This window comes from Streptomyces sp. NPDC020898, assembly GCF_044333925.1.
In the GTDB taxonomy this organism is placed as follows: domain Bacteria; phylum Actinomycetota; class Actinomycetes; order Streptomycetales; family Streptomycetaceae; genus Streptomyces.
The window spans coordinates 1-55,274 of sequence record NZ_JBIRRV010000030.1 but is presented as its reverse complement, the minus strand read 5'-3'; the positions used below and the strand labels follow the sequence as shown (position 1 = coordinate 55,274).

Below are 55,274 nucleotides of genomic sequence, written 5' to 3'. Positions count from 1 at the left end.
TCTCCACCGACATCACCTCTGCCGCTTTCTACGCATTCCTGCCCCCACCCGTGACCTGTTCGCCCACAGCGGAATCACCCTGTGCGGCCACCCGCCCAGCCCCTTGGCCTGTGCTCTCACCGGCGAATTGGACACCCGGCCAGCCTAGAGCCCGCCACTGACATCCGCCCCGGACCCGGAAGATCGGAGCCCAATTGGCCCCCTGCCGCACTGCCCGGGACACCCGTGCGGCATCCTTGTGACAGATCACACTGTTTGGACCGTCCGGCAAGATGGGGAGCACGGTCCCCGGTACCCGGGGAGCAAGATCCCCTGAGCAGGTCGACAAGGAGAGAACTCGTGGACGACGTTCTGCGGCGCGCCCCGCTCTTCGCGGCGCTCGATGACGAGCAGGCCGCGGAGCTCCGCGCCTCCATGAGTGAGGTGACCCTCGCGCGCGGTGACGCCCTTTTCCACGAGGGCGACCCTGGTGACCGGCTTTATGTGGTCACCGAGGGCAAGGTCAAGCTCCACCGCACGTCCCCGGACGGGCGCGAGAACATGCTGGCCGTCCTCGGCCCCGGCGAGCTGATCGGCGAGCTGTCGCTGTTCGACCCGGGCCCGCGCACCGCCACGGCCACCGCACTGACCGAGGTCAAGCTGCTCGGCCTCGGCCACGGCGACCTCCAGCCCTGGCTGAACGTCCGCCCCGAGGTGGCCGCCGCGCTTCTGCGCGCAGTCGCCCGGCGCCTGCGCAAGACCAACGACCAGATGTCCGACTTGGTCTTCTCCGACGTGCCGGGCCGTGTCGCGCGCGCCCTGCTCGACCTCTCGCGCCGCTTCGGCGTGCAGTCGGAGGAGGGCATCCACGTCGTGCACGACCTGACCCAGGAGGAGCTGGCGCAGCTCGTCGGCGCCTCCCGCGAGACGGTCAACAAGGCGCTCGCCGACTTCGCGGGCCGCGGCTGGCTGCGCCTGGAGGCGCGGGCCGTGATCCTGCTGGACGTGGAGCGCCTCGCGAAGCGGTCGCGTTAACGGGGTCGACGGGAATCGTCCACACGTACGAGAGGGGCCCCGCCGCACGGCGGGGCCCCTCTCGCGTTCACCGGGGTGGGGGACCACACGGGCCGCGCGGACCGCGCGGTGACGAGAACGGGATCAAGGGGTGGGTGGAGATGCACCAGGACAGAGCACCCGAGTCGGTCTGGGCGGCACCGGAGCCCGGCAAGCGCCGGTTGCGGTTGTTCCGCCGGGACCCGGAGGCACAGACGCTGTGGCAGTCCGAGTTCGAGCAGCAGGACCTCGGCGAGCCGCTGGGCGTGTGGGTGACGGACGAGACGGTGGCCCTGGCGCGCTTCGACCGCGTGGCGGCGTACGCGCCCGCGACCGGTGAGCCCCGCTGGACATGGCAGCCGCCGGGCCAGGACGTGATCGTCCGGGTGGCCCCGGACACCGAGGAGGGCCTGGCCGTCGTCCTGCACCACGACGACGGCGACCGGGACGCCCGGCACGTCCGCCTCACCGCGCTCGACCTCCGCTCCGGGGACGTGGTCTGGTCGCGCGACCAGGAGAAGGACCGGCTGGGATTCATCGGTGACCACACGTGCGAGGTGGCGATCGGCCGCGGCCGGATAGCGACCGCGCACGCCTGGCCGGGGGACGCGCAGGCGACCGTCCGGTGCCTCGACCTGCGCACCGGCGCCCTCCAGTGGGAGCAGCCGCTCCCCGACCGCTGGGGCGACTCGTTCTCCGTCCTGGCGACCCATCCGCCGGTCCTGTCCGTCGGCAACCGCGGCAAGCGTTCCCGGCCCCGGCTGTACGTGGTGCGCGAGGACGGGCAGTGGCACATCGAACTTCCCGACGGATACAAGGACTTCGAGCCCACGGTCGCCGTCGTCGGCGACACCCTCGCCATCGGGCTGGAACCGGACGACCCCGCCGACTCCGACGAGAAGAGCACCGGCACGCTCCTGTGCGCCTACTCCGTCACGACCGGCGAACGGCTCTGGGAGTGGCGTACCGATCACGGCCGTACGGTCCATCCGCTGGCCCACCGCGGGTACTTCATGGTGGGCAACGGCTACGGCAGCCGTGTGTCCGTCCTCGACCCCGCCACCGGCCGGGTCGTGGCGGAGCGCAGACTGCCCGGCTTCAGCTACCGGGCCCGCTACGCCGCCTCCGGCGACCGGCTGGCCGTGGTGTGCCACGCGGTGAACGAGACCCGCCGGTTGCGCGTGTTCCGCTGGAAGTGACACATGGCGCAGGGCAAGGAAAAGGGGCTGGACGAGCAGGGGTTCATCGCGCGCGAGGGTTCTCTCGCGCGCGTGCCGCCCGCTTTCCGGCCCGTCGTCGGCGCGGCCCGCGACCGCGTCCTCGACGTCTTCGGGGAACGGCTGCACAGCGCGTACCTCTACGGGTCCGTTCCGCGCGGTACCGCGCGCGTGGGCCGCAGCGACCTCGACCTGCTGCTCGTGCTGCGCGAGGAGCCCACGGAGGCGGACCGGGCGGCGGCCGGTGCGCTGGACGCGGCGCTCGACAAGGAGTTCGAGCAGATCGACGGCGCCGGCACACTGCTGGTCTCGCGGGCGCAGACGCTGAGCGACCTGGAGACGTACGACCTGGGCTGGTTCGTGGCCTGCCTCTGCACGCCCCTCCTCGGCGAGGACCTCGCCAAGCTCCTCCCCCGCTACCGCCCCGGCTCCCTCCTCGCCCGCGAGACCAACGGCGACCTGGCCCTCTGCCTGCCACGCTGGCGGCGCCTGATCGCCGAGGCGACCGCCCCGGGGGCGCCCGCGGGGGCGGTACGCGTGCGCGTGCGGGGCATTTCGCGGCGCCTGGTGCGTACGGGCTTCACCTTGGTGATGCCGCGCTGGGAAGGCTGGACCAGTGATCTGTACGAGATGGCCGAGGCGTTCGCCATGTACTACCCGGAGTGGGGCCCGCGCATGAGGGAGGCGGCGTCCCTGGGCCACGAGCCGACGGACGATCCCGCCGTCCTGCTGTCGTTCCTGCGCTCGCACGTCGAGGAGCTGGGCTCGTGGCTGGCCGAGGAGTACGCGCGCGTGCACGGCGTCAAGGCGCCGAGGCCCGAGCCCGATTAAGCGCCCTAGATGAGGCCGTGTTCGCGGAGGTACTCCAACTGGGCGCGTACGGACAGTTCGGCGGCCGGCCACAGGGAGCGGTCCACGTCCGCGTAGACACGGGCGACCACGTCCTCGGGGCTCGTACAGCCGTTCTCGACCGCCGTCTCGACCTGAGCGAGCCGGTGGGCCCGGTGGGCGAGGTAGAACTCGACCGCGCCCTGGGCGTCGTCGAGGACGGGCCCGTGGCCCGGCAGGACGGTGTGCACGCCGTCGTCCACCGTCAGGGACCTGAGCCGCCGCAGCGTGTCCAGATAGTCGCCCAGGCGGCCGTCTGGATGGGCCACCACGGTCGTTCCGCGCCCCAGGACGGTGTCACCCGTCAGGACGGCCTGATCGGCCGGGAGATGGAAGCACAGCGAGTCCGCGGTGTGCCCCGGCGTCGGGACGACCCTCAGCTCCAGCCCGCCGACGGACACGACGTCCCCGTGGCCCAGGCCCTCGTCCCCCAGCCGCAGCGCCGGGTCGAGCGCCCGCACGTTCGTCCCCGTCAGCTCGGCGAACCGTCCGGCACCCTCCGCGTGGTCCGGGTGCCCGTGCGTGAGCAGCGTCAGCGCGACCCGTTTGCCGGCCTTCGCCGCGGTGTCGACGACATGCCTGAGGTGTACGTCGTCCAGGGGCCCCGGGTCGACGACGACGGCCAGTTCGGAGTCCGGCTCGGAGACGATCCAGGTGTTCGTGCCGTCGAGGGTCATCGCGGAGGCGTTGGGCGCGAGGACGTTGACCGCGCGCGCGGTCGCGGGGCCCGAGAGAACCCCGCCGCGCGGCTGACCGGGGAGAGCGGCGGCTTCGGTCATGCGGGGGCTCCCCCGATCGGGATGTGCTTGGTGAACTCCGCGTGCCCCGGCCAGGTGAGCACAATCTCGCCGTCCGCCAGGCCGGCCCTGGCCAGGACCGGGGCCAGGTCACGCTCCAGGGACCCGGCGAGGGCCCCGGACGCGCTGTCGTACGGGGCGAGTGCGCGCAGGGTCGCGATCGTGGGCGGCATCATCAGCAGCTCGCCCCTGTCGTACGAGGCCGCCGCGTCGGCCGGTTTGATCCACACCGTGCGGTCCGCCTCCGTGGAGGCGTTGCGGGTGCGCTGGCCCGCCGGGAGCGCGGCCACGAAGAACCAGGTGTCGTAGCGGCGGGTCTCGAACTCCGGGGTGATCCAGCGGGCCCAGGCCCCGAGGAGGTCCGAGCGGAGCACCAGCCCGCGGCGGTCCAGGAACTCCGCGAAGGACAGCTCCCGGGCGACCAGCGCGGCGCGGTCCGCCTCCCAGTCGTCGCCCGTGGTGTCGCCGACGACGGAATCGGCGGACGGGCCGGCGAGCAGGACGCCCGCCTCCTCGTACGTCTCCCGTACGGCGGCGCAGACGATCGCCTGGGCCTCCTGCGCGGACGTCTCGTCGGTGCCCAGGCCCAGCCGGGACGCCCACCACGCGCGCGTGGGGCCCGCCCAGCGGATCAGGTGGTCGTCGTCGCGCGGGTCGACTCCGCCGCCCGGATACGCGTACGCGCCCCCTGCGAAAGCCATGGAGGCGCGTCTGCGGAGCATGTGGACGACGGGGCCGGTGCCGGTGTCCTTCAGGAGCATGACGGTGGCCGCGCGCTTGGGGGTGACCGGGGTGAGGGTCCCGTCGGCGAGTCCGCGGATGAGGTCCGGCCACTCCGGTGGGTACCACTGCCCGTTTGCCATGGGCGGAGGTTATCCGGTGGTGAGCGCATGTTCGAGGGGCCGAGGGTTCTCGCCCCCGCCGCCCCTACCCGTCCCATCCCTGGGGGCGCTGCCCCCAGACCCCCGTTCGCGCTGAACGCGCTCGTCCTCAAACGCCGGACGGGCTGAAAATCTCCCTACGCCTCCGTCAGCTCCACCTGGACCTCGATCTCCACGGGCGCGTCCAGTGGCAGTACGGCCACTCCGACGGCGCTGCGGGCGTGGACGCCCTTGGCGCCCAGTACCTCGCCGAGGAGTTCGCTGGCACCGTTGATCACCGCGGGCTGGCCGGTGAAATCGGGGGCCGAGGCGACGAAGCCGACGACCTTCACGACGCGCGCGACGCGGTCGAGGTCACCGGCGACCGACTTGACCGCCGCGAGCGCGTTCAGCGCACACGTGCGGGCCAGTTGTTTGGCCTCCTCGGGCGTGACCTCCGCGCCCACCTTGCCGGTGACCGGGAGCTTGCCGTCCACCATGGGCAGCTGGCCCGAGGTGTACACGTACACCCCCGACTGCACGGCCGGCTGGTACGCGGCGAGCGGCGGGACGACCGCCGGCAGGGTCAGGCCCAGTTCGGCGAGCCGGGACTCCACAGCGCTCACGCCTTCTCCCGCTTCAGGTAGGCCACGAGCTGCTCGGGGTTGTTCGGCCCGGGCACGACCTGGACGAGCTCCCAGCCGTCCTCGCCCCAGGTGTCCAGAATCTGCTTCGTGGCGTGGACGAGCAGCGGCACAGTCGAGTATTCCCACTTGGTCATGGAGGCGACTTTATCCGCTGGCGTCAGGCACTCCGCGCGCACGTTGTCCACAGCCACCTGCGTAGGTCCGGGCCGGACTGGTTAACCTCGAATACGTGAGCAGGTTCCAGGTCGTCAGCGGTAAGGGCGGGACCGGAAAGACCACGGTCGCCGCAGCGCTCGCGCTTGCTCTCGCCACCGAGGGGAAGCGGACGCTTCTCGTCGAGGTCGAGGGCAGGCAGGGCATCGCGCAGCTCTTCGAAACCGAAGCGCTGCCTTATGGGGAGCGGAAGATCGCCGTCGCTCCCGGGGGCGGGGAGGTGTACGCCCTTGCCATCGACCCCGAGCTGGCGCTGCTGGACTACCTCCAGATGTTCTACAAACTCGGCAGCGCGGGCCGGGCCCTGAAGAAACTCGGCGCCATCGACTTCGCCACCACCGTCGCCCCGGGGCTGAGAGATGTGCTGCTGACCGGCAAGGCGTGCGAAGCCGTACGCCGGAAGGACAAGAGCGGGCGGTTCGCCTACGACTACGTCGTGATGGACGCCCCGCCGACGGGCCGGATCACCCGGTTCCTGAACGTCAACGACGAGGTGGCCGGGCTCGCGAAGATCGGCCCGATACACAATCAGGCACAGGCAGTGATGCGCGTGCTCAAGTCGCCCGAGACGGCGGTGCACCTGGTGACGCTGCTGGAGGAGATGCCCGTCCAGGAGACCGCGGACGGTATCGCCGAACTGCGCGCGGCGAAGCTGCCGGTGGGACGGATCATCGTCAACATGGTGCGGCCCGAGGTTTTGGACGAGGCCGAGCTGGAACTCGTACGCGCGGCTCCTCGCAGCGCGCTCGCGCAGTCGCTGTCGGCCGCCGGGCTCGGCGGGGCGCGGCGCGGCGGGAACGCCGAGAAGCTGGTGGAGCCGCTGCTGACCCAGGCCGAGGAGTACGCGGAGCGGTACACGCTGGAGCACGAACAGCGTTCCGTGCTCGGTGAGTTGCACCTGCCGTCGCACGAACTGCCGCTGTTCACCGAGGGCATGGACCTCGCGGGACTGTACGAGCTGGCCACCGAGCTGCGGAAGCAGGGGATGTCATGAGTCCGGACCCGCAGGACACCGCCTCCCGCTACCGACTGCCCCCCGCGCGCGTGCTCGACGTCGACCCGCTGCTCGACGATCCGGAGACCCGGATCGTGGTGTGCTGCGGGGCCGGCGGAGTCGGCAAGACGACCACCGCGGCGGCGCTGGGGCTGCGGGCCGCCGAGCGGGGGCGGAAGGTGGTCGTGCTCACCATCGACCCGGCGCGCAGGCTCGCCCAGTCCATGGGCATCGACTCGCTCGACAACGTTCCGCGGCGGGTGAAGGGCGTCGAGGGCAGCGGCGAACTGCACGCCATGATGCTCGACATGAAGCGGACCTTCGACGAGATCGTCGAGGCGCACGCCGACCGCGAACGGGCCGCCGCGATCCTCAACAACCCCTTCTACCAGTCGCTTTCGGCGGGCTTCGCGGGCACGCAGGAATACATGGCGATGGAGAAGCTGGGGCAGCTGCGCTCGCGCGACGAGTGGGATCTCATCGTCGTCGACACGCCGCCCTCCCGGTCCGCGCTGGATTTCCTGGACGCTCCCAAGCGGCTCGGGTCGTTCCTCGACGGCCGGCTGATCCGGCTGCTGACGGCGCCGGCGAAGCTGGGCGGGCGCGCGGGGATGAAGTTCCTGAACGTGGGGATGTCGATGATGACCGGCACCCTGGGCAAGCTGCTGGGCGGCCAACTCCTCAAGGACGTCCAGACGTTCGTGGCCGCGATGGACACCACCTTCGGTGGTTTCCGTACCCGCGCCGATGCCACGTACCAGCTGCTTCAGGCGCCCGGAACGGCGTTCCTGGTGGTGGCGGCGCCGGAGCGGGACGCGCTGCGCGAGGCCGCGTACTTCGTGGAACGGCTGGCCGCGGAGGACATGCCGCTCGCCGGGCTGGTGCTCAACCGGGTCCACGGAAGCGGCGCCGCCCAGCTGTCGGCCGAGCGTGCGCTCGCCGCCGCGGAAAATCTTGAAGAGCCCCGCATTGTCGATCAGGAGGACGGGAAAGCTGGTCTTCGTAACTCTCCCGACATGTACGGCAGTTCAGAATCTCCAGCTTCCGGGACACCAGCTCCTGAAGTGGACGTCGAAGTCGAAGAACACGTCGAAGGCTCCCCCGTCGCCACCGGCAGTGACCCGACCGTCGACCCGAGCGATCCAACCGTCGAACAACTCACCGCAGGCCTGCTCCGGCTGCACGCCGATCGTATGCAGCTGCTCTCCCGCGAGCAGCGCACGCGTGATCGCTTCACCGCGCTCCACCCCGAGGTCGCCGTGACCGAGGTCGGCGCGCTGCCCGGCGACGTCCATGACCTCATGGGGCTGCGGCACATCGGCAACCGGCTCGCGACCGACCGGCCGGAGCTGCCGCGGACACCGCAGACACCAGAGACGCAGACGCCAGAGACACCGGCGAGTGACTGACCAGGAACCTCGGACAGGAATCCCGGAAAGGAATCCTGGAGGGGACCCTTCTCAGCCCACCGCCGCGTAGTTCTCGTACACCTCTTCCTCGTCGAGAGGCAGGATTCCCGCCCCCCGCTCGTACTCCGTACGCGCGGTTTCGAGCAGCCGGCGCCACGAGGTGACAGTGGGACGCCTGCGCAGCAGTGCGCGGCGCTCCCGCTCCGTCATGCCTCCCCACACGCCGAACTCGACACGGTTGTCGAGCGCGTCGGCCAGGCACTCCGTGCGTACCGGACATCCGGTGCACACCGCCTTGACCCTGTTCTGCGCTGCTCCTTGAACGAACAGTTCATCCGGATCAGTAGTGCGGCAGGCCGCCTGCGCACTCCAGTCGGTTACCCAGCCCATACCGGCGCCGTCCTCTCCCGAATCGAGGCTCCCCCACGGCGGCAGCGGCATATTCACCGCCGCCAGTTGAGGACGTTACGGAAGGCGGGCGCAGCGCAACACCCCCTTCGGGCCCAGTCTTGAATGGCCCGAACGGACTATGCGTAAGCGGCAGATCACCCGGGGGAGTGAGCGACCGACATGCGTGACTTACCCGACAAAGCGGGACAGTTCGGCTGAGTCACAACGGACACCCGGCGACACACAAGGCGAATCCGGACACGCACTCCACAAAAAAGTTGGACTAAATCTGGAACGTTTCGGGGTTCGCAGACGTATTGATACGTGACCTCACTGCTGTGACAGTTGTGAGCAGCTTAGGCCAAGGCCTATACGTGTGTCCGGCGAATGAGAACGTAGGCTGCCCTCATGCCAAACAAGCGCTCGGGCGGTGGCCTGTCGGTAACTCAGCAGGCCGCCAAGTTCCTCGGTGTCAGCGTGCTCGCGGGAGCCGTCATGGCGGGCATCGCGTTGCCCGCCGCCGGCGCGCTCGGTCTCGCGGCCAAGGGTTCGGTCGAGGGATTCGACGAGATCCCGGCCAATCTCAAGCGCCCCCCGCTGAGCCAGCGCACCACGATTCTGGACGCCAAGGGCGGCCAGCTCGCCACGGTCTACTCACGCGACCGCACGGTCGTCGAGCTCAAGAACATCTCGCCGTACATGCAGAAGGCGATCGTCGCGATCGAGGACTCACGGTTCTACGAGCACGGCGCGATCGACCTCAAGGGCGTCCTGCGCGCCCTCAACAGAAACGCGCAGAGCGGTGGCGTCGCGGAGGGCGCCTCCACGCTCACGCAGCAGTACGTGAAGAACGTGTTCGTCGAGGAGGCGGGCGACGACCCGACGAAGGTCGCGCAGGCCCAGCAGCAGACCATCGGCCGCAAGATCCAGGAGCTGAAGTTCGCGATCCAGGTCGAGGAGGAGCTGGGCAAGAAGAAGATCCTCGAGAACTACCTGAACATCACGTTCTTCGGCCAGCAGGCCTACGGCGTCGAGGCCGGCGCCCGTCGCTACTTCTCCAAGTCCGCGAAGGACCTCACCCTCCCTCAGGCCGCCCTTCTGGCCGGCCTCGTCCAGTCGCCGACCCGGTACGACCCGGTGAACGACCCGGCGGAGGCCATCAAGCGCCGCAACACCGTGCTCCAGCGGATGGCGGAGGTCGGTGACGTCTCCCAGCAGGAGGCCGACGCCGCCAAGGAAGCACCGCTCGCCCTCAAGGTCAGCCAGCCCAAGAACGGCTGCATCGCGGCGGTCAAGGGCGCCAGCTTCTTCTGCAAGTACGTCGAGAGGGAGTTCCTCGCCAGCCCGGTCTTCGGCAAGACCCGCGAGGACCGGACGAAGATCTGGAACCAGGGCGGCCTGACCATCCGTACGACGCTGGACCCGCAGTCGCAGGCGTCCGTGCAGGCGTCGATCAAGGAGCACGTGTACAAGTCGGACTCGGTCGCGACGGCGGTCACGCTGGTCGAGCCGGGCACCGGCAAGATCCTCGGCATGGGCCAGTCGAAGCCCTACGGCTACGGCAAGAACGAGACCGAGATCAACTACTCGGTCGGCAACGACCGGGGCGGCTCCAACTTCGGCTTCCCGACCGGTTCGACGTTCAAGCCGTTCGTGGCGGCGGCGGCCCTGGAGGAGGGGCGCCCGGCGATCCAGGAGTACTCGTCGCCGTACGAGATGGAGTACCCGAGCCCGGTCACGACGTGCAGCGGCAATCCGTGGACCAACCAGGAGAAGGCGAAGGTCGAGAACGAGAGCGAGTCGGAGAAGGGCCCCTACCGCCTGCGGAAGGCGATGGAGCTGTCGGTCAACACCTACTTCGTGCAGATGATCTCCGACATCGGCCTGTGCCCGGTGGTCAAGATGACCGACGCGCTGCACGTGACGCAGGGCGACGGCGAAAAGCTGCCCGAGGTGCCCGCCATCGCCCTCGGCTCCAGGGGCATCTCCCCGCTGACGATGGCGAGCGCGTACGCGGCCTTCGCCTCCCGGGGCATGTACTGCACGCCGGTCGCCATCGAGTCGATCACGCAGAAGGCCAGCGGCCGGCAGAAGTCGCTGGAGGTCCCGAAGTCGACGTGCTCGCGCGCGATGTCGGAGACGACCGCGGACACGATCAACACCCTGCTCCAGGGCGTGGTCGACTCCGGCACCGGTCAGGCAGCCGGCCTCACCGACCGCGACAACGCCGGTAAGACGGGTACGACGGACGAGCGCAAGAACGCCTGGTTCGTCGGCTACACGCCGACCCTGTCCGGCGCCGTCTGGGTCGGCAGCGCCATGCAGAACGTGAAGATGACCAACATCACGATCGGCGGCGAGTGGAACGAACTCGTCTTCGGCGGCCAGGTCCCGGGCCCGATCTGGAAGGACGCCATGACCGGCGCCCTGGAGGGCAAGGACTCCGGGCAGTTCAACCTCGTCCCCATCATCGAACCGCCAGTCCAGAGGCCGGGCGGCAACGGGGACGACGACGGAGACAACGGCGACGACCAGGGCAACAACAACGGCGGCCTGACGAACGGCGGCGGCACGACGGACGGCGGCAACACGACCTTCCCGACCCCGACCTTCTCCATCCCCGAGGGCTTCATCCAGGGCAACGACAACGGCGGCAACAACGGGAACAGCAACGGGGGCTTCCCGTAGAGGGCGCGTTGAGTACGTGAATGGGGGCGCCCTTCTTGAGAAGGGCGCCCCCATCGTCGTACGGGCGCGTCAGGCATTGCTTTCCGCGACAGGCGCGTCAGGCGTTGCTGCCGCCGCCGCTACTGCTACTGCTGTCGCTGTTGCCGCAGGTCAGCCCGCGAGGAGCTTCTTGACCGCGGCGGCGACCCGGCCGCCCTCGGCGAGGCCGGCGACCTTCGGGTTCACGATCTTCATGACCTGGCCCATGGCCCGCGGCCCCTCGGCACCGGCCGCCTTCGCCTCCTCGACGGCCTGGGCGACGATGCTGTTCAGCTCCTCGTCGTCGAGCTGCTTGGGCAGGTAGGTGGCGAGGAGCTCGCCCTCCGCCTTCTCGCGCTCGGCCTGTGCGGGGCGGTCGCCCTGCGCGAAGGCCTCGGCCGCCTCGCGGCGCTTCTTCGCCTCACGGGTGATCACCTTGGTGACCTCCTCGTCGGAGAGCTCGCGCTTCGTCTTGCCGGAGACCTCCTCCTGGGTGATCGCGGTGAGGGTCAGCCGGAGCGTCGAGGAGCGGAGCTCGTCGCGCTCCCTGATGGCGGTGTTGAGGTCGTCCCTGAGCTTCGACTTGAGCGTGGTCATGGGTCGATTGTCGCAGGTGTCATGGACCGGACGCCCGCGGATTTCCGCCTCCCCTCCCGGCCTGACACGATGGGAACATGCGCGCGCGATACGGAGTACCCCTGGGAATCACGGCGGTTGCCGCTGCCGGTCTCGTCTACTCAGCGGGTTTCGAGACCCGTTCCTTCCGCCTCCGCCGGGTCACGGTTCCGGTGCTGCCGCCGGGCATGCGCCCCCTGCGCGTCCTCCAGGTCTCTGACATCCACATGGTCGGCGGCCAGTACAAGAAGCAGCGCTGGCTCCGCTCCCTGGCCGGTCTGCACCCCGACTTCGTGATCAACACGGGCGACAACCTGTCCGACCCGGAGGGCGTGCCGGAGGTACTGGACGCGCTCGGCCCGCTGATGGAGTTCCCGGGGGCCTACGTCTTCGGCTCGAACGACTACTACGGCCCCACACTCCGCAACCCCGCCCGGTACCTGGTCGAGAAGGTCCAGGGCAAGCACGGCCTCAACGGCAACGCGCCCGCGGTGGGCGTGATCCACAACCCGTGGAAGGACCTGCGCGACGGCTTCGACTCGGCGGGCTGGCTGAACCTGACGAACACGCGCGGCACGCTGAAGATCGACGGCGCGAGCGTGGAGCTGACGGGCGTGGACGACCCGCACATCAAGCGGGACCGGTACGAGAAGGTGGCCGGCGGCCCGTCGACGACGGCCGACTTCTCGATGGGCGTGGTGCATGCCCCGTACCTCCGCGTCCTGGACGCCTTCACGGCGGACGCGTACCCCCTGACCCTGGCCGGCCACACCCACGGCGGCCAGCTGTGCATCCCCTTCTACGGCGCCCTGGTCACCAACTGCGACCTGGACACGGACCGCGTGAAGGGCCTGTCGACCCACACGGCCGAGAACCGGACGTCCTACCTCCACGTCTCGGCGGGCTGCGGCGCCAGCCGCTACACCCCGGTACGTTTCGCCTGCCCACCGGAGGCGACGCTGCTGACGCTGGTGGAGCGGGCGTAGCGGTGCGGGGACGGGGATGGGGATGGAACAGGTGTAGCGGGGTGCGGGGGGCGGGTGTAACCCACACGGCCCGCCCGGATCGCCCCTTTTGCCCGCCCGTCCTAGCGTGAGGGCATGACGGCCCCGATACCCCGGGACATACCGGACCTCCCCGCACTCCAGGGCGCCCCCGCGCTCCTCCCCTCCCCCGTCCCCGCCACGGCGGTGGTGACCCCCGTACGCCGCCCCGTGACAGCGGCCTTCCGCCTCCTGACCGCCCTGGCGGCGGCCACGGCGGTGACGGTCGAACTGCTCCTGGGCAGCCCGGCCGAGGTCCTGAGCCGGTTCACGATCCAGAGCGGCATCCTGCTGATCCTGGTCATGACCATCTCGTCCCACCGCGCCTGGACCGCCCGCCACCCCCTGCCCCCGGCCCTGACAGGCGCCACCCTGCTGTACGTCGTGATCGCCGCCCTGGTCCACCATCTGCTCCTGGCCGACGCGTCGAGCCCGTTCGCCGCGCCCTCCCCACCGGGCGGCTGGCACACCATCACCCACCAGATCCTGCATACGGCGGTCCCGATCGCGGCCCTGACGAACTGGCTGCTCCTGACCGCCCCCGGCGACCTGCACCTGCGCCGGACAGCGACGTGGCTCATCTACCCCCTGGCGTATCTGGCCTTCTCCCTGGCCCGGGGCGAGCTGATTCTCCCCGGCACACCGGGCCGCTACCTCTACCTCTTCCTCGACGTGGACCAGCACGGCTACAAGAGCGTCCTCGCCAACGCCCTCCTCCTCGGCCTCGCCTTCTACGCCCTCGCCGTCCTCCTCGTAGCCCTCGACCACATCCGCCCGAACCCCGTCCGCCACCGCGCGAAAACCGGATTTCGTCTCGGGCCACCGGTGGGCTAAAGTAAGCGACGTCGCCGCGACAAGCAGGACAAGCAGCGACATCGGGGTGTAGCGCAGCTTGGTAGCGCGCTTCGTTCGGGACGAAGAGGTCGTGGGTTCAAATCCCGCCACCCCGACACAGGTCAGAGGCCCATTCGCTTGATCGCGAATGGGCCTCTGTCGTGCTTGGGGGGCCAAACGGGGGGCCAAACGGATTGCGTCAGGCCACCGTGTCGCCCTCGACCTGGTCGTCCGCGCTCTCCGCTTCCTGATCTTCAGCGAAGATCTCATCCATGGCTTCCGCTCCCTGCGTGATCACCGGACGGAGCTGCTTGCGGTACACCGCTTCTGTGGTCGCCTGACTGCTGTGACCGACCAACAGCGCGATGCGCTCCAACGGGATGCCGTGGTCCGAGAGCAGTGACACGAAGCTGTGCCGCAGCTCCCGCGGTGTCCACTCCGGCTTCAGCCCCGCCTTCTTCACGATGGCCTTGAAGTCGCGCCGGACGTTGGCGGCATCGAGCGGCTCGCCGGTCCGGGTCGTGAAGACGCGGCCGGCCGGGTCCCACTCCTTCCCCTTCGACGTGCGTTCCTTCTTCTGCAATCTCATGTGCTCTTCGAGCACGTCGACCACCTGATTCGGAAGAGCGATGGTCCGCCGGCTCTTCCTGGTCTTTGTCTCCCCGTGCTTGCGCACCGAGCGCCACACCGCGACGTGCGGCGGAACGTCGCCCTTCGCCTCAAGGAAGACGTGATCCCAGGTGAGAGGCCGCGCCTCTTCCGTACGAACGCCGCTGAGCAGCGAGAGCACGAGGTACGCGTACAGCCGTGACGGCCGTGCCGCAATGAGCACGGCTTTCGCCTCATCCAAGTTCAGTGCCTTGCTCGGTCGACCGGGGCGCCCCTCCGGCACGGTGACGAGAAGAGCGACGTTCCGCGCCGCCTTGTCCCGCCGCTGGGCTTGCACAATGGAGCGGCGCAGGATGGCGAGCAGGTCGCGCAGGCTTCGCGTCGCGAGGAACTCGGCCCTGTCGTCCAACCAGTCGTCGACGTCGTCCGCGCTGAGTTCCTTCAACTTGGCCTTGCCGATGAACGGGATCAGGTGCTTGTTCGCCATCGAGCGGTTCTTGCCGATGGTGCCCTTCTCGTCGCGCCCCTTGAGTCCGCGCTCCAACCAGTCGTTCACCGCGTCCGCCACGGTGTAGTTAGCCGGCGCCTTGACGCCGGTCTGTACCTCCTTTTTCAAGTCCCGGATCTTGTTGCGGACTTCGGTCTTCGTCTTGCCGTACACCTTCGGTCGGCGGCGCTTGCCATTCGGAGCGTGTCCAAGAGAAACGGCCCCCACAAAGCTTTTCTTCTTGGGGTCCCAATAGATCGTGTCCGCACCGTGGCCCGCCCTGGTGACGCGTTTCGGGGTCTCGGTCATGCTGTGTTGTGCCTCCATAGGACAGGGCCGCGCCTTGAAGGGCGCGGCCCTGGTGTGATGGTGGTGGGGAAATCAGGCGGTGGCTTGTGCCTCGCGCTTGAGAAGTTCGACGTACTGCGCGATGTACTCGGGCGGCACGAGTCGACGTCGACCGATGCGAACAGTCTGAAGTCGTCCGAGCCGTATCTCCTCGTAGACCATCGAGCGGCCGATCCTGAGAACGACGGCCGCCTCTTCGGGCCGGTAGAGGATTTGGTCAGCAGGTGCAACGGCGGTGCTCATCCTGCGGTGCCTCCTCGGCAGGGAGTCGGGGGCGGTGGCCCCCTTCCTGTCAGGTCCGCTACTTCCGCTACCTCCGCTACCGCCCTGGTCAAGGGCATGATCGTGGTAGCGGATATGGGTAGCGGTAGCGGATGGAGCCGCTACCGGCCCCGGGATCGTAGCCACGGGGCGGGTAGCGGACGGGCGGCGCGGTAGCGGATGCGGAGTTCCGATCCGCTACCGTTTTTAGGGCTCTGACCTGCCCGGTAGCGGAGGTAGCGGAAGTAGCGCACTTTCCGCAGGGGGAGGGCAGTAGCGTTGCCACGCGTCGTGAAGATCGGACGCGTAATAGCCCTTCATGACACTTCCGCCGGCCTTGATGTTGCGTGCCGCAATCGGTGCGTTGTCCGCGGTCATGTACTCGCGCAGCATCCGTGAGAGGCCGCGGGCATCAAGCGGCTTGCCACTCATATCCGCCCACGGCGCCTCTTCGAGGCTGTGCAGCCTGTCGAGGATGGCGACGGTGGGCAGACGGTCGATGCCGTTGAACACGTAGTCGCGCAGGTCGATCAACAGGCGAATGCCGACGCTGCCCTTGTCGCTGGTCTTGGCCGCGTTCACCAGCTCGATGCACGCGGCGCGGGCCCGCTCCGGCCACGTGCCGCCCGCCGCGTCGGCCACGGCGAGCAGGGGCTCCCATACGTCCGCAGGCCGGTCGCTGATGCCGTCCGGCAGTTCCGGGAACACTCCGTCGACCAGGTGACGGATGGACTGTGCCCAATTGGCGAGCCGGTCGCGCAGTTCGTGCCCTTCCTTCTCGTGGATGCGCTGCCGGAAGGGTTCGACCTGCTCGTTCGGTGCGCGGCGCCGCATGCGGACGATGACCGAGCGAGTCAGGATCGTGTCGGGCAGCGAGCCGAGCCCGGCGACCGCGACTCCGCAGAACGACGGGAACTCCTGTACCTGCTGATTGGAGCCGTCGCCCACGCAGCGCCACATGACGCCGGAGCGTCGGTGGCCTGCGTTCAGGAAGCCCCGGAGCTGTTCGTTCTCTCCGGCCTTGGGCCCGAAGACCGTATCGATTTCGTCGAACAGAATCGTCGGCCGTCCCTCCATCCCGGACACCGCACGGAACAGCGCGGACGCGGATGCGTTGACCGCGACCATCGGTTGCGGCACGAGGGTTTCCACGATCTCCAGAGCGCGGGACTTGCCCGACCCCGGCTCCGGTGACAGGAACGCGAGTCGCGGTGTGGAGTCGAAGCAGTCGAGCAGGTGCGCGTGCGCGTCCCACAGCGTCACGGCGACGTACGCGGCTTCGAGCGGGAAGATGTTGAAGCGTCGGTGGAAGGCTTCCACCTCATCGAGCAGTGCGGAGCCGTCCATGACGGGTGCCGGCGAGTTGGTGCTCATGCCGCCTGCCTCCCTTCCTGGTTGATGCGGAGCGGGCATACGTCGCGGTGTGCGGTGTGGTCGTCGATCAGGGCGAGCACCTTCGTGTGACCGACGGCGCTGCGGTCCCTGCCACACAGGCACTTCGAGGTGGCGGTCGGTACGGCGCCGCGCGGTGCGGAGATGCACAGCCATGCGACCGGGTACCGTCCGTCCCTCCGCTGCGAGTCACGGCCAACAACAGAGCGGACGCCCTTGCGGGCGGCGCCTGTCGGCTCGCCCACGGCCGGACCGAGCGCGGCTTTTGCGGCGGCGCGCGGGCCGGACAGGGAACCGGGGAGGCTCTTCAGAAGGGGGCGAGTAGGGGCGCTCATGCCGCCCGCCGGTGCTGGTTTCGGGCAATCGACCAATTCAGACCGCTGCGAATGGTCGCCTCGCAGGACCGCGGCGAGAGACCGGCCTGCTCCCCCGCCCACTGAAGAGCCTCTTCAACCTGCTCCCTGGGAAGGTCGCCCGACGCGATGAACCGCCCCAAGGCTCGCGCCGCCCGGAGCAACGTGGCGTTGCGCTCGCCCTCCGGTGCCGTTCGAACGCTCGCGGTTTCCGCGTTCAAGCCCGCTGCCGCGTAGCGAGAGGCTCGTACGGCCGACGGTGCGGCCGTTAGTGCCCGCGAAGACTGACGGACAGTCAGGCGGGCGCACAGCCAATCCGGCAGGGGCGCGAGCGGTGCGTCGTTGACGATCGCGTAGGCGCCGCCGCTGGTGATGCTGCCGGGCGCAACGACGTAACCGCCCCACGCCCGGGTGTCGATGCGCTTACCGAGCCGTCCAGCCGTGTTGCCGAGCCGGATACCGGGCGGCGCGGCGAAGTACAGGTGGACCCCGCCGCCCGCGGTCCGCACCGTACGCGTGGTGGGGACGGCATGGCCGGCGCGCTCGCAGAGCGCCGTGAAGGTCGTCACGCCGTTAGGTGTGTCCGTACTGCACTTGCGCTTGGGCATGTCGAGGTCGACAACGACCAGCCCGGACGGGCCGGTCGCAATGCCGACGTTGAACGGGAGGTCGCCCCATGCCCGACGGATGCGGTCCGGGTCGATCGTGGCGCGCTCTTCCCACTTCCGGTGACCGCCGGCGCAGTCTCCGATGCCGGGGCAGACGTCCTCACCGTGGAGGGCAGGGCGCTTATCACCGGGGCGAAGTGGAAGGACTGCCCACCCTCGCTCGGCAGCGTCCAGTGCGGCGTAGAGGAGGTGACGGTTCATGCTGCGGCCCTTCCTGCGAGGCGAACAGCTACATGCGCTTCGAGGAGCAAGGCGTAAGCGTGGTAGGCCTGTTGCGGCACTACGCCATTGCCGAGGATCTTCAGTTGTTCCTTGCGGGGGATGCCGTCAACGGCGGTGACCCATCCGGCAGGCAGGCCCATGAGCCATTCCGCGAACGCTGGCGACAAGCGCCGGTTGCCGCGGGTTCCCGGCTCGGTCGGGCACGGCGCCGCACGGCCGGTGACGTGCTCCCACCTGCGGATCGCGGGCCCGTAGTCGGTGCCGTCACTGGCCACCCACTGGTCATCGAGCCGTACGGCCTGGCCAGGCAGGTAGTAGCGGCCGGACGTGTCGCGCTGGTTCGGTCCGCCGTGCGGTCCGACCGACGCCTTCGGGGTGGGCAGCAGGTTGACGACCACCTCGTTCAGCGGTCGCGCGTTCCTGCCGAGCAGGTTGGAGGCACCCGACTTCCAGTCCCGCGCCGCCGGCGTCGGGAGCAGGCTCACCCCTCCGGGGGCGCCGGCAGGCGCGTGACCGCGGTCCGCAGGTTCATCCCGCCCTGCCGCTTCGGCGACGTTCCGGGACCGCCAGTGCCGTCCGAGGTGGTGGGGGTCGGCATCAGCGGGATGTGCGATGCAGAACCAGCGATCCCGCGGGTGCGGGGCGCCGACTTCGGGGTCACCAGCTCGTAGACATGTCCACCGCGCGTCATACCCGAGCGCGGCCAGGTCCGCGGCGACGACGTCCAGCCCCCGGGAGCGGAGCGCCGCCACGTTTTCCAGGAACACGAGACGCGGTCGAAGCTCGCCCACAGCCTCAGCAACGTTTTTCCAGACGCGCGACCACTGGCCATTGATCCCGTCCCTTCGTCCAGCGTTGGAGATGTTGCGGCACGGGAACCCCGCGCCGATGACGTCGGGGGTGTACAGGTCACGGACGCGCCGCCAGTCGACGGCGGTGATGTCCCCGAGGTTGGGCACCCCGGGGTGGTGCGCGCCGAACACGGAAGCGGCGAACGGGTCGTTCTCGGCGAACGCGGCGACCTGACCGCCGATCCCGGCGCGCAGCGCGGTTTCGAGTCCGCCATAGCCGGCGCACAGCGCCAACATGCGCGGCCAAGGCCGACCGCGCCTCATCTGGGTGGCGCGGGCCGGGTGGCCCTCGCCGATTGCACGACGTTGGGTCATGCTGGGGGTCTCCTTGTTCTGTTGGAGGGACAGGAGAACCGAGGCGGGCGCAGGCTTGTGGTGAGACGGCGCCCGCCTCGGGCGTAGCTAGCCGCGGAAGTGGTTGCGCTTGAAGACGGCCTTGCGGATGTGGAACGTGTTGCCGCCGCTGTGGCCGCTCGCGCTGAAGACCTGCACGGCGACCCAGCCGCCAAAGATGACGGCGGCGAGAGTGACGAGCTGGGTGATGAGCGCTGTCAGCGCGGTGACGAACGCGGTGAGCAGGAACAGACCGCCGCAGACAGCGCCGAACCCGATGCCCCCGAGAGCGATGTTCACCGCCGCGCGGGAGACGGGCGGCTTGCCCGCGACAGGTTCGGGCTTGGCGGGTTCGAGGGAGTAGCCGGTGACGACGCGGCCGTCCGGTAGAACGATGCTCGTCACCGACGGGATCGTGCCCGGGTGCATGGGCACGATCGGTGCGGACTGCACGGGGGCGAGCGGGATGGGCCGGTGGACTTCCACGGTCGCCTCACGGTGGCCGGGTACGAGGGGCTTGAAGGATTCGTTCACGACGGGTCCTCCTGTCAGGTGCCGAGAGATGCAAGGAACCGAGCGAACGCCCGGACCAGGTCACGGACCGGGCCGTCAGCGCCGGTCCCAGCGGTGAAGAAACCGAAGAGGAACAGGACCACCGCGGCACCCGCGCCGGTCGCCTTGGTCTTGACGGCGACGAAGGCGGCGATGCCGAAGAGCAGAACCGCCGAGAAGGTGAGGATCATCGGGAGGCCCCCGGGCGGGGGGCGTCGGTGCCGGCGCGGTAGACGCGGGCCCAGCGGTTGTAGAGCCAACGGCCGACGCGTATGCGCTTGCCGGTCGCCTTGCAGCGGCGGCAGTCCTTCCCGCGCTTCATGCGGCCCTTGCGGTCGGTCTTCATCCGGAAGCCCCATCCGCTGCACTTGCGGCAGTTACCGAACGGGGAGGCGGCACACACAGCGACGTAACACAGTGTCACGCCAAGTATGAGAGTGATAGCGAGCAGGGCAGGGGTCATCACGGGCCCTTCCAGGCGGGTTTCAGGGGTTTCCGCAGGTGGGCCGCTATCCGCTAGCGGCCTGATCAGAGCATGTTTGGGGCGCTAGCGGAGCCGCTAACGTTAGCGGTGTGTGCCGCTAGCGCTAGCGGCTCCGGACGGTCATCCCGCGTCGCGGTTTCCGTCACGCTCCGCAATCGAAGTCACGATGTGGGAGCGGTCGACGCCGCGCCGGTTGACGACCTTGCCGCCCACGCGGCGGCCCACCTGGACAGTGGAGACGCCGTGCGGCTTCAGGGCTGAGGCCAGTGCCTCCGGCGTCCATCCGTCGTAGACGTCGGTCCGCAGTTCGGCGAGCCGGGACACGACGGTCTCGGACCACACCTTGGGTTCATCGGCAGGGATGACCGCGAGGATGTCGGCGAGCAGGTCGTACGACGTGCTCGCGTCCGTCTCCGGCTCTTCACCGAGCGCGTGCCCGGACAGGGTGCCGGCGGCTTCGCGCAGCTTGCGGGCGCGTGCGGCGATGTTCTCCGCGTTGGGCGCGTCCACGTACACCGAGCCGACGATCCGGGCGTCCGAGCCTTCACCGACGAAGTAGTGAATGCCCTTGTCGCCCCAACTGAACATGGTCGCGCGGACGCCCCGCTTGTACGCGGACGTACCGAGCACCATGTCGTTCTCCAACTGCCCCATGACCTTGAGGCAGAACCGAGCCGACGCGTTGGCGGAAATGCCCGTGGGCAGTGCCTTCGCGTCCGGTCGCTGCGTGGCGAGCAGCAGCACGATCCCGGTAGCGGGACCGCGTTTGACCAGGTCAGTGCAGATCTCTTCGAGTTCCTTGCCGTACTTCTCGTGCTCGAACCAGACCTGGCACTCATCCACCCCGATCACGATCGGGTGCAGCCCCAACGACTTCTTGTTGGCCAGTGCGGACGTCACCTTGGACTCGGGGCAGATGTCCCGCGGCAGCGAGCGGATCACCTTTGCCCTGCGGCGCAGTTCGTCGCGCAGCGCGCGCAGGTCGCGCAACGCGTACTCGATGTCCGCCTCTTCGTCGCCGGCGCGGTGGCGGTGCGCGACGCGCTCGCCAACCGGGTCCAGGTCACCGGTGCCCTTGAGGTCGTACGTGTGCAGTTCCGCCCGCGGGTCCAATGCGGCGATGAGCAGCAGCAGACGGAGCAGGAAGGTCTTGCCCATGCGCGGAATCGCGCCGATGACGGCCGCGATGTACATGAGCGTGATCTCGACCCAGCGTCCGCGCTGGTCAGTGCCGAATGCGACCGGCTTGAACAGGTCCGTGCTGCCCGACTTCAGCAGCGGCCACACAGGCTTCTTGGCCTTGGACATGTCCTGATCCCCGACCCACAGCACCAGGTGCCCGGTGTGCTGGTCGGGCACTGCCTCCGGCCACACGCAGCCCAGCGGGCGGCGCAGGCCGGAAGCGAGCCGCTCGCGCCGCTCGATGATGTCCGTGACCGTGACGCCGTACGGGAGGTTGCCCTCCGCACGCCATCCCGGACCGTCGCGGGTGATCGGGGCGGTGAACTCGAACCCGTCGCGACCCTTGCCCTGCGCCTGGTTGATGGCGGGGATGCCGAGCGAGCCGAGCGACCGCAGCACGATGTCTGAGGTGAGCTTGACCGCCTTGGGCAGTTCCACCGCGCGGTGGATGACCGGAGCGTCCGCCTTGCGGCCGGCGACCCCGAGAGCCATGACGACCGCGCCCACCGACACCGCCTGAAGCCAGTCAGGGGCGAGCACGTACAGGGCGAGCGCGGCACCGAGCCCGGTGAACATGGCGAGCACGGTCACGAGGGCGCGCAGTCGGACCCGTCCGTCACGCTGCCGCGACAGCTTCAGATACTCGGCTGCGTCCTCGCGCCGGACTGCGGCGAGTCGGACCGGCTCGCCCTCACGGTCGGCCGCCCACCGCATCGTGCCGCCGACGAACTTTGCGGCACCGGAGGGGGCTTGGAGGGTGAGGCGCGCGGCGTAGACCGGGGAACGAAGCGCGTGGTAGCCGACCGAGTGGGCATAGTGCCGGGCCACCCACGCCGCGGCGGTCTTCAGTTCCGCCACGGACTTCAGCCACAGGGGAACGACCGGGCGGCGCTGCGCAGCGAGCAGCCGACCGAGGTAGCCCGGACCGGCCGCCTTGGCGGTCGGAAGGTCGACCGTGACGCGCGCGGTCGGGTCGGCCGACTCGACACCCGACCGACTCGTGTCGGAGTCGGCCGACGGGTCGGCATCGGGTCGGGCAGTCGGGTCGGCCGACCCGATGCGGGCCGACCGCGCCTTGTCGAGGTCGACTACCTCTCCCCCGGGGTCGGTGCTCATCTCTGCTTCGAGTCGGTTGAAGAGTTCGTTGTCGTCGTCGGGGTGCTTCACTGATGAGTCCTTCTCTCGGGAGGGAAGCGGGGTCCGGCCGTCGCTGTAGGAGGTGGGCGGACGGACCCCGCCAAGGGCGGTTAATGTGCGGGCATGGGCGGGGGATCGCAGACCAGGACACGGCCGTGCTGGTGGTGCCACGAACCGGTGGTGCAGCCACGAAGCCGGTGGCGCAGACGGCGCTATTGCAGCAAGGCGCACCGCAGAAGAGGCCGCCTCCTGCGCGCGGTCGCGAGGGTCCTGGACAACCTGTAGCTATCAGGCGGCGCGCTGTTCCTCGGGGTAGGCGCAGGGCACGCACGTGCCGAGCGAGGTGGGGATGACGTATCCCGCGTCCTGTCGACAGGCCGGACAGGTGCGGCGGGCGCGCATCGCCTTGGCGAGCGCGGCCCGTTTGCCCGGCGTCATCGGCCGGACGGGCTTGGCGCGGTCGACGCGGTAGAGGTAGGCGGGCCGCGCCGGTAGCGCGGGCGCATGATCTGTGCCGCGATCGACTGCCCGCCGGGACGTAAGCCGCGGGCCCGTAACTGCCGTTTGGTGGCGAGTCCGTCGGGGGCGTAGCGCCACGGGTAGGTGGGTAGTCCGTACGTCGCGCCGGTCGGGTCGAAGCACTTGCCGTACATCACGCAGCCTCAGCCGCTGTGCCGTCGCCCTCCGAGTCAGCCACGGAGTGCAGCGGGCGGCCGTCGGCACGCTCAGCCTGCAACTGGTCGCGCAGCTTGCGAGCGTTGGCCTGCGAGACGTGCACGGCAGTACGGATGCGATCCGCAGTCAGCTCCGAGTCGGCCCACTCTGCGGTGGCCGTACGCGCTTCGGTGAGTAGTTCCTCGAAGGTGCGTTGCGGCTTGGCCTTGGCCTTGGAGTTCGTCTGCCGGCGCGGGCGCGGCTTGGGGTCGGCCGGAGGTACCGGCGGGGGCACGGCGGGCGCCTCGTGCTCGGAGGCAGGGGCCAGATCGCCCATGCGCAGCATCACGCGCTCGCGCCGCGGGGTCTTCGAGCGCCACTTGCGGCCGTAGCGCTCGCGCAGGTCCGCACGGGCCAACTGCCGTTCCTTCTCCCGCGTCAGTGCCTCCGAGTAGGAGGTGACCTCCCACAGCGTCATGCGGCGCCACAGAGCGAACGTCGACGGGAACGCGAGCAGCCACCGAGAGAACCGGATCTTTTCCATGCGCCGCCCGGTGGCCGCGCCGATTCGTGCGGCGTAGATGTGCGCGCCGATCTCGGAGAACACCACCCACAGCAGCGGCATGGTGCCGTGCGCGACCTTCGCCCACATGCCCTGTCCGGCCGCAACGTTCAGCCCGCACGTGATGAGCGTGAGCACCCAAGGCACGAACCGGACCCACGCAAGCGCCATGTCCATCCGGATCAACAGCAGGTTGGCCACGGTGAACACCGGAATGGCCACGTCGATACCGACCGGCAGCATCCACGGCTCGCCGAATCCCCAGCGGGCCGCAGCAGCCGACACGGCGTCGAAGGAGGAGATGAGACCGAGCGCACCGACTCCGGCCGCGGCAAGCGCGGCGATTCCGGCGAGACCCATCTCCGGCCTGGTCAGCGGCGGCACCCCGGACGGCGGCGCCGCAAGGGCGGTCGTTGTGGCGGTCATGCCACTTCACCACCCTGGGAGGCTCGGAGCTGTGCGTTCATCAGCTCTGCCTGAACGTCCGCCACCTGTCCGGCGACGATCTGCTCGTAGACGGCCTGGCTCTCCAGGAACATGCGGTCGTCGAAGTTCAGGTCGTCGCTCATGCCGCCGCTCCCTTCCGTACGGAGCCGCGGCGGCCGGCGAACCGAGCCAGGGGGATGACGTCGAACAACTCGGGGTGCGCCTCGACAACCTCGGCCGCGATGCGGACCAGGTCGTCGGGCATCTCGGGGTGCTCAGCGAGGATGTCGCGCGCCGCGTCCAGACGGGCCGCGCGCTCTTCGTCGCTCTCGCCCTCGACCCCGAGCCACAGCTCAACCGGGGTACCGAGCGCGAGTTCCGCGAAGTCCTCAGCGGATACGGCCTGTTGACGGCCGATGTACGTGCGCATGGAAGGCTCCTGAAGTGGGAGGGACATAGAGCCGGAGCAGCCGCAGGCGTTTGGTGAGACGGCGGCCGTTCCGGAAGAACCCGAGCCGCAGCGCGGCAGGGGAAAGCGCCCCCGGACCGAGTCGAACGGTCCGTGCGACCATCGGGGCGGTAGAGCAATCAGCGGTTGCGGACGCGGCCGGAGACGCTGTCCGCGGACACGTTCAGGTGGCGGGCGCCGGATACCTCGACATCGCCGGAGATGCTGTGGGCGCTGACGTGCCCGGCGGCGCCGCTGGTGGCCTGTACCTCGACATCCCCAGAGGTGGTGTTCAGGGCGGCGCTGCGACCGTCGTACAGCCGCACCTTGATGTCGCCGGACACCGAGTGCGCGTTGATCTGCTCGGTGGCCCGACCGACGCGGATATCCCCTGAGGTGGTGTTGGCTCGCAGCTCACGGACGCCATCAACTCCGAGGTCACCGGAGACGGAGCGGAACTCCATACGGTCGACGTAGCCGTAGACCTCGGTGTCCGCAGACTGCGAGACGACCGCAAGGGAGGACTGCGCGGGCAGGTTGACCGTCACTTCGATCGGGCTGACGGTCTGCATGTCGGCCATGCCGCCAGAGACCACGCGACCGTTGATCCGGACCGTGCCGCCGACGATGCTCATGCTGCCGACGCTCTGAATGACGCTGCCGCGGCGACCCTGTACGACCACGCCGTTCGGCATCTCCGGTACCTCGATGCCGAACGCCTGCCCGTTCTGCTGACTGCGAGCACGGTTGATCGCGTCGGCCGCGGGCCCCGTGTTGTCGTCGGTGCGCAGCACCACGCGGGCGGTGAGCAGGTTCTCGATCACCTGGACACGGACGCTGCCGACCGGCAGCGACAGTCCCAGCACGATCGGGCCGGAGGTCTCGGAGTCGAAAATGCGCTCGGTCATGGGTAAGCCCCCAAAGGCTTGTTGGAGTGGGACACGACGTGCGCGAACAGGCGGAACGGCCGCGGCAGTGAAGTGGTGAGACGCGGCCGTCCCGCAGAGCCGTCACGCTGCAAAGCGGCGGGACGGCGGAAGTTGAGGTGGTGTGTGTCTCCTTCATCGCGACCGCGCTCCCGTGTCAGGTAGAGCTGTCCGGCCTCGAAGTAGGCGTATGGAGACGTGACCTTTCGGTCTGAGCCCTCCGGTGAATGCCAAGGCGCCGGGTCGCCTCCCCCCGTCCGATGCGGGGCTCCTGGTCATGCGGTCTTGCAGGTCAAGCGCTTACGGGTACAGCCGGCTGAGCCCTTCCGGGCTCGCCGTACTAACTTGTAACAGCATGTACTAGCACGCACCATGGCGCAAGAGGTCGCCGCAGATTCGTGCTAGGTCGTACTAGGGGTGGGTACGCTCGATGGCGTGATGAGCGCTGAAATCTCGAAAGACGACCCAAGGCCAGAGTCCGAGCAGGCGGCCGACATCCTGCGGCAAGAGATCCTGCGTGGCGACATCAAGCCCGGTGGGCATGTGGGCTCCGTGCGAGACTTGACCGAACGGTTCAAGATCTCGGGAATGACAGTGCAGCGAGCCCTTGCGATCCTCCGTGAGGATGGGCTCATCATGACGACGTCGCGGGGCAGCTATGCCCGCGACCCGGAGCAGGCCGGCGAAGGCAGCGGAACCGACGCGGTTGTCGACGTTCCCGAAGTGCTGCGCCGGCTCGAACATCTCACCTCCCAAGTCTCGGAACTTCGCGGCAGGGTCGAAGCGCTCGAAAGTCGCTCCGAACCGGGTGGTGCGTGATCTGCAACCAGCATGCGAGGAAAGGGAGTTGTGAGGTAAGTGACAGCCCGGGGACGGCAGAGCAGGGGAGGGGACATGCCCGGTGACACCCCCCTGTCACCTTCCCTGTCCCCCCGGCTCGCGCGCGAGACTCGGAGCAGGTACTCGGAGGAGGGCGCATGACCGACGACAGGCCCGCATGGGCGCGACGGATCGCGGCTGAACGCGCGGCGCGCGACTGGTCGCAGCGTGACGCAGTCAGGGCTCTACGGGCGCACGCTCCGACGGAGCTGCCGGCGGAAGACAGCATGATCCGCCAGTGGAAGCGCTGGGAGTCCGGCCAGACACCGAACGACTTCTACCAACCGATCATCGCGGCCGTGTTCGGCACCGTGACCCATGCGCTCTTCCCGGCGCCAGCGCGGCGAGATGGAGACCGGGAGATCTTGGCGGCGAGCGGCATGGAGACGTTGGAGATCGTGAGCCGGCTGAACCGGTCCGATGTCGACAGCGCCACGCTCGATGCTCTGCGGATCACCACCGATCGGCTGTGCTCGGAGTACCCGTACATGCCAAGCGGGCAGCTCATCATCGAGGGGCGCCAGTGGCTGCGGCGCGTCGTCGAACTCCACACGAAGAGCCTCACGCTCGCCCAGCACCGCGAGGTGCTCGCCCTGTCCGGCTGGCTCGCGCTCCTGGTCGGCTGCGTCGAGTACGACATGGGAGACCGTCACGCTGCCGAGTCGACACGGCGCGCGGCTCTCTCACTCGCTACGGAAGCCGACCATCCAGAGGTCGCCGGATGGGCACACGAGATGCGGGCATGGTTCGCACTCACGACCGGCGACTACCGCGGCGTGATCTCGGCAGCGCAGGCCGGAGGTGAGGTGGCGCCGCACCACAGCGTGGCGGTGCAGCTCGCAGGCCAGGAAGCCAAGGCATGGGCTCGGCTCGGCGACCGCCGGCAAGTCGAGGTAGCCCTCGACAAAGGGCGGCGCCTGCTCGAAGGGATGCCGCACCCCGACAACCTCGACAACCACTTCGTGGTGGACCCCGCCAAGTTCGACTTCTACTCGATGGACTGCTACCGCCTGGTCGGTGAGGACAAGCTCGCGCGCACCCTCGCAGAGGAAGTACTCAGGGCCGGAACAGACTTCGACGGACGCGAGCGCTCGCCGATGCGCAACGCGGAAGCCCGAGTCACGCTGGGAGTAACGGCAGCACGTGAGGGCGACTTGGAGCAGGCACTCATGATGGGGGCCCGTGCTCTCGAAGGCGACCGTCAATCGGTGCCGTCACTCATCATGACCAGCCGCGAACTTGCTGCCGAGATGAAACGCCGTTACGGGTCGGAACCCGCCGCGCAAGATTACCTGGCAAAGCTTCAAACCCTTGGGCAAGAGAAGCCAGGTTTCCTACCACAATGAGATGACCACCCCAGAAAGCCAGCGTGTGCTAATTGGCATTACAGCCATTTTCCGGAGCCAGCGCCCACTTGGGGCGGCTACAGTGCATACGCACTGTAGCCGCCCCAAGTGGCATCCGCAAAACTAGCAGGGAACCATTCGCTCGATCGCGCCAGCTTCAGCCCTGATCTGCTTGTTGACAGACGACCAGGCCTCTTGGGCCAGCTTCGGCTCGGACACGGGGAGCGGGCCCTGGACAACGATCTTGGCTTGCCCTTTGTGCACAATGCCACGATCTTCGTGAGCCATGACTACGTCCACGGGACGATCAACAAGGAGGATCGCCTCGAAGGCACGCAAGGCGTTGCCGCTCAGCTTCTTCAGCTGACGCGCCTCAGTCCTTGAGATTGAGACATAAACCCACATGCTGTACTCGTTCACCGCACCATCGATGCAGGCGAAGAAGTAGTAGCGCGGCAGGAACCGATCCCTCAGGATGCCTTGGGTCGGCATGTCGTAGTAGTTCAGCTCACGAATCATGCGGACGGAATTGGAAGGAAGCCACGGTCGCGCTTCAAGCTCTAGAACGATTCGCCCTTTCACCTGCCTGCCCCTTCCTCTCCTGAGTCAACGGAAGCACTCTCCAGCCACTCCGGAGTCTCAGTGAAACACTCATCGAAGCGTTTCGCATCGTCCGGCGACCAGGCGCCACCACCTGTGATCGACACGAGTACATGGTTCGGGTTGATCTGAGATGGCTTCGGTATTACTACGAAGCCAGACGCTCTAAGTCTTCCCGCTGTGGTGCACCTCACACCATCTCCCTCGCGCGGCGCTTGAAGCCCCACAACGCTGTGAGCCTGCCCAGCGGACAGCCGTCCTCGTGTCATCGAGACTGCCCCCTTGTCCCTCTCACGCGGTTGGGTGCGGAACGCGGGCCCATCCTTTGGAGTCTTCTTGCTCCCATACTGAGACAGTTCTAGATCGTCTTCGAGGTGTTCCCTCTTACGCCCGAACACGAACGCCATGTCCCCCTCACGCCCTAGAGTGCCCCAGGCGACGACTCCGCGTGTGGAAGTTGCGCTCTTTCACCGTAACGAGAGTGTGTCACGATAAGGTAAAGGGCTGTCTGTGGATTTGACTACACTTTGCACAGCATGCCGACGACCTGCGCCTTCACCGATGTGCCATACGTCAGTTCTGAGGGTAGCGAAACGTAGGCAGGGTGTGAAAGTGGTCACTCCTGCCCAATCTCAACGTAGACACGATCACAGCCAGACTCACCCATACGTGGTATAAGCCCCCAGCCTAGGCAAGCGATGGTGACGCACGACGCCCACGCGCCCTCCCGCGCGCTTCACGCAACCCTGGCAGTGGCATGCCCCTCCCCAGAGGGGGCCAAACAGGGGGCCAAACGGTGCAGCCTCACGAGGACGGTCCCGGACAGTAGTGGACAGTCCCGGAGCCGAACGAGCAGCCCTGATAGCTTGGTTGCCAGGCACCGGAGGCCTCTGACCGCGTTCGGGACGAAGAGGTCGTGGGTTCAAATCCCGCCACCCCGACAGTAAAACGCCAGGTCAGGCCCGATGCTGAGAAATCAGCACCGGGCCTGACCTGTTTCTCAGGGCTCCTCTGGAGAAATCCTGGAGAAGATTTTGGAATCGTCTCCAGGCCGGCGCCCTACCGGCGAGCCTTCAGCAACGCGTCCAGAGCAGCTACGGGCGAGCCGGGACTCATCTCCCGACGCGCGTTCAACGCTTCCTCCCACATGCCGGTGAGCGCGTTCATCAGCCTCTGCCGCATGCCGGCCGTGATGTGGTCATAGCGCGACCGAACGAAACCGTCCTCATGGCCCAAGCGTTCGTCCATGAGCTTCGGCGGGGTCCCCACTTCCCTCATCAGGGTCTTGTGAGTGTGGCGCAACCCGTGCGGGGTCAGCCCCGGAGCGATCGGCACCCAGCACGCTTCAGCCCGCTTGGAGGCGCCTCGTCCGCGCGCCGGGATGCCAGGCCATGGCTCGGCCACTACGGGCACCGGGTGCTCTTCCTGAGTGCCGCGCCCGGGGTACCGCCCTGTGACGGCCGGCTGAAAGAGCCACGTGGCGAAGCCAGAGCGTCGCCAGTGGGCGGCCAACTCCCCTGATCCGGCGTTGCGGACGTACCCGAGATCGGTGATGGCCTCCAGCACCTTGAGCCGAGTCGGCTCCGCCACAGCGTCCGGGCGGTTGAGGACGGTGGAAACGGTGCCGGTCGAGACGCCGGCGCGGCGAGCCACGTCGGCCAGTTTCGCCCCCGGGCGACTCGCGGACCCGTTGGCGGTTCCGTGGCCGCGGAAGACGTAGGTCAGTCCGTGGCACTCGCAAGGCTTCGGTTTCGTCCGGGCGATGTGGCTGGCAAGCACCGCGGCGGACCGCTGGCGGGTATCAAGGGCCTCGTCCAGCGCACAGTTCGAGCCTGGCGATGCAGCCAAGCCTGCCGATCTGCTCTGCCGGTCGGAGCGCGGGTAACCGAGCTCGATGACGAGTTTCCGGGAACGCTCAGGATCAGTGGACTGGGGAACTCCTGCTGGATCGTGACAGCGCAGGCGTAACCGTCGATGACTACGTCGACCTCCCCGACGTGCCACGAGCAGCCTGGCCGGTCCATCACGACGTACCCCCGCCGCGCGGCCTCGGCCGCCAGGCCCTGAAACAGCAGGAGCGCACGGCGCCAGAGTGCGATCGGCATCCTCACGCACTTCTCGTTGTCCCTCAGCGCCGCCGCGACCGGGTACACCGAACGCAGCTGCGTGGGAACCCTGACGCGCGGTACGTCATCTGGCGCCTGCCCTCGCGAGTTCGCGTGCGGGCCCTTCGCCAGGTACAGCTGCATCCCGCGTTGGCCATGACGCTGCTTCTCGATGCGCTTGCCAGGAGGCTCAAGACCATGCCTCTTCGCATAGTTGACGCCACGCCGCCACTCCGTCACCTCCTCCTCGTCGGGATCGGAAACGACGACGCTCCCCTCAGCGACGAGCCGCTCGACGAGTTCGGTCGCCTTAGCGCGCCGCGCCCGAGCGACGGGCCTCTCGCTGTACGGCACGGGGCTCCGCCTGCCGCTCGCAGACCGGGGCCTGGCGCTAGCTGATGAGGCATCATGCGGCTCGCCTGGGCCAGAAGTGACGCCCGCGGCGTCATCAACCTGCTCAGGCCGATCCGAATGACGGCCATGCTCAACATAGAAGTTTCCGGCGAGCGTGACCTGTACCTGGACGGCCCCGCCACCGCGCTTGACCGTCACCAGCCCGCGATCTCGCAATGCGTACAGCGCACTCCACTCGCTCGCGCCCTGCGCATCAAGTGCCTCGCCTCCCGCGAGCCGGCCGAGAAGTGCCCGCCGCCGATCATTCAAAGGAGACCACCGATGCATGGGCCCAGCCCACACCGGGCACGGGCAGCCCGCAATGACTCGTACGAGTGACAGCGCGCCTGGACAGCCGTCCAGAGCAAGCAGAACGACCTCCGGCGTGCCGCACTCTGGGCGGTTGCCGCCCAGATGTCAGTGGCGTGGACCACGATGGACACCGCGCAGCCATGACGAATCGTGGGGGAACTGCATGACCACCGACGAGCCGCAATCCGGGCTCCCCATCGAATTTCTCCACGCCGTCGCCGCGGAGGCGAGCCCGGGCTCGCCGCTGATTCGCATGGCGGTGGAGAAGGCGCGACTCCTGCCGGAAGGAACCCCTCGCGACGATCTACTGCTGGCATTGCTCCGTGGCTCGCTCAGCGGCTCAGCTCCGGAGTGGACACTCAGGCCGCGATCGACAGCGGGCTGCAAAAGGAGGTCCAGCAGTACGGCGGCTCCCGCCTGTCCTTGGCCCGCGAGGCGCTCAGGCATCCGTCGTGCCCGGATGCACTGCGCCAGGACGCTCTGCGGCGCTGCTCCGTTTCACAGCCGGGCGCTGTGGGTCGCAAGCGCTGCGGTGAAGCACTCGCGCCGCATGATTCTGCAGAGATTTGAAAGAGTTGGGTACCAGCCGCTCCACCGATCACCTGCCCTATGTCGAGCGCTACAGCAGAGAAGTACAGCAACGTCGCGGAACGCGGGTGACCGTCTCACGCCGCAGGTGGCCTGCACTATCGGTTTCGAAACCAAGGAGGAGCCTAAGTTGCATCCGGCCATATGGATTGTTGGGATTCTTGCCGTCGCCCCTCTCCTTTTCCTTCCTTTCGCCTCGTGGCCGCTCATCACCCGGCGGAATCTGCGCCGACGCGGTGTCACCGTTACTGGAAAATGCCTGCGCGTAGTGTCGAATGAAGGCGCATATTTCGCGGTCTACGAGTACTCGCCGGTGGGGCAAGAGAAGCCCTTGCAGGGACGGACCGAAGGACGGGGCTGGCCGTTCGCCGACGAAGGTGAGGACGTCGAGGTCATCTATGACCGGTCCGATCCCCGGACTTCACGGCTGACAGCGGAGATGGGCGATATCACCGGATGGCGTTTCGCAACCTATGCGATCGTCGCTTGGCTCGTCATCTTCGTGCCCCTGGAGATATACACCGTCCTGTACTACGCCTGACGGAACTCGGCGCCCATAGTTTCGAGTCCGGGGTGTGTGCCACGGAGACGGCATCGGTACAGCAGAGGGGAACCAAGATCTACTCGGGACCGGCGGCGGTCTCAGCGGCGATCTCGCTGCGGATCATGCCACTGCGTCGGGTCTCGACGCAGGTGGCCGTCACCAGGCAGTCGGCCTGGTTGAGGTGTCCGCTGTCGTAGAGGGTGATGCCGAGTTGCATCTCCCCCAGGTTGCGGGCGTGCTGGAGCACCGGGTCGCCGGTGCCGCCGAGGCTCGGATCGGAGGCGTGGGAACGTCCGGTCCGGCACGCTCCGAGACCAGGCCGACCGCATCGCGTGACCGCCGCGTTGACACGGGTCGGTGCCGCACGTTGACTGGCAAGTACGGCGCAGGGCGGTGCCGCTCCGGCTCGGCCGGCGAAGCTTTCCGCCTCCTCGCCCGCCCGGCCCCGCGGGGACGTGCCCGTCGGACAACGGCGAGGTCGGTCGCGGCTGTTGCCCGGACGGTCAGGATCACGACCAGGATCATGACGCGGACGACGAAGGGCGGGATCACGGAGGACCTCGGCCGAGTCACCGGCACCAGGTGACCGCAGCGCCGACGCAGGACCGACCGGGTCTCCGGGAGCCTGGAACAGGCTGTCGAGAAGACCGAGGACGCCTTCGGGCGCAAGGGAAGCGGCACCGATGATGTACGACCAGACACGCGCCCAGCAGTCCTCCGACCAGTCCGCCGGCCGCGCCCCGCGCCGGAGCACCGGCCCGGAGCCGTTGGTCGGGGCGGCCGAACGGGACGAGATCGTCGGGCGCCTGGGGCGGGCCATCAACCACTTCGCCGAGACCCCTCGCGAGGCGCTGGAAGAGGCCGAGGGCGCCTACGACGACGCCGTCGCCCACCTGGTGAACGCCCTCGCGGAACGACGGACTCTCCTCCGCGCCGGCTGGCAGGGGCTGCCGGGGCAGGACCAGGGTTCCGGGACGCAGGCCGACGAACTTCGGCTCGCGTTGCGGCAGTACCGGGAGATCACCCAGCGGCTGCTGCACCTCTAGGCATCTAGGGGGTCCAGGGCGTCTGGGGCCTCCAGGGCGTCATTCGGGATCTTCGGGCCTGAGCGGGACTGCGGTGGCTTGGCTACGCTTGTCTTGAAGCTCTCTTTACGTGCCAATGTCGGACAAAGTTCTAAGGAACCGACGATGGATCCCGTTACCCGTATGTGCGTGGCGGTCGCGGTTGCCGTCGGTCTGGCTCTGACCGGGGCCTGCGGTGGGGGCGGGGACGGCGGCAGCGAGGGCGGGGGCAGTGGCGACGACAGTCTCACCGTCGGCGTACTGCTCCCGGGTGGTGGAGCGTCTCGCTTCGGGCAGTTCGACAAGCCGCTGATCGAGCAGAAGCTGAAGCAGCTGTGTCCGGGCTGCCCGGCGGCGACCGTCGCCGCGACGCCCGACCCGGCGGTCCAGCAGCAGCAGTTCGACGCCATGATCACCCGGGGTATGGATGTTCTGATCCTCGCCGCCGTCGATCCCCAGCTGATGCGTTCGTCCGTCGAGGCCGCGGACCGGGCCGGTATCCCGGTCGTCGCCTATGACCGGCTCGCTCAGGGGCCGATCTCCGGTTACGTCACGTTCGACGGGGCGCAGGTCGGCAGACTCCAGGGCGAGGCGCTCCTCAAGGCCATGGGTACGAAGGCCGACGGCGGCCGGATCGTCATGATGAACGGCGCCACGACCGATCCCAACGCCGGCTGGTACAAGGACGGAGCGCTCTCCGTCCTCAAGGGCAAAGTGACGATCAGCAAGTCGTACGACACGGTCGGCTGGCGGCCGGAGAACGCCTACGTCAACATGACCGGCGCCATCGCCGCCCTGGGCGCGGAGAACATCGACGGGGTCCTCTCCGCGAACGACAGCATGGCCGGTGCCGTGGTCTCCGCTTTCAACGCCGCCAAGGTCAGGCCGCTGCCCCCGATCACCGGCCAGGACGCCGACCTCGCGGCGGTGCGGCGCATCGTCAAGGGCGACCAGTCCATGACCATCTACAAGCCCTTCAAGCGTGCGACCGACGCCACCGTCGAAATGGCCGTCGCCCTGGGGCGCGGCGGGTCGGTCGGGTCCGTCGCCACCGGTTCCGTCGACAACGCCACCACCGAGGACATCCCGGCGGTCCTGCTCCCGTCGGTCTCGGTGACGGTCGGCAACATCAAGGACACCCTGGTCAAGGACGGTATGTACACCGTCGGCCAGATCTGCGCCCCGCCGAGCCTCCGGGCGGCCTGCGACAAGGCGGGACTCACCTGATGAGCCCCAGGCCGGCCCCCCTGCTGGCGTTGCGCGGCGTCTCCAAGCGGTTCGCCGCCGTACAGGCGCTGGTCGACGTCGAGCTGGAGGTCAGGGCCGGGGAGGTGGTCGCCCTGGTCGGTGACAACGCCGCCGGCAAGTCCACCCTCATCAAGGTGATCTCGGGGGTCGGTCCCGCCGACAGGGGCGTCATCGAGTGGCAGGGCAGCGCCGTCCAGATCAGGCGCCCCCAGGATGCCCAGGGGCTGGGGATCGCAACCGTCTACCAGGACCTCGCGATGTGCGACAACCTCGATGTCGTCGGCAATCTCTTCCTCGGCCGGGAGATCCACCGGTTCGGCATCCTCGACGAGGTGGAAATGGAGCGCCGCACCCGCGAGCTGCTGCACACCCTGTCCATCCGTATCCCCGATGTGCGGGTGCCGCTCGCGACCCTCTCCGGCGGCCAGCGGCAGGTCGTCGCGATCACCCGCTCGTTCGTCGGGGCGCCCCGGCTGCTCCTGCTCGACGAGCCCACCGCCTCCCTGGGCGTCGAGCAGACCAACCAGCTTCTCGACCTGATCGAGGAGCTGCGCGACCAGGGCCTCGGGGTGCTCCTCATCAGCCACAACATGAGTGACATCAAGGCCGTCGCCGACCGGGTCGCCGTCCTGCGCCTCGGCCGCAACAACGGTCTCTTCGACGTGAACACGACCTCCCAGGAACAGATCATCTCCTCCATCACCGGCGCGGTGGACAACGCCGCCCATCACCGCGCCCGCCCGGAGGAGGTATGGCCGTGAAGGAGAGCGGGTCCCCGGAGCCGGGGGCCGGTGCCGCGTCCAAGGGCGGCCGGCACCGGGACGGACGCCCTTGGTACGCCGGACGGCTCAAGGGGTCCGGCGTCGCCGTGCGCCGCAGACTGCGCGAGGGTGATCTCGGCCCCGCCCCGGTGCTGCTCGCCCTCGCCGTGACCTGGGCGGTCTTCCAGAGTCTCAACGACCACTTTCTCTCGCCGCGCAACCTGTCCGTGCTCAGCGTGGACATCGTCGGCACCGGCATGGTCGCCGTCGGCATCGTGTTCGTCCTGCTGATCGGCGAGATCGACCTGTCGGTGGGCTCGCTCGCCGGTCTGTCGGGCGCAGTGTTCGCGGCGCTGAACGTGAACGTCGGCATGACGGAGTGGCTCGCCGTGATCATCGCGGTGATCTGCGGGGCGGTCATCGGGGCCGTCCACGGGTTCCTGTTCGCCAGGATCGGCGTACCGGCGTTCGTCGTCACCCTCGCGGGTCTGCTGGCCTGGAGCGGTCTGATGCTCTACCTGCTGGGGCCTGACAGCTCCATCCACTTCAGCGAGGACGGGCTGGTCGCCACGCTGACCAGCCGCTACTACAGCGCCCCCGGCTTCACCTACGGCCTGGCGGCGCTCTGTACGGCCGGGTACCTGCTCGTCTCCTACCGCGACCGCGGGCGCCGGAGCGGGGCCGGGATGCCATACCGGCGGACGGGCGAGATCTGGGTGCGTACGGCCCTTCTCGCGGTGGTCGCGTTCACCACCGTCCATGTACTGGGCCGATTCGAGGGCCTGCCGCTGGCGCTGCTGATCTTCCTCGGGGTGATCGTCACCTCGGACCTCTTCCTGCGCCGTACGCCCTACGGCCGCCAGATCCTCTCCCTGGGCGGCGGTGCGGAGGCGGCCCGGCGGGCCGGTGTCGATGTGACGCGCGTGCGGATCTCGGTGTTCATGGTGTCGGGGACCCTGGCCGCGACCGGCGGCCTGTTCGTCGCGTCGCGGTTCACCTCGGCGAGCCCGGTCTCGGGCTCCGGCAGCCTGCTGATCAACGCCATCGCCGCCGCCGTCATCGGCGGCACCAGTCTGTTCGGCGGCCGTGGCTCGACCTGGTCGGCGCTGCTGGGGGTGCTCATCATCCAGTCGATCGCCTCGGGCATGGCGCTGCTGGGCGTCGAGACCGCGGTCCAGTTCATGATCACCGGCGGGGTGCTGATCACCGCGGTGATCTTCGACTCGCTGGCACGGCGCACCGCGGAGTCGCGCCGACGGGTGTGAGGGCGGGTGTGAGGGTGCGGCATGGTCACGGCCGGCCCGTGGTTACGGGCTGCCCGAGGTTTTCTCGTCCGCTCTTGCCTCCGCGTCCAGGACGTCGTCGTCCCCCCACGTCGTCGCGTGCGGGCCGAACCTGTTCACGGTCGCGAGGGCCCTCATGCCGGCGTTTCGGGCCTCGGCCTCCGGGCCGTCCGGCAGGTGGTAGACGTCGCCCGCGCTCGCCGAACCGGCCTGCACGCTCGTGGCGGTCGCGAGCCGTCGGCGTACGTACCGGGTGAGCGCGTCGGGGACCTCGGCCGGTGTCGTGTCCGCGAGGGTGTCGCCGAGGACGGCCGCGTCCATGAGTGCCTGGGCCGCGCCCTGGGCCTGGAACGGTGTCATCGCGTGGGCGCTGTCGCCGAGCAGGGTCACCCGGCCGGTGTTCCAGCGGGCGAGCGGGGTACGGGTGTGGATGCCGTAGCGGAACACCCGCCCCGCGCGTTCGAGGGCGGTGCGCACCCGGCGGTCCCAGCCGGCGAACTCGCGCAGCTGCTCCCCCGGTTCCGCCTGCGCGGTCCATGACTCCTGCGCCGGCGCCTGCGTCCGGAACACGGCCACGAGGTTGAGGAGTTCACCCCGGCGCACCCAGTAGTGGACGACGTGCCGGTCCGGTCCCAGCCAGCCCGCGTAGTCCGGCAGGTCCAGGTCCGCCACCTCGGCGGCCGGGAGCAGCGCCCGGTAGGCGGCGGTGCCGGAGAAGACCGCCTCGTCGGCGCCGAAGAGCCACCGGCGGGCCGCCGAGCGCACCCCGTCCGCGGCCACGACCAGGTCGGCGCCCAGTCGCTCGCCGTGCGCTGTCGTCACGTACGCCGACCTGTCGTCCTGGTCGATTCCCACGACCTCGGTGTCCAGGCGCACCGAGTGGGACGGGACGGTCGCGGCCAGGGCCTGGTGCAGGTCGGCCCGGTGGACCTGGAGGTAGGGCGCCCCGAACGCGTCCTCGGCCTCGGGCCCCAGGGCGTAGCGGCAGATCTCGGCGCCGTCCGACCAGGTGCGGAAGCTCAGTCCGGCGGGGCGGGCGGCCCGGGCGGCGACCGTGTCGAGCAGGCCCAGCCGACGCAGGACGCGGGTGGCGTTGGGCGCGAGCTGGATGCCGGCGCCGATCTCGGTGAACCTCGGCGTCCGTTCGAGGAGCGTGACCTCGCAGCCGGCCCGGCGCAGGCTCAGCGTCGCCGCCAGCCCGCCGATTCCCGCACCCACGACGATCGCCCTCATACCCCGCCCGCCCCCGTTCGCCCCGGCCCGTCACCGTGCGCCCCCGTCCGAGCCCGTCCGCCCCTACGGATTCACGGCGTCGTACGGATCGATCCTCGCCGTACGGACTGTTGCCGTCGAGAGGCCGGGACCTGAATTCAGCCGGGAATCGTCCTGCGCGCGTTGCTTTACGGAGATCCCAGCAGCATCTTGATCGCGGTGATTACCGGAGTTCCCGCAGCCCCGACGAGGGTCGCGATTCCGGCGATCTTCTGGAGCAGTTTGTTGAATCGCTCCGGGGGCGGATTCGAGTTGATCTCGCCGATTGCCGCGTCCACCTCCGCCCGGTCACTCGCGTCGAGGTGCGCGCGCAGTGCCTCGACCTCCCGGAGGAGTACGTCGATCGCCTGCTCCCCCGGCCCTGGGCCGTGGATGTGCTTGCCGCCGGCCACGATGTCCCCGGAGCCGGTGTGTTCGGCGCTGCCGATGCTGCCGGAGCCGTACTGGTTGTAGGTGCCGTCGGTCATGAGGCCGCGATGTTGCCGGAGCCGCTGTGCTGGGCCTTGCCGATGCTGCCGGAGCCGTACTGGTTGATCTGGTCGCCCACGACGGCGTGCTGCACGTTGTAGATCACCTGCGCCACGTCGGGGTGGCCGATCGCCTTGGTGATCTCGTGGACGAGGTGGTGGATCTCGCCGCTGTCCGTGGACCACACGGCGTCGCGCTGGGTGCCGGAGGTGTTGAGTACCAGGCCGTACAGCGGCGGTTTGGAGATGGCCGTGACCAGCCGCCAGATCAGGAACGCCTCCACGGCGAGCAGGAGGATCACGCCGAAGTTGCCGGCCCCGCTCACCACGATTCCGCCGACGAACAGGCAGAGGAGGGAGCGCAGGATGAATTTCTTCCACGCCGCGGCCTTGTCCACCTCCAGCATGCGCTGGCCGACATGGGAGATGTTGCGCAGCGGGTAGGCCTCGCCCGACACCCAGAGAACACCTTCATTTACCCGGACTTCGACCCCTGAATTACTGGGCAATGTCACAGTCTGCCTCCTCTGTTCCGTGAATACGTGTGGGGGGCGACAGAATGGACGGTAGGGCGAAAGGGAATATCCTTACGGGTTTTGAGGGGCTGTCACCCAGATGGGTGAACCCTGGATTCAGAAGTTCTCCAACGCGACGTGCCTGCGCAGGGGGCCCAAACGCCATTCGGCACCGGTCCCTCCCCACGTGGGGACCGGTGCCGAACGATGGACGGGGATCCGGGAGGAGCCGGACGGTGCCGGTTCCACGGATCTCGGAGCCGCGCGATGGACCGACACCACCGGCTGGCGAAATCGAGGGAAGCTGGCCGAGAACGTTCGGCGCCCTGAGCTGCCCTTCGGGTCGCTGCGCTGGTGGTCCGGTCGGACTCCGCGTGGCTGGTTCCTTGTTGCGTCATGATCCTGCCATTCCCGGCCTCCCCAGAGGAGGTTCCGGTCTCGGTCCGAGGGCGTAACCGCAGGTCAGCCGTATAGAGTGTCTTTTCCGGTCCGGATGACACCGGATGACAGACGCGGGGGAAGTAAGGGGTGGAGACCTTGAGTTCCGACTCAGGGGCGCGCACGGCCTTCGCGGAGCGGCTCGCGCTGTTGTACAAGGAGGCCGGAAATCCTCCCCTCAAGCGAGTGGCCGAAGCCGTCGTCCAGCAGCAGCGGGTCGACGAACGAGGACGGCCCGTACGGGTGTCCGTGCAGCGGATCAGCGACTGGCGCCGGGCGAAGAACGTGCCCGCCCAGTTCGTCGCCCTCGCGGCCGTACTGAGTGTCCTCGTCCCGCAGGCCCGCCGCGCACGGCCGGTCCCCGTCTCCCCCGGGCTGTACGACATGGCCCAGTGGCAGCGCCTGTGGGAACGGGCGGTCGCGGATCCCGTCGGTGACCGGGCCCCGGCCCCCCTGGAGGGCGAGGAGCCCCACGCCGTCGAGGTCGCGGCCGTTCCCGGCGCGGTGTGCCCCTACCGGGGCCTCGCCTCGTACCGCCTGGAGGACACCCGCTGGTTCTTCGGCCGGGAGCGCAGCACCGACGCCCTGGTCGCGCATCTACGCGCGTCGGAACCCACGGCGGCCACGGACACCGACCCCGCAGACACCGGCACCGGCACCGGCTCCGGCGGTCTGGTCATGCTCGTGGGCGCCTCCGGGGCGGGCAAGTCGTCCCTGCTGAGCGCCGGTCTGGTGCCCGCGTTGCAGGAGGGGGCGCTGGGCGGCCCGGGGCGACCGGCCCCGGAGGTCGTTCAGCTCGTCCCGGGCAGCGATCCGCTCGCCGAGCTGACCCGCCGTATCCCCGGACTCGCGGACATCCTCGCCCCCGCCGCCGGGGAATCGGCGGCCGAGCCCGGTACGCCCGAATTCGCCCGTGCGGTACGGGAGACGGTCGCCGTCTGGGCCCGCCGCGACGCGTCCGACTCCCCTGCCGCCTCCCTCTCCCGCCCCGTCGTCATCGTCGACCAGTTCGAGGAAACGTTCACCCTCTGCCTCGACGAGGCGGACCGGAACGCCTTCATCCAGGTCCTCCACGCCGCCGCCTCGCCCCCCGGCCCCGGTGAGCGGACCGGTGCGGACGAGGTGGCCCCCGTGCTCGTCGTCCTCGGTATCCGCGCCGACTTCTACGACCAGTGCCTGCGCCATCCCGAACTCGCCGACGCGCTCCAGCACCGGCACATGGTCCTCGGGCCGCTGAGCACCGCCGAGCTGCGGGAGGCGGTGAGCGGCCCCGCCAAGGCCGTCGGCCTGGAGCTCGAACCGGGGCTCGCGGAACTGATCGTGCGCGAGGTGAGCGCCGACGGACCGCGCGGAACGCATGACGCGGGCGCGCTGCCGCTCCTCTCGCACGCCCTGCTCGCCACCTGGCAGCGGCGCAAGGGCGGGCGGCTGACACTGTCCGGCTACCGCGTGGCCGGCGGTATCCAGGGCGCGGTGGCGGCGACCGCCGAGCGCGCCTGGACGGGCCTCGACCCGGCCGCCCGTACCGCCGCGAGGCTGCTGCTGCTGCGCCTGGTACGCCTCGGCGAGGACACCCAGGCCACCCGCAGGCGCGGTACGCGACGGCAGTTGGCCGCCGAGTCGGCGGACCCCGCCAAGACGGAGGAGTCCCTCGAAGCGCTGGTGCGCGCCCGGCTGGTGACCCTCGACGCGGAGAGCGTGGAGATCACCCACGAGGCGCTGCTGCACGCCTGGCCTCGACTGCGCGACTGGATCGACGAGGACCGGGGCGGCAACCTGCTGCGCCAGCGCGTGGAGGAGGACAGCCGGTCCTGGGAGGAGTCGAAGCGCGACTCGTCCCTTCTCTACCGGGGCTCCCGGCTGGAGCAGGCGCACACCTGGGCGAAGTCCGCCGGTGAGACCTTCCTGACCCGCAGCGCGGTGCAGTTCCTGGCCGCCTCGGTCAGGCTGCGCAAGCGCACCGTCTGGATCAGCCGCGCCGCCGTCGCCGTGGTGGTCGTGCTGGCCGTGCTGGCCGCCGGGGCGGCGCTCATCGCCCGGCAGCAGCGCGACGACGCCGTCTTCGCGAACGTGCTCGCCGAGGCGGACCGCGTCCACTCGACGGACCCGTCGCTGTCGGCGCAGCTCAGCCTGGTCGCCCACGAGCTTCGCCCCAACGACGGGAGCACCCACAGCCGGCTGATCTCGATCGTGAACACCCCGCTGTCCACCCCGCTGATCGGCCACACCGGCGCCGTCTACCTCACCACGTTCAGCCCGGACGGGCGGCTCCTGGCCACCGCCAGCTACGACAGGACCGTACGCCTGTGGGACGTGTCGGACCGGTCGAAGCCCAAGCCACTCGGGAAGCCCCTGGCCGCGAACGCGAGCTGGGTGAGCAGCGCGGTCTTCAGCCCCGACGGCCGCACCCTGGTCAGCGCAGGCGACGACGGCACGATCCGCCGGTGGGACGTGTCCGACCCGGCGCGTCCGCGCTCCCTCGGCGCGCCCCTGACCGACCATGACGGCACGATCTACCTGATCGCCTTCAGCCCGGACGGCCGCACCCTCGCCTCAGCGAGCGAGGACCGCACGGTCCGCCTGTGGAACATGGCCGACCCAGCCCGCCCCACCTCCCTCTCCACCCTCACCGGCGCCGACGCCGCGGTGCGCGCGATCGCGTTCAGCCGCGACGGCCACAGACTCGCGGCGGGCGGCGACGACAACGCGATCCGGCTGTACGACGTGTCGGACCCGCGCGACCCGAAGCCGTACGACACGAAACTGACCGGGCATACGAACCTGGTGCACTCCGTGGCCTTCAGCCCCGACGGGCGCACCCTCGCCAGTGGCGCCGGCGACGACACGATCCGGCTGTGGGACGTGTCCGATCCCGCGCACGCCACCCAGCTCGGCGCGCCGCTGACCGGCCACACCGACGCGATCTGGTCGGTGGCCTTCAGCCCGGACGGCGCCACGCTGGCCGCCGCCAGCGCGGACAGCACCGCCAGCCTGTGGAACGTCAGCGATCCGCAGTACCCCTCGCAGGTCGGCGAGCCCCTCGCGGGCAGCAGCGGCGAGATGTACGCGCTGGGCTTCAGCCCCGACGGCCGTACGCTCGCCACCGGGAGCGGCGACAGCAAGGTGCGGCTGTGGTCGCTGCCGACGTCGGACATGATCGGCCGCATCGGCGTGTTCCGCCCGGACGGCAAACTGCTCGCCACCGGCTCGCGCGACGGCCAGGTCCACCTGTGGAACGTGGCGCGGCCCAACCGTCCCGTGGCCCTGGGTAAACCGTTCACGCCCGGCGAGGGCGAGGTGCGGTCGCCGGTGTTCTCCCCTGACGGCCGCACCCTCGCGCTGGCGGCCGGGAACAGCACGGTGCAGCTGTGGAACGTCAGCGATCCGGAGCATCCCGTCGCCTGGTCCGACCCCGTCCAGCTGAAGACCCGGTTCGCCGCCTCGGTGGCGTTCAGCCCGGACGGGCGCACGCTGGCCACGGCCTACAAGGACTTCACCGTCCAGCTGTGGGACGCGAGCGACCCCGCCCACCTGCGCCCGCTGGGCCCCCAGCTCACCGGCTACAAGGGGTACGTCGACTCGTTCGTCTTCAGCCACGACGGCCGCACCCTGGCCAGCGCCAGCGCGGACGGCACGATCCGCCTGTGGGACGTCACCGACCCGGCCAGGGCCACCTTGCTCGGCAAGGTGATCAGGGAACACCAGGGCCCCGTCAACGAGCTGGCCTACAGCCCCGACGGGCGCACCCTCGCCAGCGGCGGCGACGACGGCACGGTCCGCCTCTGGGACGTCACCGACCCGGCCGAGGTCCACAGCCTGGGCGCCCCCCTCACCGGGCACACCGAAGCGGTCGAGTCACTGTCGTTCAGCCCGGACGGCCACGTCCTGGCGAGCGGCGGCAACGACAACACGGTCCGGCTCTGGAACGTCGGCGATCCGTCGAGGGCGAGTTCCATCGGCCAGTCGATGAACCCCAACGCCAAGACGGGCAACTTCCTGGCGTTCAGCCCCCGGGGCGGCATCGTCGGGGTGTCGAGCGGCGCGGACACGGTCCGGCTGTGGGACCTCGACATCGACGCGGCGGTCACCCACATCTGCTCGACGACGCGGGGCGTCCTGACGGCGGAGAAGTGGCACGAGTACCTGCCCCGGCTCGCTTACGAGCCGCCGTGCGACGAGTGAGGACGCGTGAGGGCGAGCGACGACGAGTGAGAGGCCGTCGGGGTTGTAGGGAAACAGGAGGCCAGTGGGAGTGATCCCGATCACAACTGGTCGCCTTCGGAGAGCAGTCGGCTCCCACTGAGCACGCAGCCTTGTTATCCTTGGCCAGAGCCCGATCGCTGGTGCATCCCCCGTCGCCAGCGGTCGGGTTCTTTTATGCCCGGAGAGGCCCTGGAACACGGCCGCCGGGTCTTCCTCATGCGCTCCCCTCTGACGGACCCTCGATCAGCTGACCTTGCGGATGCGAGGCGGCTAGGGTCATGACGAAGCAGCGTCGATTGGAGTACGCGCATGAGTGCACAGCACGCAGAGACATCACCACCGCTCATTCCGCAGCCCCCGACCACCCGCGACGCCCTGCGTGAAGCGGTCAAGCAGATCGCGCTCACCCGACTCCCCGAGTTCGACCGCGACCTCGGGGAAGCCTTCGACCAGGCCATCCAGCTCTCGTCCATCACACCCATGAGGCTGTTCCTGGAGAAGTGGGCCACGATCGTCGCCATCGAGCGCCACCCTGAGCAGGCACGGATGATGCACGAGGCCGAGCGGACCATCGCAGATCCGAACGCCCCGGAGGGGTCCTTTCGGCAGGCCCAGGTCGCGGTCACCCGCATACTCGACACGGCATCGGAGGAGGCCGGAGTCGCTCAGCGGTGAACGAACGAGAAGAAGGCATTGAGGACGGCGTCACCGGCTGGGCCTGGGAGTACGACCCCGACGCCGAGTGGGTGGTCGGCGGCATGAAGGTCCCGGACCGGGAAGCGGTCGTTGTCATCGCATCCGCACTCGCCGACCTCGCCGCGTACGGTCTCGGCCCCGACGGCCGCCTCGACGAAGACCCGAACCCCATGCGGCTACGCACCTACAGCAGCGGAACGATCCTCGTCTGGTACCAGGTCATTCCGTACCGCAAGCGTGTATACGTCAAGCGCGTCAACTTGTGATTCGGCCCCGGGCTCGCCGCATCCACGTGGCAAGCCCGGTCAGCGCTCGGTCGCGTACGGGATGAAGTCGGCCCAGGTGGTGGGGCGAAGGCCAGACGGGGGCCACGCTCTGTGTTCTTGGAGCCGCGTACGTGGATGGTGCCGGCGGCGATCTCGACGCACTCCTGCGGCGCGGTGATCGCGTTCGTCCGAGGACCCGTCCTGGGGCGGATGGGGCGGCCCCTGTTGGGGTCCGCCCCAGGACGACGGCCTACTCGACGGTCTACTTGAACGGCACGTTGACGCAGGCGAGCCGCGCGCCCGCCGTTCCGGCGTGGCCGTCGTGCGTGGCCGTGGCCATCATGTGGATCACCACAGACCGGGCACCGCCCTCACGGAACCGCCAGTCGACCCCGGCCGTGGCACGGCCCGTGCCGTCCTTGTTCGTGGTGAGGTCCAGCCACACCTCGTTCTTCGGGTTGGCGTACTTCGAGTCGACGGACGGCTGGGTCGGGTCCAGCTCGTTCTGGTAGTGCGGGCCCGCGGCGGTGGGAAGCTCACCGCACGGCTTGGTGTGGACGTGGGCTCCGTAGGTGCGGTCGGCGGCGAGGTCCTTCACGCGCAGTTCCACCAGGGTGGCGCCGCCGAGGCCACGAACCTCCTTGACCCGGACACGGCTTCCCACGGGGACCAGCTCGGTGTTGTACGTCACCGCGTCGGCCTCGGCCGCCTCGCTCGCCGGGGCGAACTCGACCTTGACGACGACCGGCTTCCACGACGACGTCCGCTCGGCGGGTGTCTCGCTGGCCCCGGCCGTGGCCGCCAGGCCGATGGCTGCGGCGAGTGCGGTGGCACCGGCGCCGACGATCATGAGGCGTTTGTGGCGGGTGGTGAACTTGTGTCGACTCATGCGGAACTCAACTCTCCAAGTGTGGGGGGACGTACGGCGTACGGCGCACGGACTGCGATGTGCGTCGGACCTGGTGTGGCTACTCCGCGAAGCTCTCGGTGACGACCTCGCCCGCCCCGGCACCCGGCGAAGCATCGAAGGCCGGGTTGACGGCGGAGGCGCGTGCGCTGCCGCCGTCCAGCAGTACGACGCTCGTGTAGCAGGTGTAGGCGTTGAGGGAGTCGCTCTTGTCCAGGCTGGGCGTGCAGGAGTAGGTCGCGTCCGAGCCCTCGCGCGTGATGGCCACGGTCGTCTGCTCGTTGACGTACTGCTCGCCCGCGTCGGTGAGCTGTATCCGGCCCCAGGCGACATCGCAGTTCGCGCTGTGCCGGATCTCGATCAGACCGACCTTGGCACCGCCCACGGTGATGTCGGCGGACTTGGCGGTCGTGGCGCCCGCGGCACAGTTGTCCGTGTAGGGGCTGTCGCCGTCCTTGACTGCGGCCTCGCCCTCGGTGACGGCCGGCGCGGTGGCACTGGGCGAGGGGGAGGGGGAGGGGGTCACGGTGTCGGCGTGTGCGAGGGCGGGGGCGGCGAGCGCGAGCAGCGGGGCGAGGGCCGCGGCCGCGACGGCTCGACGGGCGAAAACGGATCGCATGAGAAATGTCCGATCTCAGGAGTGCATGGGGGGTGTGAGGCCACGGACACCGAGGTGGGGTGCAAGGGAGAAGGGTGCGTGGTGACGCACAAGCTCGACCCTGCCCCCAACAGTTGAGGCGTCCGCAGCTTCGATCACGACCCTATAGCGCCGTTTGTCGCACTCCTGGACTACTACCGCAGGGTACTGAGGAGGATCCGTGAAACTTCAAGAACTGGCATCTGATGCTCGGTCAGTGAATGCCGGACCGCGGCGAGTTGGTCAGCCTTCGGTCGCGTACGGGACGAACTCGGCCCAGGTGGTGGGGGCGAAGGCGAGGCGGGGGCCCGTCTCTATGTTCTTGGAGTCGCGTACGTGGATGGTGCGGGGGGTGGTGGCGACCTCGACGCAGGACTCGCCGTCGTTCCCGTCGCTGTAGCTGCTCTTGAACCACGCCAGTTCGGAGGCGTCCCCGGCGGAGGCCTTGAGGATCATGTTTCTCCCAGCAGTTGTTCGATGAGGGCCAGCGACTCCCCCGGTGGAAGAGCCTGGGCCCGGATGGTGCTGTACCGCAGCTCAAGAATACGGAGCTGCCTCGGATCGGAGACGGGGCGGCCGTTGAACGTGCCATCGGAGCGCGCCACCGCCGTGCCGTCCGCGAACTTCAGCACCTCGATCTTGCCGTCCAGACCGGAATGAACCTCGCAGTGCATGGACATCACCTGAAGGGTGACGTTGCGCAATCGCCCCACTTCCAGCAGACGTTCGAGCTGCTGTCGCCACACCATTGTGCCTCCGAGTCGGCGCCGCAGCAGCGCCTCTTCCAGCACGAAGCCGAGCGCGGGCGCCGGGTCCCGTTCGAAGATGGACTGTCGAGCGAGGCGAGCGGCCACCATGCGCTCTACTTCGCCTTCGGAGTACGGAGGTTGCGCCGCGTCAATCGCGGCCCTCGCATGGCCCCGCGTCTGCAACAGCCCGCTGATGCTGTTGCACAGGTACAGCCCGATCTCGACTGCCTTCGCTTCCATCTTCGCGATGGCCCGTACCTTCTTCGGGTACTGGACCTTCTCCAGGTCCTCGTTCATGGCGGCGATCAGCCCGTTCGCCCCCAGCACCTCGTCCGCCTTCACCAAGTACTCGGGCCGGGGGATCCGCTTCCCGCCCTCGATCTTGTACACGATGTCCTCGCCGTACCCGAGGGCCCTGCCGAAGTCGGCGGCCCGCATCCCCACCGCTTCGCGCCGCAGCTTCAGCTGCCGTCCGACGGTCTCCACGACCGCCACACCCCACTCGTCGTCGGGGTCCACCTCCCAACCCGGCTCGTCCGCCTCGCTCTTGAGCTGCCCCGCCTCGCTGTCCACGCTCATGCCGCGCCCTCCGTCGTACCCGCGCCGTACTGTCCCCGCCCCTACCCCTACGCCCCGTTCCGACAGGCCGGACACGACCGGACAAGCTCCGGACAGTCACCGTACGCAACGGCGGAGTCACTGCTCACGGTAGGTGTGTACGGCCACTCTGGGTGACGTGAATCAAACAACCGCCGCCCCCGAGGCCCAACTCGGGCACACCATCCGCAACTTCAGCGTGCGCCTGTCTCCCACACCTCGTGGCGCCCGCCTGGCCCGGCTGCTCGCCGCCGAGCAACTCCGTTCCTGGGAGCTGCCGGTGGACCCGGCCCGTCAGATCGTGGCCGAGCTGGCGGCCAACGCGGTCACCCACGGACGCGTACCGGGCCGCGACTTCCGGCTCACCATGTACGTCATCGGCGGCACCCTGCGCATCGAGGTGGTCGACACGTGCGGCGACCGTACGCCGTCTCCCCAACCCCCTTCCGTCGACGCGGAGTCGGGGCGGGGCCTCGTCCTGGTCGAGGCGCTCGCCGACCGCTGGGGGTGGGGTCCGGGGTTGCGGCCTCGCAAGATGGTGTGGGCGGAAATCGACGCCGCACCGGAACCTGGGACTCCGTGTTCCGGTGCGACCAGCGGTCTTTAGAAAGAAACGTAGAGAGAAAGAAACCGACCAAACCCCACCCCTCCCGCCCGTTGTCGTGCCGCGTCACTCCCCCGGGTGAACATCGCCAACTCAGCTGGATTTGTGCCCGGTTGCCTGCCTTACGCTCAGCGCAGCAGCACGACCACAAACAACCGCTGACGGCGGACATACGACGGCCCTCGCCGGGACTGGCATCCCAATGCGAGGGCCTGACCACCAAAGAAGTCGAGACCTTCCCGATGGATAAGAAAAACCTTAGCGTGCCCTCGCACGCCCAAGCCCGTATTGCGGGCGACAAACACCCGAAACGGCGCTCCAGCTCCGGCGTTTCCGGCGTGACCCACGACAACACGCACCACACCACCCGCTTCACGGTGATCGGCAACCACCTCGCCCAGCACCCCGAGCTCTCGCTGCTCGCCATCGGGCTGAGCGTCCACATCCAGTCGCTGCCCGCCGGTGCCCGCGTCGACATCAAGACCCTCGTCGCCCGGTTCCCCGAGGGTTCGGACCGTATCGCCGCCGCCCTGCGCGAACTGGAAGCCCACGGTTACCTGCGACGCCCCCGCGAACGCACCCCCACCGGCCGCATCGTCACCCGCACGGTCTCCTGCAACCAGCCCGGCCGCCACGCCGGGCAGCACACCGATCGCCGTACCGAGCCCGACCGTCCTACCGACCACGCCCCCGAGCCGACCCGCCCCGCGCACCCCACCACCCCCGGCCCACCCAAGAAGCGCACCCCACGCAAGCCCCTCCCCGCCGTACCGCAACCCGCGTACACCGGGCCCGGACTCCTCCAGGCCGCCACCGACCTCCTCACCGGCCTCCGCCACCACCACCCCGACCTCCTCCTGTCCGCCTGCGACACCACCCACCTCGCCCCCGGCGTCGCCGCCTGGCTCGAACGCGACGCCAGCCCCACCGCCGTACGCCACGCCCTCACCCACGACCTCCCACCCGAAGGCACCCGCCGCCCAGCCGCCCTCCTCGCCCACCGCCTCACCACCCAACTACCGCCCCCGGCGCCGTTCGGAGGCCCATCCCCGGGACTGGAGACCATCCACGTCCAGCACCCGCTCCGGAACTGCGACGGCTGCGACCGGGGATTCCGTGGGCCCGAACCCGGTCGCTGCCGGGACTGCCGGGCCGCCGTTCCCACGGCTGCCTGACAACTCGTCTCCCTTGGACAGATTCCCCGGCGACGGCACCCAGGAGGACACGTTGAGCACCCAGCCCGACCACGGACACGAGTTGATCCCCCGTCCCGAGCACACCCCTGACGCCCTGCGTGCGGCCCTCGCCGTCGTCGATCCGGGACGTCTGGACGAGATGCAGGCCCAGAAGGACGAGGCATTCGCCAAGGCGGTCGAGTGGCAGTCCCTCAGCCCTGTTCGGAGCTGGGTCCTGGTGTGGGCCAGGGACATCGAAATCGCGCGTCGTCCGGATCTGGCCGTTCGTTACGCCCGTGCGCAGAGCCGTCTGGAGCACGAAGATCCGGCCACTGCTCGGGAAGCCCTGCGGGAGCTGAGTTCTGTCCTGGACGAGGCCATGAACGCAGTCCGCGAGTGAGCTGGAAGTGGGAGTACGCATTTCGTCTGGAGGAGCGACGGTGACCGGCGACAGCTGGCGTGAGCGCAGGCGGGCGCTCCTGAGGGAGGATCCGGGCGCGGCCGAGAAGACGGCGCGTCTCCTCGATGAGATGGGCATCGAGGACAGGGACGACGCCGAGATCGAGGCCGACCACCGTGCCAGCCGCCTCGCAGCGGCGCGAGAGTACGCACCGGATGTCCCGCTCAACCCCGTCGAGCACTCGGGCTCCGTCGAATTCGCTGTCCGGCTACCAGATGATCTCGATGCTGAAGTGCGCAAGGCGGCAGCCGACGCCGGGCTTTCGCTGGACGCCTACGTGGTTCGCGCCCTGCGGCGGCATACGTTGCGGGCGGCGCCGGCCGCTGTGGACAGTGAGGGTGCGTTGCTGGGTGAGACCGGCCGCGACGATCCGGCGGAAGACATCCGTTGAGTTGCCTCACGCTCTCCGCGGCTTGCGGGGCTTCTTCCAGTTGCCCTCCGGTCGGTTTCGTTCCTGGGCCCGCAGCGTCGCGTCGAACTCCGCTTTGGTTGTCACCGCGCGCCGTTCGGGTTCGAGTACGGCCTCGGTCGAGCGCCACGGGACGGCCGAGGACCAGCCGATGAGGGGCATCGTCGCGTTGTAGTGGGGGGCGAACTGCGCGGCGACGAGGGGCGGCATCCGGTGGTTCAGGCGTCGTACGTGGTCGATGAACGCCTCGGGGAGCAGGACGTGGTGTGTCTCGACGTAGTGCGGGAAGTCCTGGCGCCAGATCCAGGTGCCGTCCGTGAGCGGCGACGAGCAGCCCTGAGAGTGGCGGTGCGCGCTTCCGGTGAGGACGTCGCGGCCGCCTTCCATGACGTCGATGAGGACGTGGCCGGCGTCCAGGTACGCCACCAACTCCGCCTCGTCCGGCTCGCCGACGGGCCGGACGGCGTCTCGGATCGAGCCGTTCGGCTGGTCCGGCCGGTCCGGACGGTCGTCGAGTTCGTCGTAGAAGCCGAGCAGGCCCAGTCCCAACACATCGCCCTCCGGGGTCCTAGGGACGGGCGATCTGCCACTCCTGGTCGTCGATGACCGAGCAGGTGAAGAGGGTGAGGTTGGCTCCTTCTCCGCCGGTGCTGTAGCCGGCGACGTCGAGGCATTCGTTGTTGCTGGCGTAGTTGCGGATCCAGTAGACGCCGCTCTCCTGTTCGGCGAGCCACCACAGCTGGTTGTCGGCGGTCGTTCCATCGCAGGTGTACTCCAGGATCGGCGACCTGATGGGCTTGGCGCCATAATCCGCCAGGTCCACGCACTTCTGGTCCTTGACGTTGCGGATCTGGAGGAGAGGGGCGCCGCCGAAAGCGCCCTTCGCGTACCGCTGCTCCAGGTTCCACCGCTGGGTGGCGGAGCCCTCGTCGCAGGGGGCCTGCACCACGCGGCCCGCCGAATCGGTGTCGTCGGGCGCCGGGAGGTCGACGCACATCTTGGTGGTCGTGTTGCGCAGCATGATGTTGGACATGCGGGGCGCGGCCGGGGGTTTCGGCTTGGCGGGCGGGGGCTTCGCGTCGCCGTCGCCGCCCTCACCGTCACCGTTGCCGCCTCCGTCTGCCTCTTCCGAGGCCGGCGGTTCGGCTGGTAGTCGGGGTGTCTCTGCGGGCGGGGCCGCTGCCGCGGGTGCCGAGGGCTGCGGCGTCGGGAGGGGCGGCGGCAGCGTGCTGACCCCGGCCTCCTGCAACTCCTTGGCGCTGGTGATGACTCTGGGCTGGTAGGCGATCCACAGCATGACGAAGGTGATCGCGAGCGCCAGGCAGATCCCGAGGGCGGTGGCGAGCCAGCCGGGGAGGAAGCTCCGCTGTACGTAGGTGCCCTCGACGGCGAGCGGTGTCACCCCCGACCGCTTCACCTCGATGGTGTACGGCCGTTCCTCCTTGGACCCGAACCAGGTGATCTGCCGTGGCTTCAGCGTGGCCTTCACGAAGGCGGCCCGGCCGGGCTCGATCTGGATGCTGCCCGGATGGATGTCGTACGACAACTGGTCGCCGTTGTCGCTGCCGCTGAGTGACGCGGTCACCTTCGTGTTGCCGAGGTTGTCGACCGCCAGTTTCGGCCGCCCCCGCAGACGGCCCTTCACCGTCGGGGGGACGAGCTCGGCCCGTACCTCCGTGAAGGGGGTGATCGTCAGGTTTCCCTCGGGAACGGTCACCGACTCCGGGTGCTCGGTCGGTGTGATCCGTACCGCGTACGAGTTCGGGCCCGCGGTCGCGTCCGGCGTGCGTGGCGGCGCGAACGTCAGCTCCACCGTCCCCGTCGTCCCCGGGAACAGTCGCAGCGAGGCCGGTTCCACTGTGGTCCAGGGCGCGATGTCACCGACGGGTTCGAAGCGGTACTCGTCGACCACGTCACCGGTGTTGCGCAGCCTCAGCCGTACGGTCGTGCTGCCACCGGGGTCCACCGTGGTCGACGCGGGTTCGAGAGAAGTCCAAAGGCTCACCGCTCGACGCTACGGCGGCGGACATCGTCCGTCAGGAGCCATCGGGGCAAACCGGCTGCCCCGACGGGCACCGATCACCCCGACGAGCACTTTATTACTGCCGTCGCGCCTACTACCTCGGCGCCGCCGCCGCTGCCGCCACCGCCGCCCGTGCCCGCGACCTGAACGCCTCCAACTTGTCCACCGGCTGGGTCAGTTGGCGGCTCCGGGGGCGGATGCTCACGTCGTGGCCCGCGGCCGCCCTGCGCAGCGCGCCGACCGTGGCCCGGTCTTTCGGGACGTGGGAGAAGGGGTCGAACGAGTACCAGCGCATCGCGTTCTCGTGGGTCATCTTGACGATGTCCTCGTCCGGGACGGAGTGCTTCTCCAGGACGCCCTGGATCTGTTCCGGCGCGTCCGGCCACATCGAGTCGCTGTGCGGGTAGTCGCCCTCCCAGCAGATGTTGTCGATACCGATCTCGTGCCGCAGCTTCACACCCAGGTCGTCGCTGATGAAGCAGGTCAGGAAGTGGTCGCGGAACACCTCGGACGGCAGCTTGCCGCCGAAGTCCTGGAGCGTCCACGTCGCGTGCATCTCGAAGGTCCGGTCGACGCGCTCCAGGAAGTACGGGATCCAGCCCGTGCCGCCCTCCGACAGCGCGATCTTCAGGTCGGGGTACTCCTTCACGGCCCTCGACCAGAGCAGATCCGCCGCCGCCGACACGAGGTTGATCGGCTGGAGCGTGATCATCACGTCCGGCGGTGAGTCCACCGCCGGGATCGCCAGCCGGCCCGACGAGCCGATGTGCACCGACAGGACCGTGTTCGTGTCCGACAGGGCCTGCCAGAGCGGGTTCCAGTACTCGTCGTGGAAGCTCGGGTAGCCCAGCGCCGCCGGGTTCTCCGGGAAGGTCAGGCTGTGACAGCCCTTCTCCGCCACCCTGCGGACCTCGGCCGCGCACAGCTCCGCCGACCAGATCGCGGGGAGGGCCATCGGGATGAAACGGCCGGGGTAGGCACCGCACCACTCGTCTATGTGCCAGTCGTTGTACGCCCGCACCAGCGCCAGCGAGAAGTCCTCGTCGTCCGTGGCGAACAGGCGCGCGGCGAAGCCGGGGAAGGACGGGAAGTTCATCTGGGCCAGGACGCCACCGGCGTTCATGTCCTTGATGCGCTCGTGTACGTCGTAACAGCCGGGCCTGATCTCGTCCATGCCCTGGGGGTCGAGGCCGTACTCCTCCTTGGGCCGCCCGGCGACCGCGTTCAGCGCGGCGTTGCCGATGGTGCTGTCGCGGAACTGCCAGACGTCACTGCCGTCCTCGCGGTGGACGAGCTTCGGCGCGTCGTCCAGATACCGCTTCGGCAGGTGGTTCACGAAGAGGTCCGGCGGTTCGATGATGTGGTCGTCCACGCTGATCAGGATCAGGTCGTCCCGTTCCATGACGGTTCCTCCGAGCATGTGATTCTGACCTTCTCTGTCAACGTAAATTAGCTTCTCACTATCAGAGAATCAACCGTTCGGACGCGGCAGGACAGGCGGGACGGGACGGGACACAGCGAGAAGGGGCTGATCCGCGGTGCGCGTGCGCACTGCGGATCAGCCCCTTCCTGCTGTGCCCGGGTTCAGACGCTCAGCGCCTCCCGTACCGTCTGCTCGGCCCCCGTGCCGCCCTCGCCAAAGGACGTGACGCGGCCCGCCTCCAGGACGTAGTACTGCTGGGCGGCACGCATCGCGAAGCCCACGTGCTGCTCCACGAGGAGGACCGACAGCCCGCCCCGGGCGGCGAGTCCGAGGATCGTCTCCTCGATCTCCGCCACCACCGACGGCTGGATGCCCTCCGTCGGCTCGTCGAGCAGGAGCAGGCTCGGGCGGGTCACCAGGGCGCGAGCCAGGGCGAGTTGCTGGCGCTGGCCGCCTGATAGCAGACCCGCTCTGCGACCCGACAGTTCACGGAGAGCGGGGAAGAGGTCGAGGGCCTCGGCCACCGCCTCCTTCCCGTCGGCCCGTCCGTCGGCGACGAGTTGGAGGTTCTCGGCCGTGGTCAGATGCGGGAACGACTGCTGGCCCTGCGGGACGTACGCCATTCCGCGCGCCACCCGCTGGTGCGGGGAGAGGCGGGTGATGTCCTCGCCGTTCAGCAGGACCCGCCCGGCGGTCGGCTTCAGCAGGCCCATGGCCGCCCGGAGCAACGTGCTCTTCCCGGCGCCGTTGTGCCCGAGCACGGCGGCCACACCGTCCTTCGGCACGGCCACGGTCACGCCGTGCAGAACGGTCGTACGGTCGTAGCCGGCCCGTACGTCGACGATCTCCAGATTCTGCGCTGTCGACATCTGCTTCATGCCTCCTCCCCAACAGGTACAGGGGCAGCCTCAGTTGCGGTCGCCCGGCCCAGGTAGACCTCCTGGACCCTCGGGTCCGCCTGGACCTCGGTCACCGTGCCCTCGCTGAGCACCTTGCCCGCGTGCAGGACGCTGACGCTGCGGGCGAACGACCGCATGAAGTCCATGTCGTGCTCGATCACGACGACCGTGTGATCCTCGCTGACCCGCTGGAGCAGTTCGCCGGTCGCCTCGCGCTCCTCGTGGCTCATGCCGGCCACCGGTTCGTCGAGCAGCAGCAGCCGTACGTCCTGGACCAGCAGCATGCCGATCTCCAGCCACTGCTTCTGGCCGTGGGCCAGCGCCCCCACCGGGCGGTCGGCGAGAGCACCGAGTCCCGTTGTTTCCAGGGCCCTTGTCACCGCCTCCGGAACTCCCTTGCGGCGGCGGAGCATCGTCCACACACCGCGTCCGGCGCCCGCCGCGATGTCCAGGTTCTGGAGGACGGTCAGTTCCTCGAACACCGTCGCCGTCTGGAACGTACGGCCGATGCCCATGCGGGCGATCCGCTGCACCGGGCGCCCGAGGAGCTCCTCGTCGCCGAAACGGACCGAGCCGGTGGCCCGCACCAGGCCGGTGACCGCGTCGACCAGGGTGGTCTTTCCGGCGCCGTTCGGGCCGATGAGGAACCTCAAGTCGCCGGGTTCCACGGTCAGGTTGACGCCGTCGACCGCCGTGAAGCCGTCGAACGTGACCCGCAGATCGCTGATCGTCAGCGCCTCGCCATTCGTACCACTCGTACCGCTCGTACCACCGCCGCTCACTAGACCACCATTCCTTGTGCAGCCCTGACGGATAGGGTTGTGACCTCTCGGTCCCGGTGGGTGCACGGCCACTCGTGCGAGCCGCTTGA

General features: G+C 69.1%; 57 protein-coding genes, 1 tRNA gene and 2 pseudogenes (1 of these 60 running past the window's edge). 23 read left to right on the top strand and 37 right to left on the bottom strand.

Annotated elements, in window-relative coordinates; genetic code table 11:
* Positions 1-7, bottom strand: partial view of an endonuclease III gene (nth, locus tag ACH4TV_RS45725; protein ID WP_398407386.1) — the 5' end (the start) only. 1,067 nt of this gene lie to the left of the window's left edge; only the first 7 of its 1,074 coding nucleotides appear in the window; the start codon lies at positions 5-7; the stop codon falls past the left edge of the window.
* A 332-nt stretch (positions 8-339) separates the two neighbouring features.
* Between nth and ACH4TV_RS45720 the strand changes: the two genes are divergently transcribed.
* The 3 genes from ACH4TV_RS45720 to ACH4TV_RS45710 all read left to right on the top strand — a co-directional run bounded on the left by ACH4TV_RS45720 (position 340) and on the right by ACH4TV_RS45710 (position 3,080).
* Positions 340-1,014 (top strand): Crp/Fnr family transcriptional regulator, encoded by a 675-nt coding sequence (locus tag ACH4TV_RS45720; protein ID WP_010986016.1) that lies wholly within the window; start codon positions 340-342, stop codon positions 1,012-1,014.
* A gap of 140 nt (positions 1,015-1,154) precedes the next feature.
* Complete coding sequence (locus ACH4TV_RS45715) at positions 1,155-2,231, top strand: PQQ-binding-like beta-propeller repeat protein (protein ID WP_398407385.1); 1,077 nt, start codon at positions 1,155-1,157, stop codon at positions 2,229-2,231.
* Positions 2,232-2,234: 3 nt separating this feature from the next.
* Positions 2,235-3,080 carry a nucleotidyltransferase domain-containing protein gene (locus tag ACH4TV_RS45710; RefSeq protein WP_398407384.1) on the top strand — a complete coding sequence of 282 codons (846 nt, stop codon included), beginning with the start codon at positions 2,235-2,237 and terminating at the stop codon, positions 3,078-3,080.
* Between the two features lie 5 nt (positions 3,081-3,085).
* Here ACH4TV_RS45710 and ACH4TV_RS45705 read toward each other — a convergent pair whose 3' ends face one another.
* The 4 genes from ACH4TV_RS45705 to ACH4TV_RS45690 all read right to left on the bottom strand — a co-directional run bounded on the left by ACH4TV_RS45705 (position 3,086) and on the right by ACH4TV_RS45690 (position 5,575).
* Complete coding sequence (locus tag ACH4TV_RS45705; protein ID WP_398407383.1) at positions 3,086-3,916, bottom strand: MBL fold metallo-hydrolase; 831 nt, start codon at positions 3,914-3,916, stop codon at positions 3,086-3,088.
* Positions 3,913-4,797 (bottom strand): NUDIX hydrolase, encoded by an 885-nt coding sequence (locus ACH4TV_RS45700; RefSeq protein ID WP_398407382.1) that lies wholly within the window; start codon positions 4,795-4,797, stop codon positions 3,913-3,915. The genes ACH4TV_RS45705 and ACH4TV_RS45700 overlap by 4 nt, the downstream gene beginning before the upstream one ends.
* Positions 4,798-4,952: 155 nt before the next feature.
* Complete coding sequence (locus ACH4TV_RS45695; RefSeq protein ID WP_398407381.1) at positions 4,953-5,420, bottom strand: RidA family protein; 468 nt, start codon at positions 5,418-5,420, stop codon at positions 4,953-4,955.
* The gene (locus tag ACH4TV_RS45690) at positions 5,417-5,575 is read right to left on the bottom strand and encodes a DUF4177 domain-containing protein (protein ID WP_019063748.1); all 159 of its coding nucleotides are present in this window, start codon (positions 5,573-5,575) and stop codon (positions 5,417-5,419) included. Before ACH4TV_RS45690 ends, ACH4TV_RS45695 begins: the two co-directional genes overlap by 4 nt.
* Before the next feature lie 95 nt (positions 5,576-5,670).
* Between ACH4TV_RS45690 and ACH4TV_RS45685 the strand changes: the two genes are divergently transcribed.
* Both ACH4TV_RS45685 and ACH4TV_RS45680 read left to right on the top strand, forming a co-directional pair.
* The gene (locus ACH4TV_RS45685) at positions 5,671-6,648 is read left to right on the top strand and encodes an ArsA-related P-loop ATPase (protein ID WP_398407380.1); all 978 of its coding nucleotides are present in this window, start codon (positions 5,671-5,673) and stop codon (positions 6,646-6,648) included.
* Positions 6,645-8,057, top strand: a complete 1,413-nt coding sequence (locus tag ACH4TV_RS45680; protein WP_398407379.1) for an ArsA family ATPase — start codon at positions 6,645-6,647, stop codon at positions 8,055-8,057. The genes ACH4TV_RS45685 and ACH4TV_RS45680 overlap by 4 nt, the downstream gene beginning before the upstream one ends.
* Positions 8,058-8,108: 51 nt before the next feature.
* Here ACH4TV_RS45680 and wblA read toward each other — a convergent pair whose 3' ends face one another.
* Positions 8,109-8,447 carry a transcriptional regulator WblA gene (wblA, locus tag ACH4TV_RS45675; RefSeq protein WP_398407378.1) on the bottom strand — a complete coding sequence of 113 codons (339 nt, stop codon included), beginning with the start codon at positions 8,445-8,447 and terminating at the stop codon, positions 8,109-8,111.
* Between the two features lie 408 nt (positions 8,448-8,855).
* On the opposite strand from wblA, the gene ACH4TV_RS45670 reads away from it, so the two are divergent.
* The gene (locus tag ACH4TV_RS45670; RefSeq protein ID WP_398407377.1) at positions 8,856-11,135 is read left to right on the top strand and encodes a transglycosylase domain-containing protein; all 2,280 of its coding nucleotides are present in this window, start codon (positions 8,856-8,858) and stop codon (positions 11,133-11,135) included.
* 150 nt (positions 11,136-11,285) lie between these two features.
* Here the strand turns inward: ACH4TV_RS45670 and ACH4TV_RS45665 are convergent, their stop codons facing one another.
* Positions 11,286-11,750 carry a GatB/YqeY domain-containing protein gene (locus ACH4TV_RS45665; protein ID WP_398407376.1) on the bottom strand — a complete coding sequence of 155 codons (465 nt, stop codon included), beginning with the start codon at positions 11,748-11,750 and terminating at the stop codon, positions 11,286-11,288.
* 77 nt (positions 11,751-11,827) lie between these two features.
* On the opposite strand from ACH4TV_RS45665, the gene ACH4TV_RS45660 reads away from it, so the two are divergent.
* From ACH4TV_RS45660 to ACH4TV_RS45650, 3 genes are all read left to right on the top strand, one after another.
* Complete coding sequence (locus tag ACH4TV_RS45660; protein ID WP_398407375.1) at positions 11,828-12,754, top strand: metallophosphoesterase; 927 nt, start codon at positions 11,828-11,830, stop codon at positions 12,752-12,754.
* A gap of 114 nt (positions 12,755-12,868) precedes the next feature.
* Positions 12,869-13,645: a Pr6Pr family membrane protein gene (locus tag ACH4TV_RS45655; RefSeq protein WP_398407374.1), complete on the top strand. Its 777-nt coding sequence runs from the start codon at positions 12,869-12,871 to the stop codon at positions 13,643-13,645.
* A 42-nt stretch (positions 13,646-13,687) separates the two neighbouring features.
* Positions 13,688-13,761: transfer RNA gene (locus tag ACH4TV_RS45650), tRNA-Pro, on the top strand.
* 83 nt (positions 13,762-13,844) lie between these two features.
* Here ACH4TV_RS45650 and xerC read toward each other — a convergent pair.
* From xerC to ACH4TV_RS45575, 15 genes and pseudogenes are all read right to left on the bottom strand, one after another.
* Complete coding sequence (gene xerC / locus ACH4TV_RS45645) at positions 13,845-15,050, bottom strand: tyrosine recombinase XerC (protein WP_398407373.1); 1,206 nt, start codon at positions 15,048-15,050, stop codon at positions 13,845-13,847.
* A gap of 72 nt (positions 15,051-15,122) precedes the next feature.
* Positions 15,123-15,332 carry a helix-turn-helix domain-containing protein gene (locus ACH4TV_RS45640; RefSeq protein ID WP_398407372.1) on the bottom strand — a complete coding sequence of 70 codons (210 nt, stop codon included), beginning with the start codon at positions 15,330-15,332 and terminating at the stop codon, positions 15,123-15,125.
* Positions 15,333-15,557: 225 nt separating this feature from the next.
* The gene (locus tag ACH4TV_RS45635; RefSeq protein ID WP_398407371.1) at positions 15,558-16,724 is read right to left on the bottom strand and encodes a DUF3631 domain-containing protein; all 1,167 of its coding nucleotides are present in this window, start codon (positions 16,722-16,724) and stop codon (positions 15,558-15,560) included.
* Entirely contained in the window at positions 16,721-17,077 is a 357-nt protein-coding gene (locus ACH4TV_RS45630; RefSeq protein ID WP_398407370.1) for a hypothetical protein, read from the bottom strand. The genes ACH4TV_RS45635 and ACH4TV_RS45630 overlap by 4 nt, the downstream gene beginning before the upstream one ends.
* Complete coding sequence (locus ACH4TV_RS45625; protein ID WP_398407369.1) at positions 17,074-17,964, bottom strand: bifunctional DNA primase/polymerase; 891 nt, start codon at positions 17,962-17,964, stop codon at positions 17,074-17,076. The genes ACH4TV_RS45630 and ACH4TV_RS45625 overlap by 4 nt, the downstream gene beginning before the upstream one ends.
* Positions 17,961-19,151: a DNA cytosine methyltransferase gene (locus ACH4TV_RS45620; protein WP_398407368.1), complete on the bottom strand. Its 1,191-nt coding sequence runs from the start codon at positions 19,149-19,151 to the stop codon at positions 17,961-17,963. Before ACH4TV_RS45620 ends, ACH4TV_RS45625 begins: the two co-directional genes overlap by 4 nt.
* Before the next feature lie 87 nt (positions 19,152-19,238).
* On the bottom strand, positions 19,239-19,703 hold the full coding sequence (locus ACH4TV_RS45615; RefSeq protein WP_398407367.1) for a hypothetical protein: 465 nt from the start codon (positions 19,701-19,703) through the stop codon (positions 19,239-19,241).
* A gap of 14 nt (positions 19,704-19,717) precedes the next feature.
* Positions 19,718-19,912, bottom strand: coding sequence for a hypothetical protein (locus ACH4TV_RS45610; RefSeq protein ID WP_086748407.1), 195 nt, complete (start codon positions 19,910-19,912; stop codon positions 19,718-19,720).
* Positions 19,909-20,184, bottom strand: a complete 276-nt coding sequence (locus tag ACH4TV_RS45605; RefSeq protein WP_398407366.1) for a hypothetical protein — start codon at positions 20,182-20,184, stop codon at positions 19,909-19,911. The genes ACH4TV_RS45610 and ACH4TV_RS45605 overlap by 4 nt, the downstream gene beginning before the upstream one ends.
* A gap of 141 nt (positions 20,185-20,325) precedes the next feature.
* Complete coding sequence (locus tag ACH4TV_RS45600; RefSeq protein WP_398407365.1) at positions 20,326-22,554, bottom strand: cell division protein FtsK; 2,229 nt, start codon at positions 22,552-22,554, stop codon at positions 20,326-20,328.
* A gap of 258 nt (positions 22,555-22,812) precedes the next feature.
* Positions 22,813-23,177: pseudogene (locus ACH4TV_RS45595) on the bottom strand (RRQRL motif-containing zinc-binding protein).
* Complete coding sequence (locus tag ACH4TV_RS45590) at positions 23,177-24,166, bottom strand: DUF2637 domain-containing protein (RefSeq protein WP_398407364.1); 990 nt, start codon at positions 24,164-24,166, stop codon at positions 23,177-23,179. The pseudogene ACH4TV_RS45595 and the gene ACH4TV_RS45590 overlap by 1 nt, the downstream one beginning before the upstream one ends.
* On the bottom strand, positions 24,163-24,309 hold the full coding sequence (locus ACH4TV_RS45585; protein WP_398407363.1) for a hypothetical protein: 147 nt from the start codon (positions 24,307-24,309) through the stop codon (positions 24,163-24,165). Before ACH4TV_RS45585 ends, ACH4TV_RS45590 begins: the two co-directional genes overlap by 4 nt.
* A complete protein-coding gene (locus ACH4TV_RS45580) occupies positions 24,306-24,596 on the bottom strand; it encodes a hypothetical protein (RefSeq protein WP_398407362.1) in 291 nt (96 codons plus the stop codon). The genes ACH4TV_RS45585 and ACH4TV_RS45580 overlap by 4 nt, the downstream gene beginning before the upstream one ends.
* Positions 24,597-24,754: 158 nt before the next feature.
* Entirely contained in the window at positions 24,755-25,522 is a 768-nt protein-coding gene (locus ACH4TV_RS45575) for a DUF4097 family beta strand repeat-containing protein (protein ID WP_398407361.1), read from the bottom strand.
* A gap of 456 nt (positions 25,523-25,978) precedes the next feature.
* On the opposite strand from ACH4TV_RS45575, the gene ACH4TV_RS45570 reads away from it, so the two are divergent.
* On the top strand, positions 25,979-26,359 hold the full coding sequence (locus tag ACH4TV_RS45570) for a GntR family transcriptional regulator (protein ID WP_143677191.1): 381 nt from the start codon (positions 25,979-25,981) through the stop codon (positions 26,357-26,359).
* 158 nt (positions 26,360-26,517) lie between these two features.
* Complete coding sequence (locus ACH4TV_RS45565; RefSeq protein ID WP_398407360.1) at positions 26,518-27,765, top strand: XRE family transcriptional regulator; 1,248 nt, start codon at positions 26,518-26,520, stop codon at positions 27,763-27,765.
* A 123-nt stretch (positions 27,766-27,888) separates the two neighbouring features.
* Here the strand turns inward: ACH4TV_RS45565 and ACH4TV_RS45560 are convergent, their stop codons facing one another.
* Together ACH4TV_RS45560 and ACH4TV_RS45555 are read right to left on the bottom strand one after the other, a co-directional pair.
* Positions 27,889-28,347: a hypothetical protein gene (locus tag ACH4TV_RS45560; protein ID WP_398407359.1), complete on the bottom strand. Its 459-nt coding sequence runs from the start codon at positions 28,345-28,347 to the stop codon at positions 27,889-27,891.
* Positions 28,348-29,424: 1,077 nt separating this feature from the next.
* Positions 29,425-30,150: pseudogene (locus ACH4TV_RS45555) on the bottom strand (LacI family DNA-binding transcriptional regulator); the annotation flags it as partial.
* A 1,743-nt stretch (positions 30,151-31,893) separates the two neighbouring features.
* Between ACH4TV_RS45555 and ACH4TV_RS45550 the strand changes: the two are divergent.
* On the top strand, positions 31,894-32,304 hold the full coding sequence (locus ACH4TV_RS45550; RefSeq protein ID WP_398407358.1) for a DUF3592 domain-containing protein: 411 nt from the start codon (positions 31,894-31,896) through the stop codon (positions 32,302-32,304).
* 79 nt (positions 32,305-32,383) lie between these two features.
* Here ACH4TV_RS45550 and ACH4TV_RS45545 read toward each other — a convergent pair whose 3' ends face one another.
* Positions 32,384-32,554: a hypothetical protein gene (locus tag ACH4TV_RS45545; RefSeq protein ID WP_398407357.1), complete on the bottom strand. Its 171-nt coding sequence runs from the start codon at positions 32,552-32,554 to the stop codon at positions 32,384-32,386.
* A gap of 436 nt (positions 32,555-32,990) precedes the next feature.
* Between ACH4TV_RS45545 and ACH4TV_RS45540 the strand changes: the two genes are divergently transcribed.
* From ACH4TV_RS45540 to ACH4TV_RS45525, 4 genes are all read left to right on the top strand, one after another.
* On the top strand, positions 32,991-33,353 hold the full coding sequence (locus tag ACH4TV_RS45540; RefSeq protein WP_398407356.1) for a hypothetical protein: 363 nt from the start codon (positions 32,991-32,993) through the stop codon (positions 33,351-33,353).
* A gap of 144 nt (positions 33,354-33,497) precedes the next feature.
* Positions 33,498-34,598 carry a sugar ABC transporter substrate-binding protein gene (locus tag ACH4TV_RS45535; protein WP_398407355.1) on the top strand — a complete coding sequence of 367 codons (1,101 nt, stop codon included), beginning with the start codon at positions 33,498-33,500 and terminating at the stop codon, positions 34,596-34,598.
* Positions 34,598-35,380 carry an ATP-binding cassette domain-containing protein gene (locus ACH4TV_RS45530; protein ID WP_398407354.1) on the top strand — a complete coding sequence of 261 codons (783 nt, stop codon included), beginning with the start codon at positions 34,598-34,600 and terminating at the stop codon, positions 35,378-35,380. Before ACH4TV_RS45535 ends, ACH4TV_RS45530 begins: the two co-directional genes overlap by 1 nt.
* Positions 35,371-36,645 (top strand): sugar ABC transporter permease, encoded by a 1,275-nt coding sequence (locus ACH4TV_RS45525; RefSeq protein WP_398407353.1) that lies wholly within the window; start codon positions 35,371-35,373, stop codon positions 36,643-36,645. The genes ACH4TV_RS45530 and ACH4TV_RS45525 overlap by 10 nt, the downstream gene beginning before the upstream one ends.
* Before the next feature lie 42 nt (positions 36,646-36,687).
* Here the strand turns inward: ACH4TV_RS45525 and ACH4TV_RS45520 are convergent, their stop codons facing one another.
* The 3 genes from ACH4TV_RS45520 to ACH4TV_RS45510 form a co-directional block, all read right to left on the bottom strand.
* Positions 36,688-37,896 carry an FAD-dependent monooxygenase gene (locus ACH4TV_RS45520; RefSeq protein WP_398407352.1) on the bottom strand — a complete coding sequence of 403 codons (1,209 nt, stop codon included), beginning with the start codon at positions 37,894-37,896 and terminating at the stop codon, positions 36,688-36,690.
* A gap of 167 nt (positions 37,897-38,063) precedes the next feature.
* Positions 38,064-38,402, bottom strand: a complete 339-nt coding sequence (locus ACH4TV_RS45515; protein WP_398407351.1) for a hypothetical protein — start codon at positions 38,400-38,402, stop codon at positions 38,064-38,066.
* Entirely contained in the window at positions 38,399-38,917 is a 519-nt protein-coding gene (locus ACH4TV_RS45510) for a DUF6232 family protein (protein WP_398407350.1), read from the bottom strand. The genes ACH4TV_RS45515 and ACH4TV_RS45510 overlap by 4 nt, the downstream gene beginning before the upstream one ends.
* Before the next feature lie 528 nt (positions 38,918-39,445).
* On the opposite strand from ACH4TV_RS45510, the gene ACH4TV_RS45505 reads away from it, so the two are divergent.
* From ACH4TV_RS45505 to ACH4TV_RS45495, 3 genes are all read left to right on the top strand, one after another.
* Positions 39,446-43,537 carry an NACHT and WD repeat domain-containing protein gene (locus ACH4TV_RS45505; protein ID WP_398407349.1) on the top strand — a complete coding sequence of 1,364 codons (4,092 nt, stop codon included), beginning with the start codon at positions 39,446-39,448 and terminating at the stop codon, positions 43,535-43,537.
* A 330-nt stretch (positions 43,538-43,867) separates the two neighbouring features.
* Complete coding sequence (locus ACH4TV_RS45500) at positions 43,868-44,233, top strand: DUF6247 family protein (protein ID WP_398407348.1); 366 nt, start codon at positions 43,868-43,870, stop codon at positions 44,231-44,233.
* On the top strand, positions 44,230-44,520 hold the full coding sequence (locus tag ACH4TV_RS45495) for a hypothetical protein (protein ID WP_398407347.1): 291 nt from the start codon (positions 44,230-44,232) through the stop codon (positions 44,518-44,520). The genes ACH4TV_RS45500 and ACH4TV_RS45495 overlap by 4 nt, the downstream gene beginning before the upstream one ends.
* A 262-nt stretch (positions 44,521-44,782) precedes the next feature.
* Here ACH4TV_RS45495 and ACH4TV_RS45490 read toward each other — a convergent pair whose 3' ends face one another.
* The 4 genes from ACH4TV_RS45490 to ACH4TV_RS45475 form a co-directional block, all read right to left on the bottom strand.
* Entirely contained in the window at positions 44,783-45,409 is a 627-nt protein-coding gene (locus ACH4TV_RS45490; protein WP_398407346.1) for a superoxide dismutase family protein, read from the bottom strand.
* Between the two features lie 79 nt (positions 45,410-45,488).
* Positions 45,489-46,046, bottom strand: coding sequence for a DUF2690 domain-containing protein (locus tag ACH4TV_RS45485; RefSeq protein WP_398407345.1), 558 nt, complete (start codon positions 46,044-46,046; stop codon positions 45,489-45,491).
* A 261-nt stretch (positions 46,047-46,307) separates the two neighbouring features.
* On the bottom strand, positions 46,308-46,520 hold the full coding sequence (locus ACH4TV_RS45480; RefSeq protein WP_398407344.1) for a DUF397 domain-containing protein: 213 nt from the start codon (positions 46,518-46,520) through the stop codon (positions 46,308-46,310).
* A complete protein-coding gene (locus tag ACH4TV_RS45475) occupies positions 46,517-47,392 on the bottom strand; it encodes a helix-turn-helix domain-containing protein (protein WP_398407343.1) in 876 nt (291 codons plus the stop codon). Before ACH4TV_RS45475 ends, ACH4TV_RS45480 begins: the two co-directional genes overlap by 4 nt.
* Positions 47,393-47,549: 157 nt before the next feature.
* On the opposite strand from ACH4TV_RS45475, the gene ACH4TV_RS45470 reads away from it, so the two are divergent.
* From ACH4TV_RS45470 to ACH4TV_RS45455, 4 genes are all read left to right on the top strand, one after another.
* Positions 47,550-48,017 (top strand): ATP-binding protein, encoded by a 468-nt coding sequence (locus tag ACH4TV_RS45470; protein WP_398407342.1) that lies wholly within the window; start codon positions 47,550-47,552, stop codon positions 48,015-48,017.
* A 239-nt stretch (positions 48,018-48,256) separates the two neighbouring features.
* Positions 48,257-49,189: a helix-turn-helix domain-containing protein gene (locus ACH4TV_RS45465; protein ID WP_398407341.1), complete on the top strand. Its 933-nt coding sequence runs from the start codon at positions 48,257-48,259 to the stop codon at positions 49,187-49,189.
* 52 nt (positions 49,190-49,241) lie between these two features.
* Entirely contained in the window at positions 49,242-49,589 is a 348-nt protein-coding gene (locus ACH4TV_RS45460) for a hypothetical protein (RefSeq protein ID WP_398407407.1), read from the top strand.
* A gap of 40 nt (positions 49,590-49,629) precedes the next feature.
* Positions 49,630-50,040, top strand: coding sequence for a hypothetical protein (locus tag ACH4TV_RS45455; RefSeq protein ID WP_398407340.1), 411 nt, complete (start codon positions 49,630-49,632; stop codon positions 50,038-50,040).
* Between the two features lie 6 nt (positions 50,041-50,046).
* Here the strand turns inward: ACH4TV_RS45455 and ACH4TV_RS45450 are convergent, their stop codons facing one another.
* From ACH4TV_RS45450 to urtD, 5 genes are all read right to left on the bottom strand, one after another.
* Positions 50,047-50,610, bottom strand: a complete 564-nt coding sequence (locus tag ACH4TV_RS45450; protein ID WP_398407339.1) for a hypothetical protein — start codon at positions 50,608-50,610, stop codon at positions 50,047-50,049.
* Positions 50,611-50,626: 16 nt separating this feature from the next.
* Positions 50,627-52,063 carry an RICIN domain-containing protein gene (locus tag ACH4TV_RS45445; protein ID WP_398407338.1) on the bottom strand — a complete coding sequence of 479 codons (1,437 nt, stop codon included), beginning with the start codon at positions 52,061-52,063 and terminating at the stop codon, positions 50,627-50,629.
* A 112-nt stretch (positions 52,064-52,175) separates the two neighbouring features.
* Positions 52,176-53,501 (bottom strand): amidohydrolase family protein, encoded by a 1,326-nt coding sequence (locus tag ACH4TV_RS45440; protein ID WP_398407337.1) that lies wholly within the window; start codon positions 53,499-53,501, stop codon positions 52,176-52,178.
* Positions 53,502-53,665: 164 nt separating this feature from the next.
* The gene (gene urtE / locus ACH4TV_RS45435; protein ID WP_398407406.1) at positions 53,666-54,373 is read right to left on the bottom strand and encodes an urea ABC transporter ATP-binding subunit UrtE; all 708 of its coding nucleotides are present in this window, start codon (positions 54,371-54,373) and stop codon (positions 53,666-53,668) included.
* 5 nt (positions 54,374-54,378) lie between these two features.
* Positions 54,379-55,185: an urea ABC transporter ATP-binding protein UrtD gene (gene urtD, locus ACH4TV_RS45430; RefSeq protein ID WP_398407336.1), complete on the bottom strand. Its 807-nt coding sequence runs from the start codon at positions 55,183-55,185 to the stop codon at positions 54,379-54,381.
* Positions 55,186-55,274: the final 89 nt, after the last annotated feature.

Coding starts and splice junctions, on each gene's coding strand:
- urtE (WP_398407406.1), bottom strand. CDS start 54,373: ATGTCGACAGCGCAGAATCTGGAGATCGTCGACGTACGGGCCGGCTAC.
- ACH4TV_RS45665 (WP_398407376.1), bottom strand. CDS start 11,750: ATGACCACGCTCAAGTCGAAGCTCAGGGACGACCTCAACACCGCCATC.
- ACH4TV_RS45710 (WP_398407384.1), top strand. CDS start 2,235: ATGGCGCAGGGCAAGGAAAAGGGGCTGGACGAGCAGGGGTTCATCGCG.
- ACH4TV_RS45520 (WP_398407352.1), bottom strand. CDS start 37,896: ATGAGGGCGATCGTCGTGGGTGCGGGAATCGGCGGGCTGGCGGCGACG.
- ACH4TV_RS45680 (WP_398407379.1), top strand. CDS start 6,645: ATGAGTCCGGACCCGCAGGACACCGCCTCCCGCTACCGACTGCCCCCC.
- ACH4TV_RS45480 (WP_398407344.1), bottom strand. CDS start 46,520: ATGATCCTCAAGGCCTCCGCCGGGGACGCCTCCGAACTGGCGTGGTTC.
- ACH4TV_RS45515 (WP_398407351.1), bottom strand. CDS start 38,402: ATGACCGACGGCACCTACAACCAGTACGGCTCCGGCAGCATCGGCAGC.
- ACH4TV_RS45485 (WP_398407345.1), bottom strand. CDS start 46,046: ATGCGATCCGTTTTCGCCCGTCGAGCCGTCGCGGCCGCGGCCCTCGCC.
- ACH4TV_RS45635 (WP_398407371.1), bottom strand. CDS start 16,724: ATGAGCACCAACTCGCCGGCACCCGTCATGGACGGCTCCGCACTGCTC.
- ACH4TV_RS45440 (WP_398407337.1), bottom strand. CDS start 53,501: ATGCTCGGAGGAACCGTCATGGAACGGGACGACCTGATCCTGATCAGC.
- ACH4TV_RS45655 (WP_398407374.1), top strand. CDS start 12,869: ATGACGGCCCCGATACCCCGGGACATACCGGACCTCCCCGCACTCCAG.
- ACH4TV_RS45670 (WP_398407377.1), top strand. CDS start 8,856: ATGCCAAACAAGCGCTCGGGCGGTGGCCTGTCGGTAACTCAGCAGGCC.
- ACH4TV_RS45475 (WP_398407343.1), bottom strand. CDS start 47,392: ATGAGCGTGGACAGCGAGGCGGGGCAGCTCAAGAGCGAGGCGGACGAG.
- wblA (WP_398407378.1), bottom strand. CDS start 8,447: ATGGGCTGGGTAACCGACTGGAGTGCGCAGGCGGCCTGCCGCACTACT.
- ACH4TV_RS45580 (WP_398407362.1), bottom strand. CDS start 24,596: ATGCGCACGTACATCGGCCGTCAACAGGCCGTATCCGCTGAGGACTTC.
- ACH4TV_RS45620 (WP_398407368.1), bottom strand. CDS start 19,151: ATGACCCAACGTCGTGCAATCGGCGAGGGCCACCCGGCCCGCGCCACC.
- ACH4TV_RS45630 (WP_398407370.1), bottom strand. CDS start 17,077: ATGAGCGCCCCTACTCGCCCCCTTCTGAAGAGCCTCCCCGGTTCCCTG.
- ACH4TV_RS45540 (WP_398407356.1), top strand. CDS start 32,991: ATGATGTACGACCAGACACGCGCCCAGCAGTCCTCCGACCAGTCCGCC.
- ACH4TV_RS45570 (WP_143677191.1), top strand. CDS start 25,979: ATGAGCGCTGAAATCTCGAAAGACGACCCAAGGCCAGAGTCCGAGCAG.
- ACH4TV_RS45590 (WP_398407364.1), bottom strand. CDS start 24,166: ATGACCGCCACAACGACCGCCCTTGCGGCGCCGCCGTCCGGGGTGCCG.
- ACH4TV_RS45500 (WP_398407348.1), top strand. CDS start 43,868: ATGAGTGCACAGCACGCAGAGACATCACCACCGCTCATTCCGCAGCCC.
- ACH4TV_RS45605 (WP_398407366.1), bottom strand. CDS start 20,184: ATGACCCCTGCCCTGCTCGCTATCACTCTCATACTTGGCGTGACACTG.
- ACH4TV_RS45565 (WP_398407360.1), top strand. CDS start 26,518: ATGACCGACGACAGGCCCGCATGGGCGCGACGGATCGCGGCTGAACGC.
- ACH4TV_RS45700 (WP_398407382.1), bottom strand. CDS start 4,797: ATGGCAAACGGGCAGTGGTACCCACCGGAGTGGCCGGACCTCATCCGC.
- ACH4TV_RS45610 (WP_086748407.1), bottom strand. CDS start 19,912: ATGATCCTCACCTTCTCGGCGGTTCTGCTCTTCGGCATCGCCGCCTTC.
- ACH4TV_RS45575 (WP_398407361.1), bottom strand. CDS start 25,522: ATGACCGAGCGCATTTTCGACTCCGAGACCTCCGGCCCGATCGTGCTG.
- ACH4TV_RS45690 (WP_019063748.1), bottom strand. CDS start 5,575: ATGACCAAGTGGGAATACTCGACTGTGCCGCTGCTCGTCCACGCCACG.
- ACH4TV_RS45640 (WP_398407372.1), bottom strand. CDS start 15,332: ATGAGCACCGCCGTTGCACCTGCTGACCAAATCCTCTACCGGCCCGAA.
- ACH4TV_RS45465 (WP_398407341.1), top strand. CDS start 48,257: ATGGATAAGAAAAACCTTAGCGTGCCCTCGCACGCCCAAGCCCGTATT.
- ACH4TV_RS45490 (WP_398407346.1), bottom strand. CDS start 45,409: ATGAGTCGACACAAGTTCACCACCCGCCACAAACGCCTCATGATCGTC.
- ACH4TV_RS45585 (WP_398407363.1), bottom strand. CDS start 24,309: ATGAGCGACGACCTGAACTTCGACGACCGCATGTTCCTGGAGAGCCAG.
- ACH4TV_RS45660 (WP_398407375.1), top strand. CDS start 11,828: ATGCGCGCGCGATACGGAGTACCCCTGGGAATCACGGCGGTTGCCGCT.
- ACH4TV_RS45705 (WP_398407383.1), bottom strand. CDS start 3,916: ATGACCGAAGCCGCCGCTCTCCCCGGTCAGCCGCGCGGCGGGGTTCTC.
- ACH4TV_RS45625 (WP_398407369.1), bottom strand. CDS start 17,964: ATGAACCGTCACCTCCTCTACGCCGCACTGGACGCTGCCGAGCGAGGG.
- ACH4TV_RS45535 (WP_398407355.1), top strand. CDS start 33,498: ATGGATCCCGTTACCCGTATGTGCGTGGCGGTCGCGGTTGCCGTCGGT.
- ACH4TV_RS45715 (WP_398407385.1), top strand. CDS start 1,155: ATGCACCAGGACAGAGCACCCGAGTCGGTCTGGGCGGCACCGGAGCCC.
- ACH4TV_RS45530 (WP_398407354.1), top strand. CDS start 34,598: ATGAGCCCCAGGCCGGCCCCCCTGCTGGCGTTGCGCGGCGTCTCCAAG.
- ACH4TV_RS45525 (WP_398407353.1), top strand. CDS start 35,371: ATGGCCGTGAAGGAGAGCGGGTCCCCGGAGCCGGGGGCCGGTGCCGCG.
- xerC (WP_398407373.1), bottom strand. CDS start 15,050: ATGACCGAGACCCCGAAACGCGTCACCAGGGCGGGCCACGGTGCGGAC.